42 protein-coding genes and 3 pseudogenes (1 of these 45 only partly in view) are annotated in these 57,671 nt (G+C 38.5%); 10 read left to right on the top strand and 35 right to left on the bottom strand.

The genetic code is table 11. The features are described 5' to 3' along the window. Positions 1-2,265, bottom strand: partial view of an EndoS/ChiA family endoglycosidase gene (locus IGJ63_RS00485; protein WP_101731889.1) — the 5' portion only. 243 nt of this gene lie to the left of the window's left edge; only the first 2,265 of its 2,508 coding nucleotides appear in the window; its start codon is at positions 2,263-2,265; the stop codon falls past the left edge of the window. A gap of 210 nt (positions 2,266-2,475) precedes the next feature. Further along, positions 2,476-3,491 (bottom strand): annotated as a pseudogene (locus IGJ63_RS00480) (NADP-dependent oxidoreductase). A gap of 179 nt (positions 3,492-3,670) precedes the next feature. Here IGJ63_RS00480 and IGJ63_RS00475 point away from each other — a divergent pair. Continuing rightward, positions 3,671-4,006, top strand: coding sequence for an ArsR/SmtB family transcription factor (locus IGJ63_RS00475; RefSeq protein ID WP_002356136.1), 336 nt, complete (start codon positions 3,671-3,673; stop codon positions 4,004-4,006). Next, complete coding sequence (locus tag IGJ63_RS00470; RefSeq protein WP_002414088.1) at positions 4,003-4,683, top strand: type 1 glutamine amidotransferase domain-containing protein; 681 nt, start codon at positions 4,003-4,005, stop codon at positions 4,681-4,683. Before IGJ63_RS00475 ends, IGJ63_RS00470 begins: the two co-directional genes overlap by 4 nt. A gap of 90 nt (positions 4,684-4,773) precedes the next feature. Here the strand turns inward: IGJ63_RS00470 and IGJ63_RS00465 are convergent, their stop codons facing one another. The 6 genes from IGJ63_RS00465 to IGJ63_RS00440 all read right to left on the bottom strand — a co-directional run bounded on the left by IGJ63_RS00465 (position 4,774) and on the right by IGJ63_RS00440 (position 11,111). After that, positions 4,774-6,225 carry a YfcC family protein gene (locus IGJ63_RS00465; RefSeq protein ID WP_002383451.1) on the bottom strand — a complete coding sequence of 484 codons (1,452 nt, stop codon included), beginning with the start codon at positions 6,223-6,225 and terminating at the stop codon, positions 4,774-4,776. A 47-nt stretch (positions 6,226-6,272) separates the two neighbouring features. Further along, the gene (locus IGJ63_RS00460) at positions 6,273-6,965 is read right to left on the bottom strand and encodes a Crp/Fnr family transcriptional regulator (protein WP_002363490.1); all 693 of its coding nucleotides are present in this window, start codon (positions 6,963-6,965) and stop codon (positions 6,273-6,275) included. A 24-nt stretch (positions 6,966-6,989) separates the two neighbouring features. Then, entirely contained in the window at positions 6,990-7,922 is a 933-nt protein-coding gene (gene arcC / locus IGJ63_RS00455; RefSeq protein ID WP_010822022.1) for a carbamate kinase, read from the bottom strand. Positions 7,923-8,027: 105 nt separating this feature from the next. Then, positions 8,028-9,050, bottom strand: a complete 1,023-nt coding sequence (argF, locus tag IGJ63_RS00450; RefSeq protein WP_160747730.1) for an ornithine carbamoyltransferase — start codon at positions 9,048-9,050, stop codon at positions 8,028-8,030. A 25-nt stretch (positions 9,051-9,075) separates the two neighbouring features. Beyond that, positions 9,076-10,302 (bottom strand): arginine deiminase, encoded by a 1,227-nt coding sequence (gene arcA, locus IGJ63_RS00445; protein ID WP_002356129.1) that lies wholly within the window; start codon positions 10,300-10,302, stop codon positions 9,076-9,078. A 296-nt stretch (positions 10,303-10,598) separates the two neighbouring features. Further along, on the bottom strand, positions 10,599-11,111 hold the full coding sequence (locus IGJ63_RS00440; protein WP_002387472.1) for an arginine repressor: 513 nt from the start codon (positions 11,109-11,111) through the stop codon (positions 10,599-10,601). 218 nt (positions 11,112-11,329) lie between these two features. On the opposite strand from IGJ63_RS00440, the gene IGJ63_RS00435 reads away from it, so the two are divergent. Continuing rightward, positions 11,330-11,809, top strand: coding sequence for an arginine repressor (locus tag IGJ63_RS00435; protein ID WP_002356125.1), 480 nt, complete (start codon positions 11,330-11,332; stop codon positions 11,807-11,809). Positions 11,810-11,938: 129 nt separating this feature from the next. Then, positions 11,939-12,889, top strand: coding sequence for an alpha/beta hydrolase (locus tag IGJ63_RS00430; protein WP_180758883.1), 951 nt, complete (start codon positions 11,939-11,941; stop codon positions 12,887-12,889). Between the two features lie 36 nt (positions 12,890-12,925). Here IGJ63_RS00430 and serS read toward each other — a convergent pair whose 3' ends face one another. The 4 genes from serS to IGJ63_RS00410 are packed head-to-tail and all read right to left on the bottom strand — an operon-like array spanning position 12,926 to position 16,920. After that, positions 12,926-14,197: a serine--tRNA ligase gene (serS, locus tag IGJ63_RS00425; protein WP_010775481.1), complete on the bottom strand. Its 1,272-nt coding sequence runs from the start codon at positions 14,195-14,197 to the stop codon at positions 12,926-12,928. Between the two features lie 26 nt (positions 14,198-14,223). Beyond that, positions 14,224-15,117 (bottom strand): L-serine ammonia-lyase, iron-sulfur-dependent, subunit alpha, encoded by an 894-nt coding sequence (gene sdaAA / locus IGJ63_RS00420; protein WP_002356122.1) that lies wholly within the window; start codon positions 15,115-15,117, stop codon positions 14,224-14,226. Positions 15,118-15,131: 14 nt separating this feature from the next. Then, positions 15,132-15,827 carry an L-serine ammonia-lyase, iron-sulfur-dependent subunit beta gene (gene sdaAB, locus IGJ63_RS00415; RefSeq protein WP_002392236.1) on the bottom strand — a complete coding sequence of 232 codons (696 nt, stop codon included), beginning with the start codon at positions 15,825-15,827 and terminating at the stop codon, positions 15,132-15,134. Beyond that, positions 15,814-16,920, bottom strand: a complete 1,107-nt coding sequence (locus tag IGJ63_RS00410) for a PTS sugar transporter subunit IIC (protein ID WP_101731892.1) — start codon at positions 16,918-16,920, stop codon at positions 15,814-15,816. Before IGJ63_RS00410 ends, sdaAB begins: the two co-directional genes overlap by 14 nt. A 317-nt stretch (positions 16,921-17,237) precedes the next feature. Between IGJ63_RS00410 and IGJ63_RS00405 the strand changes: the two genes are divergently transcribed. Continuing rightward, entirely contained in the window at positions 17,238-17,858 is a 621-nt protein-coding gene (locus IGJ63_RS00405; protein ID WP_002383467.1) for a helix-turn-helix transcriptional regulator, read from the top strand. 58 nt (positions 17,859-17,916) lie between these two features. On the opposite strand, the gene IGJ63_RS00400 is transcribed toward IGJ63_RS00405, so the two are convergent. The 7 genes and pseudogenes from IGJ63_RS00400 to fss1 all read right to left on the bottom strand — a co-directional run bounded on the left by IGJ63_RS00400 (position 17,917) and on the right by fss1 (position 32,256). Further along, entirely contained in the window at positions 17,917-18,702 is a 786-nt protein-coding gene (locus IGJ63_RS00400; protein WP_010827075.1) for a lipoprotein, read from the bottom strand. 156 nt (positions 18,703-18,858) lie between these two features. Beyond that, positions 18,859-19,620: a formate/nitrite transporter family protein gene (locus IGJ63_RS00395; protein ID WP_162783917.1), complete on the bottom strand. Its 762-nt coding sequence runs from the start codon at positions 19,618-19,620 to the stop codon at positions 18,859-18,861. A 176-nt stretch (positions 19,621-19,796) separates the two neighbouring features. Continuing rightward, a pseudogene (locus IGJ63_RS00390) lies at positions 19,797-22,798 on the bottom strand (glycosyl hydrolase family 28-related protein). Next, positions 22,795-23,034, bottom strand: a complete 240-nt coding sequence (locus tag IGJ63_RS00385; RefSeq protein ID WP_438745781.1) for a hypothetical protein — start codon at positions 23,032-23,034, stop codon at positions 22,795-22,797. Before IGJ63_RS00385 ends, IGJ63_RS00390 begins: the two are co-directional and overlap by 4 nt. Before the next feature lie 339 nt (positions 23,035-23,373). Then, positions 23,374-24,879 (bottom strand): helix-turn-helix domain-containing protein, encoded by a 1,506-nt coding sequence (locus tag IGJ63_RS00380; RefSeq protein WP_101732201.1) that lies wholly within the window; start codon positions 24,877-24,879, stop codon positions 23,374-23,376. Between the two features lie 81 nt (positions 24,880-24,960). Then, the gene (locus IGJ63_RS00375; protein WP_002419423.1) at positions 24,961-25,875 is read right to left on the bottom strand and encodes a diacylglycerol/lipid kinase family protein; all 915 of its coding nucleotides are present in this window, start codon (positions 25,873-25,875) and stop codon (positions 24,961-24,963) included. A 282-nt stretch (positions 25,876-26,157) separates the two neighbouring features. Next, positions 26,158-32,256 (bottom strand): fibrinogen-binding MSCRAMM adhesin Fss1, encoded by a 6,099-nt coding sequence (gene fss1, locus IGJ63_RS00370; RefSeq protein ID WP_180758916.1) that lies wholly within the window; start codon positions 32,254-32,256, stop codon positions 26,158-26,160. A gap of 711 nt (positions 32,257-32,967) precedes the next feature. Between fss1 and IGJ63_RS00365 the strand changes: the two genes are divergently transcribed. After that, positions 32,968-34,455 (top strand): helix-turn-helix domain-containing protein, encoded by a 1,488-nt coding sequence (locus IGJ63_RS00365; protein ID WP_002419425.1) that lies wholly within the window; start codon positions 32,968-32,970, stop codon positions 34,453-34,455. Continuing rightward, positions 34,449-35,933 carry a helix-turn-helix domain-containing protein gene (locus IGJ63_RS00360; protein WP_438745778.1) on the top strand — a complete coding sequence of 495 codons (1,485 nt, stop codon included), beginning with the start codon at positions 34,449-34,451 and terminating at the stop codon, positions 35,931-35,933. Before IGJ63_RS00365 ends, IGJ63_RS00360 begins: the two co-directional genes overlap by 7 nt. A gap of 208 nt (positions 35,934-36,141) precedes the next feature. On the opposite strand, the gene IGJ63_RS00355 is transcribed toward IGJ63_RS00360, so the two are convergent. From IGJ63_RS00355 to IGJ63_RS00320, 8 genes are all read right to left on the bottom strand, one after another. Next, positions 36,142-36,321 (bottom strand): hypothetical protein, encoded by a 180-nt coding sequence (locus IGJ63_RS00355; protein WP_002381345.1) that lies wholly within the window; start codon positions 36,319-36,321, stop codon positions 36,142-36,144. A gap of 20 nt (positions 36,322-36,341) precedes the next feature. Continuing rightward, complete coding sequence (locus IGJ63_RS00350) at positions 36,342-37,577, bottom strand: MFS transporter (protein WP_101732199.1); 1,236 nt, start codon at positions 37,575-37,577, stop codon at positions 36,342-36,344. 365 nt (positions 37,578-37,942) lie between these two features. Continuing rightward, positions 37,943-38,185: a GlsB/YeaQ/YmgE family stress response membrane protein gene (locus IGJ63_RS00345; protein WP_002356092.1), complete on the bottom strand. Its 243-nt coding sequence runs from the start codon at positions 38,183-38,185 to the stop codon at positions 37,943-37,945. Positions 38,186-38,208: 23 nt separating this feature from the next. Then, on the bottom strand, positions 38,209-38,769 hold the full coding sequence (locus tag IGJ63_RS00340) for an Asp23/Gls24 family envelope stress response protein (protein ID WP_002356090.1): 561 nt from the start codon (positions 38,767-38,769) through the stop codon (positions 38,209-38,211). Positions 38,770-38,827: 58 nt separating this feature from the next. Beyond that, the gene (locus IGJ63_RS00335) at positions 38,828-39,340 is read right to left on the bottom strand and encodes an Asp23/Gls24 family envelope stress response protein (RefSeq protein WP_002383483.1); all 513 of its coding nucleotides are present in this window, start codon (positions 39,338-39,340) and stop codon (positions 38,828-38,830) included. A gap of 12 nt (positions 39,341-39,352) precedes the next feature. Beyond that, a complete protein-coding gene (locus IGJ63_RS00330; RefSeq protein WP_002356087.1) occupies positions 39,353-39,544 on the bottom strand; it encodes a DUF2273 domain-containing protein in 192 nt (63 codons plus the stop codon). A gap of 12 nt (positions 39,545-39,556) precedes the next feature. Further along, on the bottom strand, positions 39,557-40,129 hold the full coding sequence (amaP, locus tag IGJ63_RS00325; protein ID WP_101732198.1) for an alkaline shock response membrane anchor protein AmaP: 573 nt from the start codon (positions 40,127-40,129) through the stop codon (positions 39,557-39,559). Positions 40,130-40,141: 12 nt separating this feature from the next. Next, positions 40,142-41,035 (bottom strand): SDR family oxidoreductase, encoded by an 894-nt coding sequence (locus IGJ63_RS00320; RefSeq protein ID WP_101732197.1) that lies wholly within the window; start codon positions 41,033-41,035, stop codon positions 40,142-40,144. Positions 41,036-41,308: 273 nt separating this feature from the next. On the opposite strand from IGJ63_RS00320, the gene IGJ63_RS00315 reads away from it, so the two are divergent. Further along, the gene (locus IGJ63_RS00315) at positions 41,309-41,962 is read left to right on the top strand and encodes a Crp/Fnr family transcriptional regulator (RefSeq protein WP_002356081.1); all 654 of its coding nucleotides are present in this window, start codon (positions 41,309-41,311) and stop codon (positions 41,960-41,962) included. 41 nt (positions 41,963-42,003) lie between these two features. Here IGJ63_RS00315 and IGJ63_RS00310 read toward each other — a convergent pair whose 3' ends face one another. The 5 genes from IGJ63_RS00310 to ruvA form a co-directional block, all read right to left on the bottom strand. Beyond that, positions 42,004-42,921, bottom strand: coding sequence for a helix-turn-helix domain-containing protein (locus tag IGJ63_RS00310; RefSeq protein ID WP_438745775.1), 918 nt, complete (start codon positions 42,919-42,921; stop codon positions 42,004-42,006). Between the two features lie 545 nt (positions 42,922-43,466). After that, a complete protein-coding gene (ygjK, locus tag IGJ63_RS00305) occupies positions 43,467-45,806 on the bottom strand; it encodes an alpha-glucosidase (protein WP_002383486.1) in 2,340 nt (779 codons plus the stop codon). A 178-nt stretch (positions 45,807-45,984) separates the two neighbouring features. Further along, entirely contained in the window at positions 45,985-46,683 is a 699-nt protein-coding gene (locus IGJ63_RS00300) for an N-acetylmannosamine-6-phosphate 2-epimerase (RefSeq protein WP_101731967.1), read from the bottom strand. A 141-nt stretch (positions 46,684-46,824) separates the two neighbouring features. Further along, positions 46,825-47,841: a Holliday junction branch migration DNA helicase RuvB gene (ruvB, locus tag IGJ63_RS00295; RefSeq protein ID WP_002383488.1), complete on the bottom strand. Its 1,017-nt coding sequence runs from the start codon at positions 47,839-47,841 to the stop codon at positions 46,825-46,827. A gap of 12 nt (positions 47,842-47,853) precedes the next feature. Continuing rightward, positions 47,854-48,468, bottom strand: a complete 615-nt coding sequence (gene ruvA, locus IGJ63_RS00290) for a Holliday junction branch migration protein RuvA (protein WP_002367580.1) — start codon at positions 48,466-48,468, stop codon at positions 47,854-47,856. A 218-nt stretch (positions 48,469-48,686) separates the two neighbouring features. Here ruvA and IGJ63_RS00285 point away from each other — a divergent pair, with 218 nt between their 5' ends. Together IGJ63_RS00285 and IGJ63_RS00280 are read left to right on the top strand one after the other, a co-directional pair. After that, complete coding sequence (locus tag IGJ63_RS00285; protein WP_033600579.1) at positions 48,687-49,673, top strand: LLM class flavin-dependent oxidoreductase; 987 nt, start codon at positions 48,687-48,689, stop codon at positions 49,671-49,673. Between the two features lie 14 nt (positions 49,674-49,687). Next, the gene (locus IGJ63_RS00280; protein WP_002356070.1) at positions 49,688-49,912 is read left to right on the top strand and encodes a DUF896 domain-containing protein; all 225 of its coding nucleotides are present in this window, start codon (positions 49,688-49,690) and stop codon (positions 49,910-49,912) included. Positions 49,913-49,960: 48 nt separating this feature from the next. On the opposite strand, the gene IGJ63_RS00275 is transcribed toward IGJ63_RS00280, so the two are convergent. From IGJ63_RS00275 to glmU, 3 genes and pseudogenes are all read right to left on the bottom strand, one after another. Beyond that, a complete protein-coding gene (locus tag IGJ63_RS00275) occupies positions 49,961-51,640 on the bottom strand; it encodes a peptide ABC transporter substrate-binding protein (RefSeq protein ID WP_002361487.1) in 1,680 nt (559 codons plus the stop codon). Between the two features lie 135 nt (positions 51,641-51,775). Beyond that, positions 51,776-55,752 (bottom strand): annotated as a pseudogene (locus IGJ63_RS00270) (5'-nucleotidase C-terminal domain-containing protein). Between the two features lie 440 nt (positions 55,753-56,192). Continuing rightward, on the bottom strand, positions 56,193-57,578 hold the full coding sequence (gene glmU / locus IGJ63_RS00265; RefSeq protein WP_002356067.1) for a bifunctional UDP-N-acetylglucosamine diphosphorylase/glucosamine-1-phosphate N-acetyltransferase GlmU: 1,386 nt from the start codon (positions 57,576-57,578) through the stop codon (positions 56,193-56,195). Positions 57,579-57,671 lie beyond the last annotated feature (93 nt).

The raw sequence follows: 57,671 nt of genomic DNA, 5'->3' as shown, positions 1-57,671 counted from the left end.
ATTGGTATTAAAAATTTTGTGTCCTTTTTGAACAAAGTACTCAGGTTTGGCTACGTCATATCCGCTCCAACCGGCTGTCCAATAAGAAATAATAATCTCTGGGTCAAATGTACCGAAAGAATCGTCGCTGTTGTAATAAATGCCATCATTGAAGCTCATTGGCTGCATGCCCGCATCTTTAATTATTTTAGATAAATCATTCGCATAAGCGACAAAATCCTTGTAGCGCCCAGAAGATTGCAGTTTCGCCCAACCGCCTGTGTCGACATCATTTGCATACTCATCGCCACCAAAATTGAAAATTTCACTATGCGCGGAAAAATAAGCCACGTACTTACTGATAATCGCCTTTGTGAAATTCACTGCCTTTTGGTTTCCTAAATCTACTGTGCGTTTTGAGCCATCAAAAGCGGGATTTTTAATCGCTAGTTTTTCCATAGCCACTAACAACGCATCCATATGTCCTGGACTGTTAATCACGGGAATGATGTTGATGTTGCGCGCTTTCGCAAAAGCCAACAAACGATCCATTTCTTTTTGTGTTAACGCGTTGCCATTAGGATCATTGTAATACGCGTTGTTGCCTCGTTGGATTGCTTTTGAAACCCGGTTGTGGTTGTATTTTTTACCATTCACATTGACCGACATATCATCCAAGATAAACCGTAAGCCATCATTTCCTAAAATTAATTGGACATCTGTGTACCCATTTTGACTGGCTTTGGCCACTAATTCTTCCAGTTGTTCCACGGAAAAATATTTTCTTCCCGCATCAATGGAGAAGACACTTTTTAAAGGTTGTGTTTGTTTCTCTTTTAAATTATCCAAAGCTGTTTGGACCTCCGTTTGCCAAGTAGTCACTTGCGCGGCTGTATACGTTTTTCCCGCAAGTTCTGTTGCGACTGTCTCTTTTGTTGTTTGTAGTGCTTGAATCGTTTCTGGTGTATAGTTTTCTGCCTTTTCAATGGCTGTAACTGCTTGATCCAACGTACGATATAAAGTGGTTAAGTCAATGGCTAACAGGCCTTTTTCTAATTCAGCATCATAGGTATTTGAAATCCCTTGGCCATAATCGCCACCTAAAATAGCTTTATTCACATCATAAAGCGTTGTTGCTTGTGTCACTGCTTCTGCGGCTTTATTTTGTGCTTCAAGGTCTGTGTTGGCGTAGCTAATTCGTTTTAAATAGTGTTGCGCAGCCGCTTTCATCTCTGCAAGAGAAACGCCTTTACTCTCTGCAATGGCCGTTTTTGTCCAAAGTAAATTAGAAGGTTTTATCTGATTTAAATCGTCTTCATTATAGGTGCGACCATCGCGATCTAAGGCATAGAGGAACATGCCCCCTAAATTATTTTCATAAGAATAACGAGCTACTTTATACATGTTACTTTCCATATACGGCTCTTTTGTGTCATACCAGCGGTTGCGATCTTGCTCTTCTGGGAAAGTTAATCCTGGAACAAATCGTTCCCCATTGAGAACCGGACTTAAATTATTTAATGCTCGTTGCGTGCGTTGGTCATCGCTGCCATACTGTTGATACGCGAGAAAATCGAAACAGTCACTGACATCTTGTAAAGGTGGTAAATATTCTGCATTGGTATCATACAAAAATGGGCGATCCGTTCCCGACTTCGGTCCAATGTATTTTGATAATGCACGAATGCCCCCATTAGATAGAACAATATCTTTTTCACTTGGACGAGTTTCCATGTCAATATCTAACCCATCAATTCCTAAATCATCGACAAATTTGGTTAACAACTCTTTCGCATAAGCATCAAATTCTGCTTCTGTAGGCGTTGTTCCTGCATAAGGAACTTTTAATAGCTCGCTATAATCAATCCCACGAACTAAACGAACACCTCGTGCATGCAGTGCTGGCGCATACTCATTTTTTAACGTATCATAAAATGGCTGTGCAAGTGCTTCTTGTCCTTTTGGCACATAACTAAAGACATTCACAATGTCAATACCATAAGGAATATCGTGCATCGTTAGCCAATTTTCATCTGGCAATGTTGTATTAACCCCTTGCATCGTTTTGTCACGCCAGGCCCGATAATAAACCATAAAATGTTTCTCTTGGGTCGGCTCATTGGCTTGGCTGACCATTGGTTGATGTAACAGACTAAATAAGATAAACGTCAAGCCAACCAATAACAAAAGACCCAGCCAACTGACAATTGTTTCTCTGTTTTCTCCTCTTCCTGTCGATAAATCGTTCCCCACTTTGAACACCATTCCTTTCTGCACTCCATTCATTTTTGTGTATCCGCCTAAAAAGAAAGCGCATACACAGTCATCAATAGAATAACAAAAAATAACGAATTTGCAAAATAGAAACTGGAAAAATGAGGATTTTCTATAAAAATCTTTTCCCGCCTAAAATCACTTTCGTTAGGCGGCGTTTAAATGGTAAATTTTGAGACTTGCAAGAAAAACAGGCCTATTTTTCTTGCAAGTCTCCTTTACTTAGTCGTGATCAACATCGGCGATTTTCACAACAATTTTCCCTTGTGCTCGTCCTGTCAGTGAATAATCCACCGCTTCTTGAATTTGGCTAAAAGGAACGACTCGGTCAATTATCGGCTGTAATTTTCCCTGTTCAATGAACTCAGTGAGTAAAGCTAATTGCTCGCCATCTGGACGCATAAACAAAAAATGATAACTAACATCTGTGTCTTGCTCCAATCGATGAATCTTGCGGGTAGCTATTTTAAAAGCCCATTGTTTCCAAAGCGGCAAGCCATACTCTTTAGCAAAACGTTCGTTGGGAATGCCTGACAATGTAACAACTTTTCCCTGAGGTTTAACCACTGAGAAAGCTTTTTCTAAGATTGTCCCCCCATTGTATCAAACACATAATCGTAGTCGGATAAAACTTCTTCAAAATTTTGTGTCCGATAGTCAATCACTTCATCTGCTCCCAACGCTTGAACCCATTCTTTATTTTTACTACTCGTGGTGGTGGCAACGTAAGCGCCCGCTAGTTTTGCTAATTGAATCGCAATGGTTCCAATCCCTCCTGAACCTGCTTGAATCAGGACTTTCTGGCCTGGCTGCACATTCATAATATCATGTAGCGCTTGATAACTTGTCAAACCGACTAACGGAATGGCCGCAGCTTCTTCAAACGTTAAATTTTTCGGCTTCATAGCTACAGCCGCTTGATCCACTGCAATATATTCAGCAAAAGTTCCCACGCGATTTTTGGGTACTCGTCCGTAAACTGCATCGCCCAGCCTAAAATTTTGAACATTTTTTCCAACAGAGACAACAATCCCAGCAAAATCACTGCCTAAAATCAGTGGCATTTGATAATTTAAAAGCATCTTTACTTTACCATCTTTTGTTTTTAAATCAATCGGGTTGATACTGGCAGCGATAATTTTGACCAAAACATCATTGTCATGAATGGTGGGTAAGGGCACCTCCTCGATTGCTAATTCTTTTTGTCCGTATTTATGAATTAAAGCGGCTTTCATCATTGAATCTTTCCTCTCTTTCTATCTCTTCTATTGGTTTAAAAGTTTAAACCTTTAATCAATTAGTATCATAACGAAGAATGGAATCCACGTCAAGTTTCAGCCCTCAGCGTATTTTATTGACAAAAAACACGAAAAATGGTTTAATCGTTTAAAAATACGAACCAAAGAGGCGGAAAAATATGAAAGAATTAGAAGAAATTCAAACAGAATTTACTGCGCTTAGTGATTTTTTAATCGCATTGGGTGATGAAAAACGCCAAGCAATTATTATTGCACTGTTAGAAGACCAAGCCTGTGTTGGCCGTCGTGTCACTGAGTTAACAGAGGCGACACAGCTCTCACGCCCCGCTGTTTCTCACCACTTAAAAATTTTGAAACAAGCCAAATTAATTGATTGTCGCAGTGAAGGAACTAAAAATTATTACTCTCTTTCTCACGATACCACCAAAATTGAGCAACTCCAACAACTATTGACCCACATTACGTCGATTATGCCAGGGAGGAAGCAAGCATGAAAAAAATTCTCGTGGTCCTCACAAACGTTTCCCGTTATCACGGCACCGAAGAACCGACTGGCCTCTGGCTAGGTGAAGCCACGGAGTTCGTGGAAGAAGTAACCAAAGCAGGATTTTCAGTTGACTATGTTAGTCCCCAAGGAGGCTATGTCCCTTTGGATCCCCGGAGTATGAAATATGTAGATTCATCCATTATGGCGGTTTATGAAAGTGCCGATTTTCAAGAACGAGCGCTAGCGCATTCCCTCTCTCTTGAAGAAATTGAGCCAGATGAATACGCAGCAATTTACTTTACAGGAGGCCATGGCGTTATGTGGGACTTTCCTGATAACCCTCAGTTGCAAGCAATCACTCGTAGCCTTTACGAACAGGGCAAATACCTAACTTCTGTTTGTCACGGAATTGCTGGTCTTTTAAATGTCAAAGATGCGTCAGGAAATTATTTGATTGCAGATAAAACCATTACTGGCTTCACTACTGCAGAAGAAATTTTAGCCATGAAAAAAGCAGTTGTTCCTTTCTTAAACGAAACAATTGCCAAAGAACATGGTGCTACTTTTGCGAAAAAACGCCCCTATAAAGAATTTGCGTATCAAGATGGCCGTATAATCACTGGGCAAAACCCTTTTTCTGTCCGCGCTGTCGCAAAATTGTTAATTCAACAATTATCAAAATGAAACAACAGCGACTACTTTTAGGTAGTCGCTGTTGTTTCATTGCTTCTTCTTTTTTCCGAAAGCCGAAGCCCTAACATAAAAAATTTTTGATTAGCTAAAGAGTAACATCGCGCCAATTAAGATAATTAGGTTAATTAAGCCTAAGACAATCATTGGTTTGGCCATGAATTTTGTCCAAGTGGCATATTGAACTTTGGAAATTTCCAAACCACCCATTACAACACCAGATGTTGGCGTGATCAAATTAATCAAGCCACAACCTGAAGCAAAAATCATAACCATCACTTCTGGACTTAAACCAATGTTTTTAGCTAACGCACCCATTACAGGAATGGAAACGTACGCTAAACCAGAAGTTGAAGGAATTAGGAAAGATAAACCTAAGTATAAAACAAAGGCACCGATGACAAATAAAACTGGGGAGAGTCCTTGTAATAAGCCTGCCGCTTTATCAAGGATAAATGAATCTAAATACGTTTTAGACATCAAAACAGATGCCCCGCGAGCAACTACAATGATTAAAACAACGGATAACATATCTTTGGCACCGTCGATAAATGCTTCAATGGTTTCTTTTTCAGTAAAGCGACCAATCAAGGCAGCAATGATCCCTAAAAGGAAGAACCACATCGCTAAGTCGCCAAAGTACCAGTCACCGAAACTGTTGCCTGTTAAAACAGACGTCCAGCCTTTGAAAATCGTCACTCCAAAGTCGTTCCATGGAATTAAGGAAACAATCATAACGACAAAACAGAAAGCGAATACCATTAAGATTTTTTTATGACGATTCGTAAATGGCATTTCTTTCGACGCTGCTTGTCCATACGTTTTTTCCATATCCTCTTGTTCTTGTAAAGATAAAATTGTTGAACCTTTGTCAGCCTTCACTTTTTTCGCATAACGCATCACAATGAAAATAGAATAGCTGGTAGAGGCCGCCCACAAAATAGCACCGACAATTAAAATAATTCCTGTATTCGGCTGAATGCCAATACCTCGTAACGCATCCATCGCTACCCCTGTGGAGAAAGGGTTAACCGTTGAACCGATAACACCTGATCCTGCACCCAATAGCACAGTCCCCACTGCGACAAACGTATCAAAACCAGCGGCGACCATGGTGGCACTCAATAAACCATAAAAAGGAATTGTTTCTTCTGCCATTCCATAAGTCGACCCACCAATAGAAAATAAAATCATTAAAATCGGAATGATTTTCAATTCATTCCCTTTTAACTTTTTAACGACTGATTGAATCCCTGCTTCAAGAGCCCCAGTTTGCGTCACAATATTTAAAAAGCCACCGAGTACTAAAATAAAAATATTAATTTCAATGGCATCTTTAAACCCATTGAATGGAGCCATGATAATATCCGATAATTTGGCCCCTACCACGTGGTCAACCATTTTGCCATCAATTTCTCTTGGGGTAAATGGCTGGCCATTTAGCAAGACCGTTACGATACCTAAAACAATTAAAATAATAAATAAAATACTAAAAGACGAAAGCTGTTTTTTGTTTTTCTTCTTTTTTTCTGCCATATCCTTTTATACAGGAACCTACTTTCCTGTATCTCCCTTCTCTATGATTAATTACTCAATCGATCAATAAAGAATGGTGTATCTAGAAAAGTTAAGAATTTATGACTGTAGCTAATACGGTTCATTTGGACTAATTTTTTCATAACACTGCTTGCTGTTTCCCGCGTAGTTCCACTCATCCGTGCAATGTCATTAATGGTAATTGGACAAGCAATTGCAACGCGTTCTCTGTTGTCAATTCGTTCTCCTAAATCATTTAATAACATCGCCAGTGATGTCACAATCCGTTCACATGCATCATTGGTTGTTCCTTTTTGGATTTTTATCATGCTTTCTTTTAAAAGGACCGATTGTTCTTGAATCCAATGAATCAATTGCTGGGGATTATTTTGGAGAAAACGCTCAAACAGTTTAACTGGCACAAATACAACCTCAATATCCGTATAGGCAATCGCGGAGTCGTAATGAACCTCATCTTGAAACAGTCCGATTCTCGGAAAAAGAGCCTGCTTTTTCATAAAATGCAGATAGGAAAAATTACCACTGCGATCATTTTTTTCAATTTTAATGACACCTGAAACCAATAAAATTAAATGATTTCTCGGATCACCTGGATAAAAAAGGACTTGGCCTTTTTTATAGGAGCGAACGAAACTCTCGTTACGCAATTCTGTTAGTTCTGATTCAGAAAAGTATTGAAAATCTTGATTATTTTTAGTGATTATTTTCTCTATCATCATCTTAATTCTCCTAAATACTATACTTTATTTTGTCACAACCGTTCCTACGATTTCATCGCCGCTCATACTTCCTAAGTTTTCCAAAGAAGTGATAATTGCTTGTTTATTGGGTTGGCTTTCTACAAACTGAATGGCGGCTTCAATTTTCGGTAACATACTACCTGGTGCAAAATGACCCGCTTGTTTGTATTCTTCCAACTCTGCTACAGTGACATTGGTTAATTGTTTTTCATCTGGTTTGCCATAATTAATGCACACATAATCCACGCCAGTTAAAATAACTAGTGCATCCGCATCCACTAATTCTGCTAGTTTTTCAGAAGCAAAATCTTTATCGATTACTGCTTCGACACCTTTTAATTCTTGTCCTACTACAGGGATGCCGCCACCACCACATGAAATGGTAATTATATCATTTTTTATTAAAGTATTAATAGTCTCAGCCTCGTGGATGTCAATTGGCTTAGGACTTGGAACGACTTTGCGCCAGCCACGTCCTGCATCTTCTTTAAAAATAGCACCTGCTTGCATTGCTTCTTTGGCTTCAGCTTCTGTTAAAAATGGACCGATCGGTTTTGTTGGATTTTTGAAAGCCTCATCTTCTGGATCCACCACCACCTGTGTTAAAACAGTAGCCACTTGTTTCTTGATTCCTGCTTTATTTAATTCTTGATTAAGCGCATTGGACAACCAGTAGCCGATACTTCCTTGTGTCATAGCAACACACGTATCTAGCGGCATTGCTGGATTTTTTTCAGAATCAGCTGCTTGTTGTTGCAATAATAGATTACCGACTTGTGGACCATTGCCATGTGAAACAATCAACCGATGCCCTTGTTTAATTAAATGAACTAAATAGGCAGATGTTTGAACTAATGCTTGCTGTTGTGCGTGTGCGCTAGCATCATTTGAAAGGATGGCATTTCCGCCTAGTGCAACGACCATTTTTTTCCCCATTACAAATCCTTCTTTCCTATCATAATAAAGAATAGGCCGCCCTTCAAAAGAAACTCTTAAAGGGCGAAACAACTATTCTTTTTTCAATGTTTTTTCAGTTGCTTCCTACACACGAGGAATGAATAAGTTGCCTAAAGTAGCTGCCATGATTGCTTTAATGGAATGCATTCTGTTTTCTGCTTCTTCAAATTGACGACCATATTTACTGCGGAAGACTTCATCCGTAATTTCCATTTCAGTAATGCCAAATTTTTCAGCAACCATTTCTCCGTATTGTGTTTTCGTATCATGAAAGGCTGGTAAACAGTGTAATACGATTAAATCGCCATCCATGTTTTCGGTTTTTTCTAACATAGCCATATTAATTTGATAAGGTTTCAACAGATTGACACGTTCTTCAAATTTATCTTCTTCACCCATGGACACCCAAACGTCTGTATATAACACGTTGGCTCCTTTAACGCCTTTAGCAACGTCGTCTGTAATCATTAATTCTGCACCAGATTCTTTCGCAAATTCTTTTGCGTAATTAACGACTTCATCAGAAGGGAACAATTCTTTTGGTGCACAAATGCGAACATTTACGCCTAAAATAGCACCTGTCACTAACAAGCTGTTTGCCATGTTGTTACGGCCATCGCCGACATATACTAAAGTGATTCCTTCTAAACGACCAAAGTTTTCTTTCACTGTCATAAAGTCCGCAATCATTTGTGTTGGATGCCATTGATCCGTTAAACCATTCCAAACAGGAACACCAGAATATTTCGCTAAATCTTCCACTACTTCTTGACTAAACCCACGGAACTCAATCCCGTCAAACATACTACCTAAAACAATCGCTGTATCTTCAACAGATTCTTTTTTACCTAATTGAATATCGTTGGCGCCTAAATACTCAGGATGTGCCCCTAAATCAATCGCTGCTGTAGTAAATGCAGAGCGTGTCCGTGTCGAAGTTTTTTCAAATAAAAGAGCGATATTTTTTCCTTCTAAATAGTGATGTGGAATCCCTTTTTTCTTCAATTCTTTTAAGTGAATACTGAAGTCTACCAAATACTCTAATTCTGCTCTTGTAAAATCTTTTTCTGCTAATAAACTACGTCCTTGAAATACTGAATTCATGATGATTCCTCCTATTTTTGGGTGTTTTTTAAAGATCTTCACGGTAAAGTGGCATACTCATACAACGAGGGCCACCACGGCCACGTACTAGTTCACTTCCTGGAATGTAATTCAATTTCACGCCTGCTTCTTCTAGCGCTTTATTCGTAATTGTATTCCGATCGTAAACAACAACTTCCCCAGGGGCAATTGCTAATGTATTTGAACCGTCGTTCCATTGTTCACGGGCTGCTGCGGTTAAATTCCCAGCGCCGCAACGGATTAATTGAACATTGTCTAAATGCAAGTATTTGCATAAAATGTTATCTAATGTATCTTTTTCTTTTGTAATTTGGATGTCTCCATCTGCCTTTTCAGTGATCGAGTAAACAACCAAACCACCTTCGATTTCTGGATGAATCGTAAATTTATCATAGTCAATCATGGTAAAAACGGTATCTAAATGCATGAATTTACGATGTTCACCGATATCAAAAGCCAAGATATTTTTGAATCCTAATTTTTGTTCAAAAATATTTCTCGCAATTTTTTCAATTGACGCGGCATCCGTTCTTTGAGAAATCCCAATGGCCACTACTTCTTTTGAAAGAATTAATTCATCGCCACCTTCAATTCTGGTTGATTCTGAACGATCATAAACTCTAGGAACCTCTTTTCCAGCAAAACGAGGATGATAATCAAAAATGTATTGCCCAAAAATGGTTTCCCGTTGTCGAGTTACTGAATACATATGATTTAAAGAAATCCCGTGGCCCATTGTCGCAAAGTTATCACGTGTGAAGTATAAGTTAGGCATTGGATCAATAATGAATGGATAATCCGCTTCAACCATATCTGTTAAAAATTCTTGCTCATATTTAGGTAATTCTTGTTTTTGAATGCCTGCAATCGCTTTTTGAATAAGTTCTTCGTTGTCGTCAATTTCTAACATTAACTCTCTAACTTTTTCTTTTGCTGATTCGCTGCGAATATTGGCTTCTTCTAAGAATTGGTCAATAAATTGTCGGCGGACCTCTTCATTAATCAACGCTTCAGCAGCTAAGTCCTCTAAATAGACCACTTCGATATCTTTTGATCGTAACAACTCTGCAAATGCATCATGTTCTGCTTGTGCTTTTTCTAAAAACGGAATATCATCAAACAACAATCTCTCCAGATAATCTGGCATTAAATTTTCTAATTCCTTACCTGGACGATGTAACATCACTGTTTTCAATTTCCCGATTTCAGAAAATACATTAATTGGATGACTCATGTGAAATAACCTCCTCAACTTAATTACAAACACAGAATAACAGACCTGATTAACCTAGGACGTGAGCCATTTGCCAAACAAAATACCAAATATACAACGGTATTCTTTCTTATGCATATTTCCAGCCTGAAAGAATGCGCTTTCATAGATATTCTAAAAAAATAATGCATAATTAAATAAAAAAAAATGCATTTATTCAAAAAAAAATATTTCTTCATGCACTTCATAAAGTTATAATCTTATATAGGTAAAAGGAAGGGAGTCAGCAGTCAAAACGACTTCTGGCTCCCTTCCATTTATGCGTTACTTTTTGACAAAGGTGTTGGCTGAATAAATTGTTGAAAATACTGCTCTAGTTCTTGTGCTTTTTCCTCGGATGATGAAACAATAATAACAGTGTCGAAGCCAGCGACAGAACATTTCTTTTCACACAAAGACACTTCATCAAGTACAGCTGAAAACAATGTTGCGTTGTCTGGTAATGTATGAACCACTAGTAAAAAGGCGACACGTTCAACTTTGGTCACTACCTCACGAATTGCTTGTATCAACTGTTCTTTTTTTCGTTCTTCTAAAGAAGTGAATTGTTCAAAAATCGTTAACCGCATCTCGCCAGACTCATCTAATGCTTTGACGACTTTTAATTCCCATAAATCCCGTGAAATCGTTGCTTGTGCGACATTTATCTCGCGCTTTTTTAATTCTCTTAACAACTCATTTTGACTATGAATTACGGTTGTTTGAATGATTTCTTTAATCAAACTTTGGCGTGTTTGCTTATTCACAAATAACACCCTTCCTCCAGACATTTACAAAGCAATACTAGCAGAATCTCTCTAATTAGAATAGAAAAAGGGTCGTTTAGCTAAAAGGTTCTCATTGATTTTGCCGGATATTTCGCATTCAAAAAAGTGAGACTTGCACAATTTAGTAAAACGTTGTACAGTGATTTTAGGGAATTACTGGCACCGTTTTAAATAACAGCAATGATGTTTTTCTGCATGATTAACTGAACTGGAGGAAAGTAATGAACCGATTAAAACGCCAAACGATGATTAAGCGATTGGTCACAGAAAATGAAATCCATACACAAAGTGAATTACTAGCATTATTGGAAAAAGAAAATATTCACACCACACAAGCAACTATTTCTCGTGACATTCGTGAGCTGAATTTAAACAAAGTAGACAATGGTCAAGGAGAAGCCTATTATCGTATCTTGAATAATTCTGCCCTTCGTCCAAAATATAAAACAGATGAAGAACGTCTTGTTGACATTATTATTGAAACTGGTGTTTCTTTAACACAAATAGAGTTCACAAATCTTTTAACCGTCTTACCTGGCAACGGGCAAGCCATCGGGGTTTTAATTGATCGCATACGTATCCACAACCCTCATATCTTGGGCTGCATCGCTGGGGATGATACTATCTTAATTCTTTCAAAAAATAAAGAAGATGCCCTTGAAGTTAACAACTATTTCCAGCAGTATTTGTACCACCCATAATTCGTCACTTAGTGAAATCGACTATTTTTTGACATCATTGCTATTTTATTAAAGATAAATAAAAGAAGGCGTCTCAGTGAAAGCTGAGGCGTTTTCTCATGAATTTTTCTTTTGAACACCGTCTTTTTTTTGTATAATAATCAAAAAGCAAAGAAAGGGTTTCTTATGACTGAACAATTCATACTCACTTCAAACGATCAACAAACTCAGCTCAATGTACGTCATTGGCCCTGTCCTTCACCCAAAGCCGTAGTTCAATTGATTCACGGCATGGCAGAGCATATCCAACGTTATGATGAATTTGCTCGTTTTTTAAATCAATTAGGGTTTGCCGTAATTGGGCATGATCATCTAGGTCATGGCGAATCTGTACAACCAAGCGCACCGATCTATGGTTTTTTTGGAGAACAAGGGCCTGAAAATGTCGTTACAGATATTCATCAAGTGAAACAATGGGCTATGAATCACTATCCACAATTGCCCTATTTTATGATGGGTCACAGCATGGGGTCTTTCGCCTTGCGCAACTATCTGCAAGACTATCCTGTGACTATGCAAGGAGTCATTTTCATGGGCACTGGAACAAGTCCGTTACCTTTAACCGCCGCATTGCCTTTTATTAAAAAAATGGCCGAGAAACAGCCGAAAAAACCAGCTCCGTTCATTGATAAGCTGGCATTTGGTTCTTTTAGCAAAAAATTTCCTGAAGCAAGTTCCTTTAATTGGCTTTCTAAAAATCAATCCAATGTGGCTGACTATGAAAATGACCCATTAATGGGCTTCGTATTTACCAACAATGGTTTTGCTACCCTTTTTTCGCTTGTTAAACGAGCCAATCAAAGGAATTGGTACCAAGCTATCCCAAAAGAATTGCCTATTTTAATCATTAGTGGCGCTGAAGACCCAGTTGGTGATTTCAGCAAGGGGCCAGCGAAAATTCAAAAGCAATTAAAGCATGCAGGTTTTCAGCACGTGACGTTACGGCTATTTCCCACTTTGCGTCATGAAATTTTATTAGAAACGGAAAAAGCTACAGTTTTTCAAGAAATTGGGCATTGGTTAACGGATTTAACGAATTAAAAAAGAAGGTTGATGTTGTGACATCAACCTTCTTTTTTAATCTATTTTCGTTAAACCGCCCATATAAGGACGTAGAACTTCTGGAATCGTTACCGTGCCATCTTCATTTTGATAATTTTCCAAAATGGCAGCCACTGTTCGACCAACAGCAAGTCCTGACCCATTAAGAGTATGAGCATATTGAACTTGACCCGTTTTATCACGATAACGAATCAACGCCCGACGTGCTTGGAAGTCTTCACAGTTTGAACAAGAACTAATTTCTCGATACGTTTTCTGTGCCGGAATCCAAACTTCTAAATCATAGGTTTTCGCTGCCGAGAAGCCCATATCACCTGTCGAAAGAGTAATCACTCGATAAGGGAGGCCCAATTTTTCTAAAATATCTCCAGCATTGTTGGTCATTTTTTCTAATTCTTCATAGGAGTGTTCTGCATCACTAAATTTAACCATTTCTACTTTATGGAACTGGTGTAAACGAATTAATCCTCGGGTATCACGGCCTGCGCTACCCGCTTCCGAGCGAAAAGAAGGACTTAAAGCAGTAAAATAAATCGGTAACTCTTGCGCCTCTAAAATTTCATTATTATAGTAGTTAGTTAATGGGACTTCCGCTGTGGGGATCAGCGTCAAATCACTTTCTGCAACTTGGAAAACATCTTCTTTGAACTTAGGAAACTGACCGGTGCCAAACATTGCTTTGCTATTGACCAAATAAGGAGGAATCACCTCGGTATAACCATGTTCATTAACATGTTGATCTAACATAAAATTATAGACCGCTCGTTCTAAACGAGCCCCTAAGCCTTTGTAATAAAGAAAACGGCTACCAGATACTTTCGCGCCTCTTTCAAAATCTAAAATTCCTAAGGCTTCACCGATTTCCCAATGTGGTTTCGGTTCAAATGAAAAAGTTTTCGGCGTACTCCACCGCCGAACTTCTACGTTGGCGGCTTCGTCTGCGCCAACAGGCACGCTCCCATGAGGTAAGTTAGGCAGACGTTCTGCAATGGCTGTGCATTGTTCTTGCAAATGAACAACTTCTTGGTCTAAAACTTTAATTTGCTCGCTAACTTCTTGCATATTTAGCAATTGTTGTGAAGCATCTTTTTGTGCACGCTTTAATTGTGCAATTTCTCCTGATACCTGATTACGGTGTTTTTTCAATTCTTCAACTTTAACAAGTAACGCTCTCCGTTCTTCATCTAAAGCCAAAAAGCGTAATAAAACTTCCTCGTCCACACCACGTGTTTTTAACTTTTTCTGCACCACTTCTACATTTTGGCGAATTTTTTTCATATCCAGCATCTTATTTCCCTCTTCATGATTAAATTTTAAACAATGGTGAATTTTACTTTTTCAAAAATTTCATTCTTCATTCGTTGGCCAGTCGCTGTGCCAGCTAAGCCACCTAAACCCGTTTCTCTCAATTCTCGTGGTAATTGACGGCCGACTTTATTCATGGCTTCCACTACTTCATCTGCTGGTATTTTATTTACAATTCCAGCTAAAGCCATATCTGCAGCGATTAACGCATTGCCTGCACCTACTGTATTTCGTTTGACACAAGGAATTTCGACTAACCCAGCCACTGGGTCACAAACTAAACCTAATAGATTCCCTAAAGCCATAGCAAAAGCTTCAGAAGATTGGCGTGGTGTTCCGCCAGCCGCTTCAACAGCTGCGGCGGCGGCCATCGCTGAAGCACTGCCTACTTCGGCTTGACATCCACCAACTGCACCAGCAATCATCGCATTGTTGGCTGTGACCATCCCAAATAAAGAACTGGTAAACAAGAAACGAATTTGTTGATCACGCGTTAAATTCAAGGTATTTTTAATCGCTGTTAAAACCCCTGGTAAGGTGCCACTTGCACCAGCAGTTGGCGTTGCGCAAACAACGCCCATTGCTGCATTGACTTCATTAGTACCTAGTGCGGCTTGAACTGCAGACATCATTAAATCACCTGATAACGTTTTGCCAGCTGCGCGGTATTTTTTTAAACGTGCCGCATCACCGCCCGTTAACCCAGTAGGAGAAAAAACGCCTGCTCCTTCTTGCGAGCGTTTAACAGCTGCATCCATGACATCCAAATTTTGACCCATCTGTGTCCAAATTTCTTCATAGCTTTTTTGGCTACGCTCCATTTCTTGCTCAATCATCAAATCAGAGATTTTTTTTCCTGTTTTTTCAGCTTTATCGATAAATTCTTCAATCGAAAGGTACATATGTCAAACTCCTATCATAATAAGATTATTTTCGATGTGTCATCTAGTGAAAACAGTTGTTCTTTCACCGAGGAAATTGGTGCCGAATCTAAGTCAAAGATGAACAAAATTTGATCCCCTTCCACATAACGAGACACCGCATTCACTTGAATATTATTTTTTTGTAACGTATCTTTAAAAGCTTGCATCGCCTGCTCTTCTTGATTAATGACTAATAAAATAGGTAAAGGACCATGAAGTTGGACATTGAAACCGTCTAATTCAATGTATTTCACCTCGATAGTGCCGCCACCTACAGAAATTCCTGTTAAATGAATTTCGTGCGTTGCATCACTGAGTGTCACACATGCTGTATTAGCATGCTTCACTGGACTTTCTTCACTCATTTCTAAAAATTGAATCTCAATTCCTTGTTCTTCCGCAAGTTCAATGGATTGTGTTACGTTGGCATCATCTGCTGCTAGTCCAAGAATTCCGCCAATAATTGCAAAATCAGTTCCATGTCCTTTATGCGTGTCTGCAAAAGATTCATAGTATTTAATCACAATTTTTTCTGGTGTTCCGCCGAATAACTTTCTTGCCGCTAAGCCAATTGCTAAGGCCCCAGCTGTATGCGAACTAGAAGGACCAATCATAATAGGACCGATAATGTCAAAACAACTTTTGTAGTTCATTACTTTGTTCACTTTTTTAGGTTTATTGATGGCCATAGCTGTGTTCATACGTAACTCCTCCTTTGGTTTTTACTGCTTCTTTTTCTTTTTCATTGGTTACTTCCGTCGTTCCTTCAAATTCTGGTGTATTATCCACCGCTTCAATTCTGTAACGTTTAAAGACCAGCGCACCTAAAAATCCAAACATCAGACTGACCACTGTGATAATCGCTACTGCTAGTAAAGTCGTTTGAATGGCATTGTTACCTAATGTCACAAGTAAACCAGCCCACGGCGTTGCCATTCCTGTCACAGGTACTTTTAAGCCAAAGAAAGTCACTACAATGCCACTAACCATTCCAGAAAATAAATTTGTTGCGTAAATAGGTATTGGATTGGAACTGATGATATCGACTTGTGTTAGTGGCTCGATTGCTACAGCTAACGGGGTTGAAGCTGTGCCTAGTTTTAACTTTTTAAATAGCGCCGCATTGACAATGGAACTGCCGTAACAAGTCAATGCACCGACAGCCATTGGTACACCAGTCAAACCAATCAAGGCAGTTAAAACCATTGAACTTAACGGTGTCATACCAACAATCGGGATAATAGCACCTAAAATTGCGCCCATCACATATGGATTGCCATCTACTGCACTTAAAATCGTGCCCCCAATAACTTCTAGGACACCTAATACAACGGGTTGAATAAAACCAGCAACTAACGAAGCTGCGACTGGAATGACTAAAATAACGACTAATAAGTCAATCCCTTCCGGAATACGTTTTTGCATCTGCTCAACAACAAAAGATAAAAGATACGCGGTAATAAAAGCTGGTAACAAGCTGACTTTAATCAATGACAGACCTAAAATAATTGAAAAAACTGGACTAATCCCGAAAGCCAGCGGCACAAGAGCTCCAGATGCTAAACCACCTAGACTACCCATAGTTTCCCCAATTTGCGACACATAATCTAAATGAAAAACGCCGCCTACTGCATACCGCAAAAATGCCTCTGGTAGAAAGGTGGCACAAGCTGCACCAGACAAAGCACTTAAAGATTTTTTCCCTCGCGGTGCTTTAAAAGAGAATAGGGACATGCCACATAAAACTAAGACTAACATCAAGATTCCTGATAACGTTTTCATTTTTTTGCCTCCAACTATATTTTTTTTATAACGGATGGTACTCCTGAATAAAATTTTTATTGCTCAACAAGTGAAAGAATGAGCGAGCATTCCGATGAACTAAAGTACAATGAGTGATAAAAATTTCATTCCACATTCAGAGTATACGACTAAACAAAAGTTTAGTCAATGTATTTTTTTAACGTAAAGAATCTTATTGCTTTTCCATTAAAAAAGTATTACACTAAAATTAATTTCAGTGTAGGGGAGGATATCACTTGGAGTCATATTTACGTTTAAGTGAAGTAGATAAACAAATCTTACATTCACATGCCTTAATGCTTGATGGATTAGGGAACTTCTTTGGTAGTACCCATGAAGTCATTCTTCATAGTTTAGAAAATTTGGAAAGTTCAGCTATCAAAGTCATCAATGGCCATTTCAGTAACCGCAAGGAAGGTGCCCCCATTACTGATATGGCGTTAAAAATGTTAAGTCAAGTAGAGTCGGAACATGATTACGCTGTGAAACCCTACTACAATAAAAATCAAAAAGGGGTTATTTTAAAATCTTCCACCATTCCAGTTATCGGTGAAAATGATCGTATTATTGGATTGATCTGTATCAATATGCATTTAGAAATGCCATTAATTGACTACTTGCAAGACTTATTACCTTCAGGACAACAAAATGATATGTCCCAAGAGCTTAAAAATTCTGAACATTTTTCTGACAATATTGACGAATTAATCACTACTTCACTGACAAAAGTAAAACAAGCAGTAGAAAGCGATCCAAATGTATCACATTTGAATCAAAATAAAGAAATTGTTATTCGTTTATATGATCAAGGAATTTTCAATCTCAAAGATTCTGTCATAAAGATTGCCGATCGATTAGGTATTTCAAAAAATACCATCTATTTACATATCCGCAATCATAAAAAAGAAGAAGCTTAAACCATCAAAGCCACCAACGCTAGTTAGCGTTGGTGGCTTTAATCACTTCTCTTCTATTTTAATTTGGTAAATCAAACAAGTAAGGTGTCCCTATTTCTCCATTTAACGTAACATCTAAGCGATTTTTTGTGCCGGGAACTAAATTACTGGCTGTGAAATTCCCTTGGGCATCCGCAGTAAAACTTGCTAAAATCACCCGCGCATCATCTGCACGTGACACTAAAATAGTTGCATTAGGTGCTGTTTTACCAGAAATTGTCCCTTGTTTCGGATCAATCGTAATATTGCTAAAAGAAAGCGCTGCTTCTTGTCCTGAACTTGGAATGTCAATTTGGACAGGTGCACTATTCCGTTGATCAACGGTTGCGATTAATTGAGTAGTCGCTCCCGCTCTGGGACTAATTACTGTAAAATTGCCATTGGCATCCGCATAAAAAACACCTGCTTGTGCAGAAGCATCACCTACTACCGTTGCTGTAATGGTTGCATTAGGTAATGTAGTACCATTAATTTCATTTCTTTCAGGATTGAAAACAACATTGGTAATTGTAATGTTTGTATCAGGTGCTTGGTTTTGAGGGACTTCATTCGTTTCATCAGTTCCTGCAGAAGGCTGCGCGGCATTTTCTGACGGATTTTCCCCTGCCACATTAGAATTTTGACCCGTGACAGACGAATGACTATTTTTCATTTCTTGTTGGCTAGAGGATTTCTGCGTGGCTTTCTTTGTTTCTTGCTTTGGCTTAGAATCATTTGTGCTTGCTGTTTTTTTGTTTCCACATCCTGCTAAACTTAAAGACAATACACTGAACATTAACATACTGAACAAAACAATTTTTTTCATTTTTCGTTACCTCCAGAAATCTTTTTTGTAACATTAATGTAACATTGTTTTAAAAATCTAGCAATAATTTTTCAACTGTTTTCCTTTTTGTTTAAAAAGAAAAAACCTGCACAAAGGCATTTAGCCTTTGTGTAGGTTTTTATCTGCTAAATGGATTTAATGTTTGCGATAGCTTAAATAGTAAAAGCCAGAAACAAAAATGGCGCCACCAATGATATTACCTAAATAAACAAAAATAAAATTACGGAAAAAGTCCCCCCACTGAACGCCGCCTTCAAAAATTGCGGCTGGAATGATGAATGCATTCGCCACACTATGCTGAAAGCCAATTGCAACAAAAATCATTACTGGAAACCAGATGCCTAATAGTTTCCCCGCTGCATCTTTCGCACCATAACAAAGCCATAAGGCCAGCCCTACAAACCAGTTACAGCCAATACCTGAAATAATTGCCTGAAGCCAAGTTGCTGCAACTTTATGTTCCGCAAGAGAAAGAACCTGATTTAAATAGGAGCCGCTACTGGTTAAACCTAAATAATGGCCAAAAAAATAGGCAACAAATAGGGCACCAACCATATTTGCCAATGTGATTGTGACCCAGTTCACGAGTAATTCTCTGAAAGAAACCTTTTTAGCAAACCAAGCCGTACTCACCGCCATCATATTTCCTGTGATTAACTCACCACCAGCCATTAAAATAACAATTAGACCAATTGGGAAAACCGCAGCTCCCACTAAAGCTTGAACACTGGCTAAATCTGCTGGAATAGAGGCGGAAACACGCACATAAGCCAAATAGCCGAGGGAAATCATGGCACCGCCGATAAATCCTAAAATGAGTTTTGCTACCAAAGGCTTTCGAATTTTTTTCTGACCATTTTCAATACTGATACTTAAAATTTCATCTGGTGTATACAAATATTTCACTTCCTTTGTTTTTTGTCCTCCTTTACTTTACCCTTATATCACAGAAATTCAAGTACTTTTGTGTATTTTTTCACTAAAAACTGTAGTTCTTTTAATTTTATATAAAAACATCCTGAAACAAGTCCTATTTCTTGTTTCAGGATGTTTACTTATCCGTTTTTAAAGAGTTATCTTTTCACTTTAAAACAATAGGTTGCTATGGCTAACGATAAAAAGCTCAGGCCTAGGAAGCCCCCAACTGCTGAAGATTGTTCCCCTGTTTTGGGAAATTTTTTCTTGGCAATTTTAGTCGTATTATCCGCTTTTTTGACTGTTCCTGACGAATCTTGTTTCGTTTGTATCTGTTTAGTTGCTTGGTTTTCTGCTGCGGATTCCTTTGTTTGACTAGCCTTGGCAGAGGTCTTTGAATTACTTTGAGAGGCATTAGGATCTTGATTAGACTCTTCCGCGTAAATGACAGAGTTTTCGCCTTTGTTTTGGCTGTTTGCGTTTACAGTGCTTGGGGTGCTACTCTCGCTTGTACTGTTGGTTGCGCTGGTCGTACTTGAAGTGTTACTTTCATTTGTATTGCTTGGTTCACTTGGCGTAATTGAAGCACTGCTTTCACTTGTACTACCGCTCTCACTTGACATGCTTGGCGTGCTGCTTTCACTCGTGCTACCGCTCTCACTTGACGTGCTTGGCGTGCTGCTTTCGCTTGTATTACTGGTTTCGCTGGTTGTGCCTGGAGTACTACTTTCGCTTGTACTACTGCTTTCACTTGTCGTGCCTGGAGTACTATTTTCGCTTGTACTACTGCTTTCACTTGTCGTGCCTGGAGTGCTACTTTCGCTTGTATTACTGCTCTCACTTGTTGTGCCTGGAGTACTACTTTCGCTTGTACTACTGCTTTCACTTGTTGTGCCTGGAGTGTTGCTTTCGCTTGTGTTACTAGTTGTTTCTGTTGATTTTTCAACTAACAGAAGTAACGCCGTTTTTATGGTTTGTGTTAATTGATTAATACGCTTTTGCGCATCTACGGGCGTTTTAAAGCCACCAAGTGTTGGCTCTAATAATTCTTCATCTGACCAAGCAATTTTTGTAACTGTTTAGGACTTTCTTCCCCAGTTGTTGTATCTACTAAGGCTTCTTGCATGGCTTGCCAAGAATCTGTGGTATATACAGATTCGTCTAATTTGTGAACGCTCGCAAGTTCCTTTTCTGCTTCTGCACGCTCTAGCGTGATATCGGCTTTTTTGACTAATACTTTCATTGCAGATTGCAAATTACTTGTTAACTGATCCACTTGTTCTTGGGTTTTGTCCCCACTCACCTGACCTTCTGCTAACAATTGTGTCGCCTGCTGATAATAGGAAGGAACAATCGTTTTAGGCCCAATGGCAGTGAATAACTGCCAAGAGTAAACCGTATATTGGTTTGCTTCACCAATCGAAGCATAAACGGTTTGTAGTCGGGACAAATCAAGCTTTTTTACAGGGGCCTCTACCGTCACCGGTACGTTCACTGTTACCAATGAACCTGTTTCGTAAGTTAATTGAACAGTCACTTTTTGTTGGCCGATTTCATTTAAAACCTCTGGATTGACGATTTTAGCAGTTGGGACTGCTTCATCCGCATCATTTGTATTAGCAACCAGTTGCTGCGGATCGATTGATTGTCCTTGCACAATCGTCGTGGCCACAGGAGTTGCTAAAGTATTTCTAACCGGAATTGGCGTATTTTTATATTGCTCATAAAGTGTTGGTGAAATCAACGATTCCCATGTTGCTGGCATTAAGCGATAGTCCGCCTCTGTCCAATTTTCTACCAATAATTGGCCGTTTTTAAGGCCATCATCTCGAGTATTGTCTTTCACAAAACTCGTTTCTGGTCGGAAACCACCGCCACTAGCGATTAACAATTCCCGACGTCGGTTTTGCGGAATATTATGGTAGTTAACAAACTGATTGTTAATAAATACGCCATTGAACACATTGTTATTTCCCGTATGACGATTGTACTCCATTCCAATTGCATATTGATTGTCCCAATACTTCCAATCAAAAATGTTGTTAGCCACTAACCAGTTGGATAATTCTGAAATAGCTCCCTCTGCTTGCGTTTCTGCCAAACCAATCTCTGGTGTTCCATACATAATGAGACCTGTATTTCGCAAATAATTATTCATAATCGTAATATTACGACCTGATTTAAACTTAAATCCGCCAGCAGGACCATTTTGTAGTCCACGTAAATGATTCCCCACCACCGTGATATTTTGGGCACCACGGAAATAAATCGCATGATCGCCACCTAAGCCGTTTAAGTTTTCGTTGTCATAGGGTGAATAGAAAAAATTATGTTGAACAGTTACATCCTTCAACATACTATAAGAATTAACCCCTGTTGATAGATAATTTTGTTCATTAGGTACTGAAATAGCACCGGCTTCAATGGCTGCTTGCAAACGTGTAATAGTCGCTGCTAAGTCTGAACGACTGGTGCTTTTAATCGCATCTAATTCCGTCACTTTTAACCCAAATAAATTGTCCACGATGTCTACATCTGACATATACTGGAAGCGACTTGGTGTTGAATAGCCACCAATGTAAATCGCTCGGTTAAAATCAATCCCTGGCTGCATATGTGCTGTGTCACGCATGAAAATATTACCTGAAATTTTAACGCCAATATCTGCATTTAAATTGACTACGAATCCTTTTAATGGATTATAAAAAATATTGTTTGCTAGGATTAATTGATTCGTTAATTTCAAAGTCACATTAATTCCATCAAAGGCAATATTTTGAAGTCGTACATTAGTTTTCGTTCCATAAGTTGTATCTGTCAGCTGAATCGGGGCACCTGTAGCATTATGTAAGATAGTGGCTCCTGTTGTATCGCCAATTAATTGATAATTTGAAGAAATCGCAATATCTTTTGACAGAGCATAACTTCCCTGTGGTAAAAATAATGCCTGTCCTTCCTTTGCTGTCTGACTCAGCAATGCCTGTAACTTATCTGTTTGATCCTCCGCACTATTAGGCACCATTGCTTGTGCGCCAAAAATTGTTGCATCTGTTGCGTTAACTGGCTCAACCGCTTCGGTCACCATTGGTAGACCAGCCACTGTTAATAAACCAAATAGAAGAATGAGCATTGTTTTCTTCATGTGTTTCCCTCTTTTCATTCCGTTACTTCCAACGGCTTATTTTGTAAAAGTTGATACAGCGTAATGACACGACTGTCTTCGTATGCATAAATTTTTTTAAATATTGGATTCATATGTAAAACACTTGTTACTTTTAACAAATTTTGATTCGTGACTTCCAATTCTAAAGCTTCAACCAATTCCTTTAATCGGACGCCTGCACTATTTTCTTCACAACCTAAAATTTCTTCAATTTGTTCCATCCGTTTTTTCATCTCATCCCGCCTTTCTTTGCTCCTTCTATTATATAGAAAAATCCTTGTGAGAAACCTCAATATTTTTTAACCACCTGTTAAAAAAAGTAACAGTTCCTTTACTATCAAGGGTTAATAACCTACTATTTACAATAAAAAAACAAAAAAAGTGCCTTTTCGATATGATTTCCAAAGGAACTTGTGCAGGATTTATTAAAAAATAGCAAGAAAACGTCAATAGATAGGTGTTAATCACCTATCTATTGACGTTTTCTCTTTGTCTTTTTTTACTTTTCAAAAAAAATTTTTTACAATTTATCGAACATATGCATCAAAAAAGCCCATTTTTTTGATTTTTTATTAAAGTGATCTAGTTCTTTTTTCGTTAATTTTTACTATTTTTTGGTTCAAACGATTATATTGCTCAAACGTTAACTCACTTGAAAGTAAAAAGATCTCTGGATGCCCTGTTTCCACATCTGTCAAAGAAGTCACTAATAGTAAATCAATATTTTGCCAGTCTTCTTTGCTTGCTTCACTGTATCGTAAAACTTCCAATGCATAAAACCGACGAAAATTATTTTCAATCGAAAGTTTCACTCGTTCTTCTTCTAGCACTGGCAAGCCTGATTTTAACCCTAAAACAATTTTTTGTTCGCGATGAATTAAATCATTGGAAAGCGCCAAAACACTAGAATAACGCAGAGCCAAAAATTCTTTATTTGTAAATAATTCATTGCCTGTTTGTTCGTAAAGTTGATTTAAGCCTTGGCTTAATTCTTCTAAAAGAACCGGATATTTTTCTTTGACTTTATTCCAAAAGACATTATACATTTTCACATTTTGGACATAGTAAAGTTCGGCAAATAAATGTGTAGCAAACAAATAATAAAAAATTTGCGGACGAATTTTTTCCAATTGCGGCGTCATTTGTATTTCTTCTAATAAGAAATGTTGGACTAAATGAGTCAACATATAAACAGGCGCTTCAGACTCATCAAAATGCGCTAAAATAGCTTGTGCAGTGGCTTCGTCTTGATAAAATTGGTCATTGGCTAACAAGAAAAAGTACACAAAAGTTAAATCGTTTTTATTAAGGAAAAGGGTTGTAGCTGTCATCTCTTCTATAAAGGCTTGGTAATGTTTATTTCCTTCTAAATAGGTTTCTTGCTCGGCTGAAGGTCGGTATTCAGCACCTTGCGCACTCCGGACTTTTGAGATAGCGACCATATACTTAACTCGGCGTAACACCGTTTCCGCAACTTCTACGTTGAAAAAAGCCATCACTTTTTGGACGGTTTGTGCGACTTCCGTTTCTTGTATATAGTCAAAAGGCCACGTATCACGGATTAAGTCCATAAAAATAGTGTAAGCAAAATGGCGCAAATATGCTTCATTGCCTTCAATTTTCCAGGTGCTTTTATTAATCACTAACCCCAATGGCGCTAAAATTTCTGTAAACCCTTTGAGCAAGCGCCGAATCGTGGCATCACTGGTATGATATTTTGTTGTCGCTGGCACAATCCCATTAAATCGCCCCCAGAATAAATCTTCCATTACTTGATAAGTTAAACTATCTTGAAAAATTGCTGTATAAAGTTTCTGGAAGGCTTGGCTAGACGCCAAGTTCAAGCGATAGCCATGCCCCTTTTCAAAAGCCAAAGAAACATCATTATCTACGGCATAATACGTAATGTCATCTTTTAGAAGCTCTACGTATTTTTTGACTGATTTTTTGTTTAATTGTAATTCTTCTGCTAACTCATTGATGTCAATCCAACCTTCATTAATTGGCAAGTTTCTTAAAATAATAATTTTAGAAACGACATCTGTATCGAATATATCAACATATTCATCCCATTTCACTGTTCACTCAACTGCCTCTCTTCTGTTCTATTGTACACAAAATGAGAAATCTATTCCACGAAAAAATAACAGTTGTTTCTTTTATTCTTTCGTAGATGTGGACGTTTCAGGAACAAACACGTTGAGTCCCCCAGCTTCCACCGTTACTTTAATCGGTAAATCATCGGTAGGATCGCCATCTGTTCGTGTTTGGACTTTCTTGTCTTTTTCGCCCCTAATTTTAAATTGACTCCCAGAGAAATACACGACACCAGGAATTTCATTTAATTGTCCTCTGATAATTTTAGGTAAGTAATAGACAAACTTGTAAAAAACTAACTTAGGCAAAATGATAATGTGCACTTCGCCGTCATCTGGCGTGGCATTGGCATCGAAATTGGTAAAGCCACCAGCAGAATTTGTCATGGTCATCGTTAATAATTGGGCTTTGCCATGCCAACGTCTTTCATCGCCATCAATTTTTAGTTTGTACTTTTTCTTTTTCACTAATAAGCGGAAAAATTGCTTTGTAAAGGCTAACGGACCATATTTTTGTTTCTCCTGTTGGGTCACATTCGCTGCTGTGTCCGCTAATAAGCCAATCGTTAAGGTTGAAATCATTACATCTTGATTTACCATCCCAAAGTCAACTGGTGTTGTCTTACCTGCCAAAATGGTTTCAAAGGCATCTTCTTCTTTCAAAGGAATACTTAACACACGCGCAAAATTATTGACTGTTCCGCCTGGAATAATCCCTATTTGATAGTCACGAATGGTGTCTTTAAAATTTTGAACGGCATGATGAATGGTCCCGTCACCACCAATGACGACCAAGACACCCACTTGATTTTCTTTGGCATTTTTCCGCATTTCTTCAGGATCAATGTCTGGATTGGAAGGTTGCAAAATAACCGCTTCCCCTTTCGCTTCTGCAGCTTTTTTAAAGCGTTCTGCAATCTCTTTACTTTCACTACTTCCTGAAGTTTCGTTGTATAAAACCATCATCTTTTTCATCATTCTATCCTCATATCTCTAACTAAATTTCTTGCACATGTAAAGTGTACAATATTTTAGCCAAAATACCTAAAGATAGCATCGAAAAACAAAGGCTGAGGCACAAGCGGTTATCTCCAAGAACCCAGTAAGTTCTGTTCAAAGGCTAAACTGCGATGAAGGCTTACATGAGAATGTCAATAAGAAGGAGCTACTTTTGTTCAGTTGATTAGCTTAAGATGGAAAAAAATAGGCCATCCGTCCTTTCGACGGATGACCCACTCTCTGTTTTTTTATGGCTTTAGCTTATTTCTTGCTCTTTTTATAAAAGAGCCAACTTGCCAAACCGACCAACAGGAGGCCGATAAAGACAAAGAAGTAATTGACTTGTGTGTTGGTTTTCGGTAAACCAAGCCAACCTGTCTCTCTAGCTGCTTGTTTCGTTGTTGGCTGATTTGGTTTTATTTTTTTGGATACAGGTTGTTTCTCGTTAACAAACGTGCCCGCATCCACGAGTTCAGGTTTGTCTTTCGCTGTTGCTGCAATAGTAAATGCGACAGCTTGCTTAGACAGTTGGTAACCATCCGGTGCTTTTGTTTCCACAAAGGTATATTTTCCTGGTTGTAAGTGGTTCACTTGAACTAACCCTTGGTTGTCAGAACGTAATGAACGAGCGACAGTTTTCCCTGTCTCTGCATCCGTCACTTTAAATTCAGCGCCTGCTAAGGCATTCTTTTGCTGGTCAATTTTCACCAGCTTGGCAGCACCTTGGTAATTAATAAAAGGTGCTTTAAGTACCACAGTGGCTGGTTTGCCTTGGTTGTCTTTCGCAATCGTAAAGCTTGCGCTTGGCGTTTCATTAAGAAGATAGCCTGTTGGCGCTTGTGTCTCCACAAAACGATACGTTCCTGGTGCTAAATTTTTCGCAATGACTTTGCCTTGCTTGTCGGACATCAGATTGGTTTGTCCAGCCACGGTTTGCCCTGCTTCATCAATGACCTTAAACACCGCACCAGCCAATGCTTCACCTGTTTCGTTTTCTTTGGTTAATTGAGCAGTTCCTTGATAATTGATAAGATCGCCTAAAGCAATTGGCTGCTCTTTTCCTAATTGGGCGGTTACATCAAATGGATGTGGCGTTGTGTCTAACAGATAGCCTGTTGGTGCTTTCGTTTCCACTAAAACGTAATGCCCTTCATTCAGCCCTTTAGCGTAAATTTCGCCAGTCTTATCCGTTGTTATTTCAGAAACTTTTTCTCCTGCACGATTCAAGAATGTGATTGGTGAACCTTGGGGCTGATTCTGCTCATCGGCATTGTAAATTGCAAAAACTGCACCCGCTAAGGTTTGACCTTGCTCGTTGACTTTACGTCCCGTTACTTCCGCTTGATAATTTACAAACTCTAACTCATCTAGTGGTTGTTTATCATTTGAATTCTTCTTCACTACAAAATAAATGGGTTGTTTATTGACGATATAGCCATCCGTTGCATCTATTTCATCTAATTCATAGCTACCAGCGCCTAAATCGTCCATAGCCAATGAACCATCTTTTTCAGCAGTTACTTCTCTTTCAAAGATTTTTTCCCCATTTTCGATTCGATACAATTTAAAAATCGTTCCTGGAAGTGGGTTCGCATTGGCATCGATTTTCTTAAAGACAGCACGTCCTTTGAAATTGGCGAAGGCCCCTAATTGGAAGATCTCCGGATCACCTTTGAAATCACCACGAATTTCTACTTTTACTAATTCAGGATAAATAATATACTCTGAGCCATCTGGTAATTTGGGTGCTTTGATTTCTTTGTAATAATAGGTACCTGGCGCCAAGTCTCTAAAGATAATTTTGCCATCTTTGCCACTCGTTGCTGTAATCCCTAATGATTGTTTATTGTGATCATATAATTCAAAAACAGCGCCTGCTAATGGTTGGTCTGCGCTATTCGTTTTCACGATTTGGAAAGCCCCTTTGTAGTTCACAAAGTTGTCACTAGCAACCACGACCGCTGGTTCACCAGCATTTTTCTCAGCAATTTCAAATGGGACTGGCGTGGTATTTAACAAATAGCCTGTTGGCGCTTTGGTTTCTACAAAGCGATATTTACCTGGGGCTAAGTGCTCTGCAACAATTTCCCCTTGATTATTTGTCGTCAAGCCTGTTTGAATCGTTTGTCCCTTCGCATCGAGCACTTTAAATGTCGCACCACTTAACAAGTGTCCCTTCACATCTTTTTTGATTAATTTAGCTGCACCTTGATAGTTAACAAAGTTAGCCGTTGCTATAACTGTTGCTGGTTTGCCCCGATCGCTTGCTGCAATCGTGAAAGTACTTGGTTCAGTGTTTAAAAGGTACCCTACTGGCGCTTTGGTTTCCACAAATTGATATTTGCCTGGGGCTAAATCCGTCACTGTGACTTTTCCGTCTGCATCCGAAACTAAGTGTTCTCGAACCACTTGTCCTGTGGCATCAAGGACCGAAAATTCAGCACCTACTAATGGATTGCCTGCTTGATCTTTTTTAATTAGTTCAGCAGAACCTTGGTAATTAAGCATTTTGACATGAACATCACGAATTTGTCCGCTCGTGTTTTGTGTCACGATGAATCGTTTTGGTGTAGTGTCTAAAAGATACCCTGTCGGTGCTTCGATTTCTGTGAACTGATAAAGCCCTGGTTTTAAACTATCCACCTCTAACTGGCCATTTGCGTTGGTTCGATCCGGCGCAAGGGGAACTTCTTCCCAATGAGTAAACGGCGTGGTTACGGCATGCTCTAATTTAAAGCGTGCATTGACTAATTTTTTGCCCTTCTCATCTGTTTTTTCTAAAATTACTTTATTGACATCGTTTTTAATAATAGTTGGTTGTGCACCATCTGCTGAAGTTTCTTCATCAATAGTAATGACTCGGCCTTTAGCTAATTCGTCCGAAACTGTATAACCTTCTGGTGCTTTCGTCTCCACCAAAATGTATTGCCCTTGCGGCAACCCACCAAATGTGATAACCCCAGTGGCGTCTACTGTACCTTCACGTAGGACTTGTGTTTTGGCTTGGTCCCAAATTTGGAAATGGGCGCCTGCTAAAATAGTCGTCCCATCCATGGCTGTTTTCTTCAGCTGAATTTTGCCTTTGGTCCCTGTGGCATGCCCGCCACTGTGATCGATGTCAACGACCACATCGCCATTGTCATCTCCATGAACGACTTCTGAACCATTTCCAGTAATTGACACTTGGTTGGATACCGTGTCTGTACTCCCCGCCGCTGAAGAAGTCACTAAACTACGATATTCCATGTAATAAGGTGCTTCAATATGGGCCATTTTAACGACAATTTTTTGTTGTCCTGTTTCATTATCGGTGGTAACTTCCAGTGTGTAATCTTTTCCTTCTTCTAAAATAACAGATTTATCTGGCGTAATCGTTCCGTCTTCTGTTACGTTGGTACCGTAAATCACCAATGACTCGGGATCTAACACTTGGTTTGGTGAGGGTGTATCAGTGATAACCACATCGTCTAAAACCGATTGGGCGCCATTGATCATTACATGCCAGTACACATGATCTGGATCATCTTTGTGGTATTCGCCACCTTTTTTCACTGATTCGCCACCATGTTGAATAGAAACTTTTCCTGTCACATCACGTGAAGAACCTTGGTTTGTATAAGATGCGGTATTGTCATAGCTAGCCGAACCTTCGATAACTTTTTCATCAACAGACGTCTTAAATTCAATCACATACGTACGACTATCATTAGGAAAGTCAACACGCCAAGTATTTTTGTTTTTCTCGCTTGGTTCTTCCATTTTGATATCCGTCAACGGTTGCGTTGGTTTCACTTTTTCAACCGAACCATCTGGCTTTGTATTGCCTTCATAGACTTTCAAGCTCCCAGCCAAATAGGTTTGATTGGCTAAAATTGGATCCGTCAAAAAGGCGTCGACTAAACGGTTATTACTTAAATTCACCGCAATCGTCCAAGTGATTTCTTTAGTGACGGCATTGTAAACACCACTTTTTTGCGCATTTAAATCAAAAGCAGGTAAAGGTTTAAACGGTTTATTATCCTCTGAGTGATGATTGTTTCCTGCTTCATCCATCCAATCAATGGCAGCGGTATTTCGGTAATGGTCCAATGCAGGGTTGTTAGCATCTAACTCGGTAACATCGAAAAAGGTATTGTAGGTTACGTAAAAGGCATCACTTGTTTTGGCATACGCCCCCATGAAACTTAACTTAAAGCCTGTTTCACCTTCTGCATTACGAGTTATTTCTACCATGTAATCTTTACCTAACGTCAACTGAGCACCAGTAGTTGTATCTTTAACAACCAACGAATTGGGTACCATGGTTAAGCCAGGAACTGGTTCGTATGTGTCCGTAATCACGGCATTTTCCATCAAATAATTATTTTGATTCACAGCTAACGTCCAACCAATCGTTGAATTTTGATAATCCACTGCACCAGTGTTTTTAATAATATTTTGTTGATTGGCTGTGCCATCACCTTCTGAATGCTGACCAGTGCCGACATCCACACGATTATTCACGGCAACATCGCCTTCGACAATTCCATCAACTTTGGTTTTATAATCAATCTTGACTGCGCCAGTCACATCATGCAAAAAGTCAATCACAAAGGAGCCATCATCGTTAATTACCACTTTGTAATCTTTTCCTTCCACAAGTTCTGCTCCAACGACTTCATTTCCTTTGTCATCAAACGTCACTGAATATAAATGTAAAGAATCTGGTTCAAACGTTAAATTATCCCCCATTGTGTCTGTAATGACTGCTTGGTCTTTTGGAATGGTTTGTTCGCCATAGTTGTAGTTAATTTCCCAAGTGAATTCTTGATTGGTTTCATCGTAATCTATATTGCGCTTGTCTAGCATTTTGCCATATGTGGCGGTAACGGTTACTTCAGCATCTAACCCATTTGGATTATTATCACTTGTTAACGTCGCCTGATTTTTAAAAGGCACATCACCCCCGCCATCTGGAATAACCGCCTCGTCAATCGTCGTTTGGTACTCAAGACGATACGCTTTATTCGTGTCACCTTTAATTGTCACATTGCCATTTTTATCAACGGTATATTCATCTGGACTAAGTTCGCGACCCACTTCTTTAATTGTTCCATCAAGATTCATCACTAACTCATAGACTTTCACTGACTTAAAGGTATTCCCTGTTGGCCACGTTTCCGTCACAGTTGGATTTGTTTGATCTTTCATCGCTTGATTGATATCTACCGTCCAAGTAATCGCACTAGGATTGGGCGTTCGATCAAAATGGCCTTGTTTATCAATTTGTTGTTCGGTATCCGGGACAATCGGAATCACTACAGGCGGCAAATCTTCTTGCGTAGGAATATCAATCACCCAGTCTCCTGGGCCTCGACCATCTGAATCATTCAAATGAGTATCTAAAGAAAAGTCCCCGTGAATGTCACTTTCAGACGTGATGCGCTCATTAAAGGTAAAACGAACCGTACCATCTTCACTAATTGTGTAGGTTCCATAGACATTGCCTTCCGTATCAACTAAATCACCTGAACCTGGTTTATTAGGTTTCAAATTGCCAGGTAATTGAAACTCGAAGTAATCGCCTGCTTTCATTTGTTCCCGCACATCTTCTGGAATCGACCAGTTAAAGTTCCAATGGATGGTCACATCTTCTTTGTACGGTGGTGTTGCTGGTGTGCCATCAGGATTTAAATAAATCGGATCCTCAAAATTATCGATAATCGTTGTTTCATCACCTGTAAAATAGTCATTGATATCTGTTGGTCCTGCTACACGTGGTTTGACAGTTGTCGATTCAGTTGTTTTACTTTCTGTCGCTTTTGTCGTGCTGGCGACAGTTTCTTCGGACGAACGAGGAACAGAGGAGTTTGCAGATGCTTCTTCTGTTGAACCTTCATTCGCTGTTGTGACTGTAGAACTCGTGATTGTCGTTGATTCTGTCGGATCAGTACCAGTATTTAACGTCAACGCTCGTTGTTGTTGTCCATAAGAAAACGTCACATCTTCTGTAGCTGTGAGGTTCAACGTTAAGACTAACGTATCTGCTAACGCTTGCTGATTCAATTCAATTTGAATCTGTTTCTTCTGGTCATCCACTTGAATCTTGCGCGTATTATTGGGCGCTGCCCAATGTGCAGCTTTGATTGACACATTGGCACTGTAATGCACTACAACCTCTTGTGTTGCTGGTTGTGCTTTTCCTTGAAGCGCTAAGGTCATTTCTTGCTGACTGGTTTGCGTCACTTCTCCTAACGTTAGCTGGCCATCGCTGTTAACATCTTCCGCCAAAGCCATGAGTGGTGTGCCGTAATTTAAAACAAGTAACAAACACATCAACCCATAGAGCCAACGGTTTACCATTGGACCATTCTTTCTCATTTCTTTCATCCTTCCTCTACTAACGACACATAGAAGAGAACGTTCACTTCGTACCAATTTTTTATTTTAAGCCAAATAAGTGAGTGCTCTTCTGTTGTCTTTCTTCCTTGCTAAAACAGACAGCCAACACGCCTTTTCTTTTTATCTCCTCAAAACGCAGTCTTACTTCGAATGCGGATTCATTTTTTGCTTATTCCTATAGACTCTTCTATAAGAATAAGAAGAGTATAACGAGATTTTTCAGCAAAAATTATCAACAACTTCTCCTCCAAATAGAAAAAGTTGATGAAATGCTAAAAACCCTTTTCACCTTTATAAAAACACTCCCTTAATCCTTTCTTATTTGTACTAGTCCTTCTTCCACTATACCGTTTTTTTTAAACTTTTTCACAAGAACTGCTTAGACAAAAAAGCCTATTTGTATAAGCTATTTAAGCTAAAAAAACAACAGACTTAAATTGTCATTTTTGTTATTTAAATGTTTTATATAAACTATTTGTTTTTCTTAATAATTTGTTTCTCTATCATTTTTTGTCCGCTTTTTCTTTTATTTGACACATTCAGTTCTTCTTGATTTTTAAGAATAGATACAGTAGCATAAGAACAACTAGTTCTTTCACTAACAATTATCGAATGTTACTTAGAAAAGAATGTTCTATCTGTATTATCTGAAAAATCAAACAATCGTAACCAATTAGAAAGGTGGTTATTATGCATAACTTATTAACCAAGCAGGAAATTCAGTTGCTTTCCCTAATTGAATACTTGTATGACAGTAAAGAAAAAGTCCCCATGCAAGTACTCCGGCGAAAATATGAATTTTCCCATTACAATATCAATAATTTATTGAATCAATTAACTTTATTAATTTCTCGAGTCAATACACATGAAAATGTACATATTCGCATTATTAATAATCAACAGTCCATAGAATTAGTCGCCGATGAAAATATCCCGATTGAGTTAATGAAAGAAGCCGTGGTCCGCGGGTCGTTAACCTATATGTTAGCCTTAGATTTACTTTTAAAACGTTACACTTCAGCCAAAGATTTTTGTGAAGAGCATTTCATTAACTTTTCTATTTTTAAACAAGTTAGTGACCGTTTAAACAATTATCTAGCTAGATTTAATTGTTATTTAAACTTAAAAAGGCGAGAAAAAATTTGTGGTGCTGAAAAAGATTTTCGCAGTTTCTTTTACTCTCTATTTTTCATTTCAGGAACGTCTCTCGTTCCTTTTTTATCTAAAACCAATCAAGCGCAATTACAGAATTTTATTGAAATTATCAAAAACCGTTATCCTTACTTTACATATACCGATTTACGCAAATTAAAATTAATTATGTCCATAGGTTTACTCCGTTATCAATCTGATTTTACAATCAGCGATTATCCTGAAATTGCGGCAATCAATTTAGCCATTCCTTATTCAGAATTTCAATTATTAGTGAATGATTGTTTTATTAATGAACAACAAGAACCCGACACTTGGCGGGCTGAAATTCGTTTCTATTATGATTTTTTCAGTACATTAACGATGTACTCGCTTGAACAAATGGAAACCATTAACTTTGCTAACTTAGCAATCATGGGAATGGATAACAGTCCCCACGTCACTTGGATTTTTGAAAAATGTACGCAATTACAGTTGGATTTAAGCGCAATAGAAGTTGTCTTTTTGTTGGTTAATTTATCCAATGCCAGTGAGCGTCTCATCCATTTTCCTGTGGAAGAGGAGTTGAGTTACGAAATTGCTAATGTCTCTTTGTATGAAAAGCAATACCCAAACGTTTCACGAACAACTAACTATTTCTTAAAGCGTTTGCCTTTTGACAAAGAGCACCCACTAGATGCGTTATTTAAAGAAACCATTTTTTTAATTATTCGGAGTGTTTTATTAAACAAACAAATTCCGGTTAAAATTTTGCTTCATTCATCTATTAATCAAATACAAGAAAATTGGTTAGCAAAGGAAATCAATAATTATTGTGATGTTCCTTTGAAATTCGTCAATCATATTCAAGAAGTGCCTGACTTAGTCATTACCGACAAAAACAATCCACTTTTCCATGCCAGTAAAACCTTTTATTGGCATCCTGTTCCTTATTTAGACGAATACCATAACTTAAAACAAGTCGTCCGCAAAATTTATTTTGCCAAATTACGTGGGGAAAATAGTTTGGAGGGAATTGGATGTTAACAGAGTTACTTGATGTACCTTATCGTAAAAGTTTTGCTCTTTTAGAAGAGTTACTCGAACGTCGTGAAGCAGAAGAACAAACATTGGCGATTTCTACTTTAGCCACCCAATTAAAAATGCAACAAACTACCATTCTACAGTCCGTGGCTTTGCTCCAAACAGAAATTGAAGAAAACGGCTGGGAGAACTTATTTTCTTTATCAGCAACTGCCAAAGAAATCACATTTTGGTTTGCACCCTATTTCCAACTGTCGTTTTTGATGCCCTACTTTGTCAAAAAAAGTTTCGCGTATCAAGTGCTGACCTATGCCTTTAACCATAATGCAATTGATAGCAAACATTTTGAAAAAGTTTTAGAAATTTCTTCGTCAACCTTTACACGAAAAATTGGTCAACTAAACCAATGGCTCCAAAAATATCAGATTGAAATCAATTTAAAACGTACCAACGTGTTGGTGGGCAAAGAAAAAGATATTCGGATTTTCTTTATGATGCTTTTTTGGAACAATTACTCTGAAGAGGATTGGCCATTGCACACAATCACAAAAAAAGAAGTCCATAGTCTCTTTCGACGTTTAAAACATTCTGTTTCTTTCAATACAACACAAGATTTTACAAAAGACTTGATTTTTTCTGCGGTGATTTTAGCGCGTTGGAAAGAGGGCTTTTTTATCAAAGAAACTTTCGTAGAGGAAGAAGCGATTGTTAATCCCTTTGTTAATCTGAATGAATTTGAATTATTTTTTAAAGAAGAAGCCTTACACCAAGTTCCAACAAAATTTATCCAAAAAGAAGGCCTTTTTGCCTTTTTCTTATTGACGATTAGTGTCAACTACGCCACACAAGATATCTTGGAAATTCCAGCAGCACGGATGCATATGGTCCAACTATTAGGCTCGCCCATTAAAGAGATCATTTATCAACTGACGTCTTTTTATCAAATTAAATTGACATTTCACGAGTATCTTTATCTGTATACTTCTATCCAAAATTTAAGTGTCTTTTTTAAAACCTTTGTCACGATTGCCAATCCATTTGTGCAAGAAAGCTTTTTAAAAGAAGCACTTCAAAAAAATCCGAGTCTCTACAAAGATGTGAAGCGACTTACAATTGAAATGCTTCCAACATTGATGGGCAATGAAAAATTGTTAGTTGACTGCTTGTTTATTCTTTTTTGTACACTGAAAACGAAATCTTTACCACCGATTCGTGTCTTAGTACGGACCAACCAAAGTAACTTAATTTTAGATACCCTTTACGAAAAGCTAAGTAAAGCCGTGGATAAAAAATTAATTTTTGTCGCTTCACCAGAAAAGCCTTTCGATGTAATTATTACAAATATCTTTTCAGAAATTAGTGTCAAATCAACGATTCCTACTTATTATGTTGATTTTTCCGCTAGCATTGGTGAACTAGCGCAGAGCTTAAAAAACTTAAATACACAAATTGTCACCAAACAAAGTCCACGCCACTTTTAAAAGTTTTCACGTGAAACATTTTAAGTGATAAAAGTAAGCAAGGGACATAAGTTAGCATAGCTTATGTCCCTTACTTATTTTCTTTAAATTACAAAAAACGTCAAAAGGTAGCAGAAAAACTGCTACCTTTTGGCGTTTTTTCGAAAATTTTCAATGTTCCACTCCAGTGATAACGAAGCGTGGAACGTTCATTTACTAACTACTCATTTTACATGACGTTGTTATTTTCTGTCACCAATTCTAGCTCTTGCAAGTAATGATCCAAAGTCGCGTGATGTTGATCGACATCGGCTAACTCTGTTTCAATTTTAGCTAAACGCGTGTTCATGCGTTGAATTTCCGTTAGTGTTTGTTGTAAAACGTTTAAAATCCGTTCATCGTTAGGCATTGAAATCACTCCTTGTCCATTTATAGTTCTGAGCCGTGTTCAATCTTTTCAATCGTTTCAAGAGACAAATCTTTGGCATCATTTTTAGCTTTGTGGAAGACCATATATAAAATGGTACAAACGATTGGGATACAACCTGCTAAGAAGTACATTTGTTGGAATGACATAAAGTTACGTAACTCACCTAAAACGTACGGACCAACCCCTAATCCAAGGTCTAAACCGATGAAATAAGTCGATAAAGCAATCCCGATACGGTGAGGACTTGGGCTTTCTTGAAGACAAACCGCTTGGCCATTTGACATGAAGGTACCATAACCTAAGCCAATTAACCCACCTGAGACTAATAACATCCAACCAGACGTAGTCATACTTAATAAGAATAAGCCTAGTGTTAAGAAAATGTAGCTCGGATACATGACGTAGCGTTCACCTTTGACATCGAAAATCCGACCTGTTGAAGGACGTGTTAGGGTAATCACGACCGCATAGACGATAAAGAAGAAAGTGCTGACGTCAACTAAATCGATTACTTTGACATAAGAAGATAAGAAAGATAAGACACTTGAATAAGCAAGACCCATTAAAAAGGCGATAAATGTAATAAATAAAACTTTCTTTTCAACAAAACTATCAAAGTTCCATTTAGATAAAGCTTCACGATGTTCAGGTGTTAACTCAATATTTTTCACTGGGAAAATGAAGCAAGCAATGGTTGTTAACAAAATTAAAATAATTGAAAAGTTAATAATGACATGGAAGTTGGAAACATTTAACAATAACATCCCAATAAATGGCCCAATGCCGGCTGCTAAACTAGTACTCAACCCATAATAATTGATCCCTTCCCCTTTTTTATTTTTAGGGATATAGGCGGTAACAATTGCGTTGGTCGCTGTCGAAACGGTTCCGTAACCAAACCCATTTAAAAAACGGACCAAATAAAGAATACCCATGCTTGGCATATACATATACGCAACAGTCGTTAAAAGATAAAACAAAGCCCCATAACGTAAGACTTGTTTGCGCCCAATCAGTTCAAGGAGTTTTCCCATGAAAAGTCGTGCAAGCAATGTCCCGATGATGTAAATTCCTGAGGCCAAACCCGCTTGACCTAAAGTAGCGTGTAAGCTATCTTGCGCAATCACCGCAATAATAACCATTAACAAATAATAAACAAGATAGACAATGAAATTAATCACTGTAATGCTGATAAAGCCTTTATTCAAAAGCTTTGTTGGTGTTTGTTCTGTCATAATTCTTTGAATTCCTCTCTCTTTTGTTCTGTTTATTTTGTGTTGCTATTTTTCAATAAAAGACCGCTATCCCCTCACTTTGATGACTTATCAAAAAATTTTCTGAAATTCATTTGCAGTTATTACTATACGAGATATCCGTTACAAAAAAATGTAAATTTGTGAATGATAAACGTTATCTACAAATAACTTCAACAAATGTTGTTGATTTTTGTTGAAAAGCCAAAATGACTAATGATTTTAATTAAAATAAGCTCTTGGCTACTTGCTCAAAATTTACTTTTCATATGATACTTCCTCATACATAGAAAAAGAAAAATAGGGCATAAGTCGAAACGACTTATGCCCTATTTTTTAAACTTTCTCTATTTTCGTCCTAAAATCCATGAAACGATGGCAACTAAAATCACTGCCCCGATAATCGATGGCACAATAGCCATCCCAGCTAAGCTTGGTCCCCATGTGCCTAAAATGGCTTGACCAATTGTTGAACCAACTAACCCTGCAATGATATTGGCAATAATGCCCATCGATGATCCTTTTTTAGTAATTGCTCCAGCGATTGCCCCAATGACACCACCGACAATTAATGCCCAAATAAAGCCCATGATTGTTTCCTCCCTTTAACTGTTTATTCTACACGTGGTTCCATATTTTCTTTGACTTGTTCTGTTCCTTTATTCACAGCTTTTTTTGCTTTTTCTGTTTGTTCAGAAGCAAATTCACCGGTACTTTTGGCAGCGCCTGTGACTTTATCTTGAACCGTTTCGCTATCTTCTTCGTATTCTTCTTTTGATTTGATATCGACTACGTTAACATTCACTTCAATCACATCTAAGTGGGTCATTTTTTTCACTTCACGGCTGATTAATTCTTTCATTTTTTCGTAAATGTCTTGAATATCTTTGCCGTATTCTACCACGATATCCATATCAACAGCGACTTGTTTTTTACCAACTTCGGTATCAATACCCGCTGTGACGTTATCTGTGTTTACTAATTTTTCAGCAATATTTGAGAAAAAGCCGCCATCGACTGTCAATAGACCATCAACATTTTCTAAGGCTAAACCGATAATTTTTTGAACGACTTTATCTTCAAATGTTAATTCACCTTTGATTGCATGATCTTCTGGTGTGTGTGGTCCGTTTCCTGCTGGTTTTGGTACATTATTGAATTTTTCGTTACTCATGGTTCATTCCTCCTAGTTTCTTCTATTATTGCTTTATTTTTAATAAAATAATAACCCATTATTGAACACGAGGTGCCGTGTTTTCTTTGACTTTTGTCTTACCTTTAGTTACCGCATGTTTGGCTTTGTTGGTTTGTTTTGACATAAAACTACCTGTCGCTTCAGCGGCGTTGCCAAGTTTATCTTGGACTGTTTCACTTTCTTCTTGGTACTCTGCTTGTGTTTTGATATCTACTACGTTGACATTGACTTCGATTACTTCCAAGTGAGTCATTTGTTGGACTTCACGAGTAATAACCTCTTTCATTTGATCATAAATGGTCTCGATATCTTTCCCATATTCGGCTACAATGTCCATATCCACTGCGACTTGTTTTTTGCCGACCTCGGTGTGAATGCCTGTTGTAACATCTTCACTGTTAATCATTTTATCTCGTAAATTCGAGAAAAAACCACCGTCCACAGTTAACAAACCGTCGACTTCTTCCAAAGCAATGCCAATAATTTTTTGGATTACTTTATCCTCAAACGTCAACTCACCTTTAACAATCGATACATTTGCATTTTCCATAGCCAAAACCTCCTATTTATGATGAAAATAATTTTTGACAATGCCTGTCTGTTCCAAATACAAACCTAGCCAAATACCTAGTCCTGTCAGGAGTACCACTAACAATGTTTTAAAGAAGCCGATTGACAGAAACAAGATTGCAAAAACCAAACCGACTAGGCCACCAATTAACGGAACGGCATATTGTTTTATCCATTCAACCATTGTACATCCCTCCTACTCCACACGTGCTTGTGTTTGCTGTTGTTGTGGTCGTTTCATTGATTGAATATCTTCAAAATGAACATCAATCGTAATCTTGTGACCAGTTCCCACCAAACGAGCAAGCCGTTCTTCCATTGTTTTTGACCAAGCTTCTGTTTGTCCAATTAAATCTGCCGTTCGTTTCAGTGTGCCTTTGACATTGACCTTAATGCGCCGTTTTGTCGCCTTTACACGAATGGTTGGTGCTTCCAGAAAGTCACTGTCTTGCAAGCTAGAGCGTACAAATCCTTCGATGGCTTTACGGTGTAACACTAACTTTCCTTGCTCTTCTTTTAATTCAAACGTGCCTTTTCTTCTTGGGAATAAAAGAATGAATAAAAATAGAAAGAGCATAATTCCTAGTAAAACCAGCGCTGCCCAAAAAATTGCTTGACGTGCGTACTCGTTGTCTTGCAAGAACCATTGGACATTATCTGGTGGTTGCCAAGCTGTATCGGCTGACCAAGTGGTAATGGCCACCGCGCCAAATAATGCCATTAAAATCAGTGAACCTAGAAGCAAAAGTATTTTAACAACTTTATTCACGGAACATCCCTCCTAAAGATTAATTGCTTCTCCACCAGTTACGCCATAAACTTGAGCCGTAACATAACTTGCATCATTGGACGCCAAGAAAACATAAACAGGGGCTAATTCAGCAGGCTGACCCGCACGTTCCAGTAAAGAATGTTGCCCAAATTCTGGCAACTCTTCAATTGGTTGTCCATGATCTAACTGTAACGGTGTCCAGATTGGTCCTGGAGCCACGCCATTTACCCGAATGCCTTTTGGTGCCAGTTGTTTTGCTAAACCAACGGTAAAGTTGGCAATTGATGCCTTCGTTGCTGCATAATCCAACAAATGCTCACTTGGATTAAAGGCTTGGACGGAAGTCGTTGTCACAATACTACTTCCGGCAGGCAAGTGAGGCACTGCTGCTTTGACAATGCCAAACATCGCAATAATATTGACATGGAAAGTGTCTATCACTTGTTCCATTGGTAATTCTTCAATAGCGGCACAGGAAATCTGTTGGGCAGCATTTAAAACAAGGGTATCCAAGCCGCCTAATGCTTCACGAGCTTGTGCAACCAATTCTTCAGGTGCCTGTTTATCTCTTAAATCTGCTGGCAAAAGAAAGACTTTTCGGCCAGCTTCTCGTATATAGTGCGCCACTTCTTCGGCGTCTTTTTCTTCACCTGGGAAAAAATGTAAGGCAATATCTGCACCTTCGCGAGCAAAAGCAATCGCCGCCGCTCGTCCAATCCCAGAATCACCGCCTGTAATTAATACCCGACGATTTTCTAATTTGTGATTTCCGACATAGCTGTCTTCCCCACAATCTGGTTTAGGAACCATTTTGTCCTGTAATGCGGGAGTTTCTTGATCTTGTTGCGGAAATCCATCACTATAAAATAACATTCTTGGGTCTTTTAAGTTTGGTTCTGTCATGAAATCTCCTCCCTTTCTACTATTACCTTAATACAATTTTTTCTTTTTGAAAAATATTTGAGCACATAAAATAAAAAAAATATTTTTAATACTCATTAAGCGAAATTTTTGGCAAAATTATCTAAAAGCCGATTTTATTTTTCAAAATAGCGTTTAATTGACCTTTTTTATCAACATTTGTTATTGACATATGATGTCCAATTCGCTTAAATAAGAAGGAAGCCCAACAGGCAAAAACAAAAATATTTAGAGATAATTGAGGAGTTACCGCCAATGAGAAATGTTTTACAAGACTACTTAGATGAACATTCTTTTCGAGTCGTTGTAAAAAAGAAGAAAAATTATTTAACTTATGAAGGACTGCAAGATCGTTATGCCTATATTTTAAAAAGTGGCATCATCAAAACTAGCGTTATTTCCAAAGACGGTCGTGAATTTAATTTACGTTATATCAACAATTTGGAAATTGTTTCATTGCTACGTGATGAATATTCAGAATTTATTGATGCACCTTTTAATATTCGCATCGAATCTCCACAAGCAGAACTTTATCAAATCGACCGTGTTCAATTTTGGCGGGATATCAATAATAGTAAAGACTTGCAAATGTATGTCAAAGAATACTATCGGGACCGTTTAATGCATTCCATGAAAAAGATGCAGCAAATGTTAATGAATGGCAAATTTGGGGCCGTTTGTACACAAATCTATGAAATGTACGATTCATTTGGCGTAGAAACAGAGGAAGGTATTTTAATTGATTTCGTGGTGACCAATGAAGAAATTGCGCATTTTTGTGGGATAACTTCTGCTAGTAGCGTTAACCGGATGATGCAGCAACTAAAAGAGTTAGGGGCAATCGAACTACGTAACCGCAAAATTTTGATTAAAGATTTAGATATGATTAGAGATAACATTATTGTTTAACATCAGCACCCCCCGCAAGTTTGACCTTGCGGGGGTGTTTTTTATTTTTCAGTGACAATATTCACAGGAAATTGTCCATAATCTAAATTAAATGTCCGCCCAGCCGTCAGCTGAAGCATTTCTTTTTTCATGCCTTCCGCCAAACGTACATCGCCAAAACTTTCAATCATATCAATAACGGCGATCACTTCTTTATAGTATCTCATTTTGCCAGTGCACAGATAATACGTAAGGTTTTTTAAGTAACGTAAGTTAAAATGAATATAGTAAATTTCAGCAGGAATCGTGGTAACACTCACTAGCGCTAAATACTCCCGGGCTTTCGCATAATTTTTCTTATAAAGTTGCGCTGTAATGATATTTAGATAAAAACCATAGGCGACATTTAATGTTTGGGTATCACGTAATTCAGCATCTTTGACAGGAAACATCTGCTCAAGAATCTGAAGGACTTCGTTTTCAGAAAATAACGCTCCTGTATTAGTCACCATTTGATAATCGTAATATGTATAGTAGCTTTTGCTAGAGATAAGTGCGAGAATTGCCATTCGATCAGGTTCGTCAAATTCTGGAATTTCCTCCCAATCATTACTGAAAGTTAGCTTAATATCTGTATAAATAGACATCTCCACTGCGTTTTTGTGGGGATTGCGCTCTAATTGATAAAAGTAATGAATCAGGTTCTTTTTTTCACTTGTATTGTTCACTCCCATTTGACAACATTCAATTTGATGCATAATTTTAGATGAAGCCGTACTTCTTGTTTCAGAGACCATATGAAAAAATTCATTAAAGGTAATCCCCAGTGACTGTAATGCTGTCATTAAATCCTCGTAACTTAGCTTGGCTTCACCAATTTCGATTCTTCGATAGGTTTGTTTCCCTTTTTTTGGTAAAACATCTTTCTGAGCAATTTTTTTCTTTTTTCTAAAATACTTTAATGCCTCTAACACATCCATAATATGCTCCTTTCTATTAATAAGTTAATATTAAGTATTATTTTTTTATTAACTAAAATATAATATTTTATAAAAAATTATTTTTACGAACTTTAATATTACCAAATAATCAAATAATATATTTGTTTAAATTATTTTTTTGCACATTATAATTGTTAGACGTCAACAAATTTAAAAAAACTTTTCTAATTCGTTCTTGAAGAAACTAAGATATCTGTCTTATAATGAAATTCAATATAACTTAGAGCAGGAGGTGTCGCAATGTTTGGTTTCAATATTAGTTTATTTCTTATTACTCGGTTCCGTTAAACCCACTCTTCACTAATCATTGTACAATCAATTCCATCGAATATCTATTTCATTTTTATTAAATAACATTTTTAATAAAAGTACATATATTTTTATTTTCAGATATTTTCTTTAATTAAATGAAATATATTTATTAAAACAAATAAATTACATTCAATTAAATTCAGAAGGAAACAGATTGTAGCAAGTGAAGAAAAAAACAGCTCTTGAGTGATAATTCCTCAAGAGCTGTTTTTCTATTTTATCTCAAAAGCGGTTTGCGTTGTGGGGTTATTACTTAATAAGGTGTTTTTATACAGTAAATAGTACGCTGCTGCTGACCAACTAAAGTTTTTCGTACTTAAGCCCTTCCCTGTCAGGGGATCATAATTTTCATGAATAGGGCCTTCTCCCATCAATCCTTCGGCATGTAAGAAGAGTTTTTGTGTCATTTCTTTTGCTTCTTTTGTATAGTCATAGTTTTGAAGAGCTTCTACACCAAACAAGGCTTGATCAAGCCAAACTGGTCCTCGCCAGTATTTCGTTGCAGCAAATTTTTCATTGTCTTTGGATGCCGTTGGGAATGGCATAAAGGTATTAAACATTTCTTGATTCATCATGTTTTTCTTAACTGCCGCCGCCTGTTCTTTGGTCGCTACTTTTGCCCAAAGCGGCAACCAGCCTTCTGTTCCTTTGCCACGATTGACTAACAATTTTGTTTTCGAGCCGTCTTCATTTATTTGTAAGTCATAGAAGAAGCCCGTTTTTTCATCAAACATATTTTCTTGAATATATTTTTTTAGTTTCTTCGCTTCTTTTTGATAGTTCTTATAGTCCTCTTTTTTGCCTAGTTCTTCTGCTATCGAAGCTAAATAGCCCTTTTCAGCGTAGAGATACGCATTCAAATCCACTGATTCTTGATTAATCGAATACCCCACTACTTTTCCTTTATTTTTATTTTCAAAAACTTTAACTCCGTCATCGCCTTTGCCCACACCTTCTTTGTCAAACCGTGTAGCGTTATCCATACCACTTTCCCACGCGGCTGCTTCAATAACAGCATCATCGTCCACTTTAGGTTGGCCATTTTTATCTTTAATGATTTGATCCTTGTCGTCTTTTTGCCAGTGGGCATCACTGACCATGCTTCCATATTCTGCTATCCCATTTTTATTGTGGTCTCGGTTGGTATACCACCAATTGTGATAAGCTACAAGTTTGGGGTACATTTCTTTTAAAAATTCCTTATCTTTGGTTTCTTGATAAATATGCCAAACTGCCCATGCAGCCAATGGTGGTTTAGAATTTCGTTCATTCCAGTTGCCGCCTTCACCACCACGCGCACTGTCTTGATTGTAAAAGACAGCATCAATGATCGCTCCTGCATCTTGTGGACGTACGGTATCATCTTTTTGAATTTGATAATCAAACAAGGCCCGCATATTATTTTTAGCTAACTCAGGATTAAAATCAGCCGTTGCTACATCCGCTTTCCACGAATCCCAAGCCCACATACCAATAAACCATTTATAAGACATGGACGGAACAATCCCGTCATGCTTAAAGGCACCTGCCGCACTTCGCCAATTGGTATTAATCGTTTCAATCGATTTGACTAGCGCATTTTGATATTCAGGAAATTCTGCTGTTTTCTTTTGATCAAACGTTTTATCTAGATATCCTTGCCATCTTTGCTTGTTCTCTTTGAAATAGCGTGCCGCATTTTTGGTATATTCGGGTGCTTGTTGTTGTTCCTTTGCCTCTTCTTCTTTTGTAAAAGTATAGCTTTCTGTCGTATAGGTGTTGTACGTTTGTTTAGGCTTCAATTCAATTGGTTCAGCGGTCGCTGTATAATTCCGATTATCAATTTTTGTTGAAACTTTATCCGCATGATGAATCGTATATTTTGTGTCTTTCGTAGCAAAATAATTCCACGTTTCTCTGACTTCACCAAAATTCACTTGAATGTCATTGTCTTTAGCAGTTAAACGAGTGCCAATATCTAAGGTTTCCGTTCCCTCTTGAATTTTGTCAAAGACCGCACCTGTCCAGCTTGCTTCAAGTGACAAGGGATCTTCACCAGTGTTTTCAAGTGTCGTTTGGATAAGCGCCGTTCGATTGCTGACAAAAATTAAAGCTAAATGAATCGTTACATCGTCTAATTCATAGGTTTGCTCTAGGCGCCCAGGATAATAAGACAGGTCCATGCGGTTGCTTTGGCTTAAATCATAGGTTTCTCCCGTTTTTTTATTTTTGACCGTTAATTTGTTTAAACTTGCCGCCAAGTTTACTGGATATTCTTCCGCAATAATCAATGGCCCCGCAAAACCACCCAGTAGCTCTTTATTGCTTTTTTCAGGTAAATAGTAGCCATGCCATGCACCTAAATCAGAAAAATTATTAAAATAATTGGTATCGTATACGCCATTCGTCCGTTCGGTTGGTGATGCACTCACATCTAAAACATTCGCAAATTCATCAACTTTTGTTCTTTCAATACTTGCTTGCACTTCCCCGCTTAACGCAAAACAGCTGACTACGGTGATTCCTAACGCTAACCAAGTAGACACCCGTTTCTTTTTTGATAAACCCTTCATAAAACCCCTCCTATAAAAATGATAGCGTTTTATACACTGATTTATTATCAGCAAGGACTATGCCAAACGGAGTGTATCCCTTTTCATTATTGAAAGATTCCACTTTCTCTAGAAAAAAAGCGACCGTATTGAAGTGTATTGATCAAAAAATAACAAGTGTATCGATAGTGTATTTAGTTTATGCTTGATTCTGTTTTATTTTCGTAGCTTCCACAAATTTTTCAGTAATTTTTTGCGGTCGTGTAATAACAGATCCCACCACCACGCTATAAGCACCTAGCTCCAGAACACGTTGGACTTTTGCTGGCGTATCAATCATTCCTTCTGCAATGATTGGTGTAGTAAAATGCTTCTTTGCTTCTCTTAACAGTTCAAAATCATTTTGTTCAATCCGCTGATTTTCACTTTGCGGCGTATAGCCGACTAACGTTGTGCCAATATAATCAAAGTCTAACTCCGCCGCTTCAATCATCTCTTCCAGCGTGGAACAATCCGCCATCCATTCTTGGTTAGGATACTTTTCTTTTATTCTTTTGAAAAATGTGGCTAACGTTTCGCCATTTGGTCGTTTCGAATGGGTTGCATCGAGAGCGATAATTTCTGGCTGAACAGCCATTAATTCATCTACCTCACGCATAGTTGCGGTAATATATACTTCTGCGTCAGGATAATCTCGTTTAATAATCCCAATGATTGGTAAATCTACCTCTTTCCGGATTGCTCGAATGTCTACCACAGAATTTGCTCGAATGCCTTTAGCCCCTCCTTGTTTAGCGGCCAAAGCCATCTTGGACATGATAAAAGAACTATGCAACGGTTCGTCTGCCAACGCTTGGCAAGAAACAATTAATGCCCCTTTGATTTCTTTATTCAACATTGATCCCTCCAATTTAAAAGCGATTACAAACACAGTATACCTACAACAGCTGAAATATGCCACTCTCCCAAATAAGAACAAACGTTTCACGTGAAACAAAAGAAAGCAAGCGGTTAAGGCTTGCTTTCTTTTGACTTATTTTTAATTTTTATGACCCTCTAAATAATCATACCCAAAATGTGCATACGCAAATGGCGTTGCAATTCGTCCTCGTGGTGTTCGTTTAATGAAACCTTTTTGAATAAGATAGGGTTCATACATATCTTCCACCGTTTCGGTTTCTTCACCGATATTTACAGACAAGGTACTTAAACCAACTGGACCGCCGCCGTATAAATCAATCATTGTTTTCAACAATTTTTGATCGACATAATCCAAGCCTTGATGGTCCACTTGCAGTAAGGTTAACGCTTTGTCTGCAATCGCTCGGTCGATTTTGCCATCTGATTGGACTTGGGCAAAATCACGGACACGTTTTAACAAACGGTTAGCAATTCGGGGGGTCCCTCTTGAGCGGCGCGCAATTTCAAAGGCACCTTCCTCAAAAATCTCCGTTTGAAAAATATCCGCGGAACGGAGAACGATTTCTTTTAAATCCTGCTCTTGATAATACTCCATGTGAGAAATAATCCCAAAACGATCTCGTAATGGCGCTGAAAGCATCCCTGCCCGTGTGGTAGCTCCCACTAAAGTAAAAGGCGGTAACGGAAAATGAACGGGATGTGCCGTGGTTCCTTGACCGACCATGATATCAATGTAAAAATCTTCCATTGCGGAATACAGCATTTCTTCCACCACTCGCGGCAAACGATGAATTTCATCGATAAATAACACATCACCAGGCTCTAATTCGTTCAAAATAGCGACTAAATCTCCCGCCCGTTCGATGGCTGGTCCACTTGTGGTACGAATGTTCACATTCATTTCATTGGCGATGACCATCGCCATTGTCGTTTTCCCTAAACCTGGCGGACCATAAAGAAGGGTATGATCCAACGCTTCATTCCGATTTTTCGCCGCTTCAATATAAATCGTTAGTTCTTGTTTTACTTTGTCTTGACCAATATATTGTGCTAAAAATTGTGGACGTAACGATTTTTCAATTGAAGCTTCTGCTTCTTGACTTGCAGCTGAAAGCAACCGTTCTTCTTCTGTCATCGTTATTCCTCCTTAGCGTTTCATCATGAATTTTAACGCATTGCTTAAATAAACATCTGTCGTTGTCTCACCTAACGCTTCCAATTGCTTAGTGATACGCTTAATCTCTCGGTCACTGTAGCCTAGGGCACTTAATGCTTCTAACGCTTCTGCCAATGCTTGATTGCTTGTTGTCACCGCTTCGGTTGCGGTCATGGCCGCAACCGCTGCTTCGGAAGACTCTAATTCGCCTAATTTTCCTTTTAAATCTAAAATCATTTGTTGGGCTGTTTTCTTGCCAACACCTGGGAACTTCGTTAAATATGTAACATCTTCCCCTTCAATTGCATTGATTAAACCACCATGATCAGCCACAGAAGCCATGATAGCTAAGCCACTTTTAGGGCCAATTCCAGAGACACTGATTAATTTTAAGAACAATTGTTTTTCATCTAAACTGCCAAAACCAAATAAAAGTTGTGCATCTTCCCGCACGACTTGGTGAAGATATAGTTTAATATCCGTATCCATTTTTCCTGAATAGCGATACGGGTTATCGACTGAAATCTGATAGCCAATGCCATTTGTTTCAACGACAATATAGTATGGGCTAACAAACGTTACTTTTCCAATAATATATTCGTACATGTTGTCACCTTTCCAATTGCTGATTGCGTACATATGTTCCATTTTAACACAAAGCATCAAAAAGCCATAGTGGAGAATTTTTTATCATCGACCTTGGCTACATCTATTTGTTACTTTTCGCTCAATAGGGAATTAAAAAGTGCGTACTATTTTTTTTGACATGTTTGCGTAATAATAGCGGTAGCTTCAAAAAAACAACCAAAAAGGAGACTACATACATGAAATTAAGTATCTTAGATCAATTAACGGTTCCTAAAAATCAATCAGCAAGCGACACATTACAAGAAGCCAAAGAACTCGCTCAATTAGCGGAAAAACTTGGTTACACAAGAATTTGGTATGCCGAACATCACGGCTCAGACGCCTTTGCCAGTGCAACGCCAGAAATTTTAGTTGCACATATTGCTAGTGCCACCGAAAAAATTCGTGTTGGCGCGGGTGGCATCATGACCATGCATTATGCGCCATTTAAAGTCGCAGAAACGTTTAAAACGTTAGCAGCTTTATATCCTGATCGAATCGATTTAGGCATGGGCCGCTCGCCTGGTGGCAGCCCATTAACTACGTTGGCGTTAAATAATGGTCAGCCACCACAACTAGATCAATTTGATAAATTACCTGAAATTTTACTCTTTTTAAAAGAGGAATTTCCTGAAGATCATTTATATTCTAAAATTTCAGCTGTTCCGCGGGAAGTTCTATTACCACAACCTTGGTTACTAGGTGCTAGTAAAGAAAGCGCACGTTCAGCTGGTGAATATGGCATTAATTTTTCCTTTGCACAGTTTATTCATGGACATTTGCCCAAAGAAGTATTGTCAGCATATTACAAGCATTTCCGACCAGTAACTGAACAACAAGAGCCTCAAGTGAGCGCTGCGTATTTCACTTTTGCCGCCGACACGAAAGAAGAAGCAGAATACCATGCGGCTAGTTTCGAGCATTATATCTTTGCCACCGAACATGGGCTTCCTAATAAATTTTTATCGCCAGAAGAAGCCCTAGCTTTCCCTTACAGTGAAATGGACAAACTGGTTTTAGAACAGAATAAACAACGCTTTGTCATTGGTAGTAGCCAAGAAGTTGCGGAGTTTTTCCACCAACAAGAAGAACTAGGGTTGACAGAAGCAATGCTAATCACCCCAGGTTATGACAAACAAACGCGCTTTCAATCGTTTGAACGCCTAGCAAAAGAATTATTATAGAAAGGAAATGAGAAATGTTAGAGGTTTTAAAAAGAATTAATACGCTTGCACAAAAAGAGCGTGAACAAGGTTTAACATCTGAAGAACAAGCTCTTCGTGTCGATTTGCGACAAGAATATTTGCGAACCATTCGTGAACAATTCAATAAAACATTAATGGGCGTCACTATTTATGATCCTACTGGTGAAGATGTAACCCCAGAAAAATTAAAAGAAGAACAGCAGAAATATTTTGATTAAAAGAGACACAGAACAGTCGATTTGACTTGTTCTGTGTCTCTTTTTTAACTACTCTTCTGTTACATATGTCCACTTATAATCATATTGTGCACCAGCACCATGGGCAACGACACCTTTTACTTCTTTACTGCGTAGATGGGCAGTCGCCTTTTGATAAAGTGGGGCTAAAGCGGTCTCTTCACCAATCAATAACTTCTCAGCCTTAACCATGTCTTCCCAACGTTTTTCAGGATCTGAAGCATCTCTTGTGGCTGAAGCCTCGATCAACTCATCGTAGGCTTTACTTGAAAAACGCCCGCGATTATAGTTATTACCAGTAACAAAAAGGTCTAAGAAACTACTTGGATCTGCGTAATCCGCAGCCCAACCACCTAAGATTGTCTCAAAATCGCCGCGACTGCCTCGATCAATTCGAACTGAAAACGGCACTGGGCTCACTGTTACATCAATGCCCTCTAAAGTATCCTTTAACGTACCTTGAATATATTCCGCTAACTTTTTCGTAGAATCGACATCATCGGCAACAATATCCATTTTGAGTGTTGTTATGCCCAATTCTTTCTTAGCTTTTGCCCAATATTCTTTTGCTTTTTCTGGGCTATATTCAACAATTTTTTTATTTTCATCAGCAAAATCTTTGTCATCTGTCGGCGAATACGACATCCCTTCTGGAATTAAGCCGGTAGCGACTACTGAGCCGTCGCCTAAAATTTTATCTACTAATGCGTTGCGATCAATCGCTGCTGAAATTGCTTTGCGTAAATTCACATTATTATACGGTGAATTTTTATCTCGCTGATTAAATTCCAAATAGCTGGTTCGTGCTTCTTTTTCGATAACCAATTCTGGATCCTTCGCCATTTGCTGGGCCAATTCGCCACTTAAAATAACATCGTCTGCTTGACCATCTTGGAATAAGTTCAAGGCAGTTGGCGCCTCCTTGACAACATCAAAATTGATTTTATCTAATTTGACATTGTCTTTATCCCAATAGTTTTCATTTTTTTCCAAAGTCCAATTGGTATCTGAGCCAGCCCCTTCAAAGTTAGCTAAGACAAACGGACCATTATAGACTGCTTTTTCACTGGAAGCAGCGTAATCTTTGCCATATTTCTCTACGGTTGCTTGATGTTGCGGGAAAAATAGTGGAAAGGCCAGTAAATAATCAAAATATGGTGTTGGTTTTGCCAGTTTAATTTCTAGCTCGTAATCTCCGTTTGCTTTAATGCCTAATTCAGAAACTGGTTTCTTACCAGCTACAATGTCTGCACCGTTTTCAATCATTTCTAGAAAATAAGCATACTCAGCGCCAGTCTGAGGATCTGCTGTACGTTGCCAACTAAAAACATAATCGGCAGCTGTGACAGGATCACCATTGGACCATTTTGCTTCTTCTCTTAGTTTCACTGTGTACGTCAGACCATCATCACTGACTTGCACTTTTTCTTTAGCTCCTGCTGGTTGCGGCTTGCTTTTATCATCTAAACGATAAATTCCTTCATACGCATTATTCAGTGCCGTAAAACTAATTGTATCTGTTCCTAAAGATAAATCTGCAGAAGGCATTTCTTGTTGAACCACTACTTTAAATTCTTGTTTAGCGGCAGTTTTCTCTGATCCGCCCTTTGCTTTTTCGGCGCCAGCTCCCCCATCACCACCACAAGCAGCTAAAACTAATAGCGTTGTTAAACTTAACCCGATAAGTCCTTTTATACGTTTACTTTTCATGCCTTTCTCCCTTCACAGAAAAAACTCTTCATTTTTTAATTTTCGGAATATTCTTATAATACTAAAATTAAAAACAAATGGCAAGCATTAAAATAAAAAAAGAACCAATCCCGAAGGACGGTTCTTAAAAAATGACTAACTAGCTTTGTTACGTCGTTTATAAATATACCAGCCAGAAGAAGAAAGTCCAACGAACAGTAAACCATATAATGCAAGCGTTTCTGTTTCTGTACCCGTTTTAGGTAAAAAGCCGCCATACTTTTTCTTCTCTGTTACGGATGGATTGCTCTGTCTTGCTCCCGCTTGGTTTTGTTTATTGGTTGCTACTGGTGTTTCTGGTGTTGGTTTCGGGTCTGGTTTTGGGTCTGGTTTTGGATCTGGTTTTGGGTCTGGTTTTGGATCTGGTTTTGGCGTCTCTCCTCCACCGATTAACTCTTTGTAAGCTTCTTCCGAAATAGAAACAATTCGTTCGCCTGGGAATGGTTCTTTATATTGTGCTAAATCAATCGTCGTTGCTGCACGATACAACCGCAAGCTGGTTGCACTTTTCAAGTATTCAATTAAGACAGCATCTAGTGAAATCCCTTCTTCTCGTTCACCACCTAGCATATCGTAACCATCACCACCAGCAGCTAAGAAATCATTGGTAGCCATCCGGTATTGTTTCTTCTCATCCAATGGTTCAAACTTTTGTGTTTGCCGATTTTTAATTTCTATTCCTAATACGCGACTACCGACAATCGTTTGTCCTGTTTCATTGCCTTCGTCACTAGCCAAGCGAGTACCTGGTTTTGTGGAATCATAGTGGATACGAATGGAGCTTGAAACATGTAGGAAACCACCATTTGCGCCAAGTTTTGGTTGGCCAGCATCATCTAGTAAAATTGTGCCATTCTCATCTTTTTGTGGAATCGAACGAACAGACATTTCAAACATTTCTTTAACTTGAGCACCGGTTACTTGAATTTGCGCAATGCTATTGCCAAAAGGTAACACAGCAATGACATCCCCAACTTTAATCGGTCCTTGCTTAATATCAGCGCGAATGCCGCCACCATTAGTTACTGCAAAATCAGCAGGTTGACTAAACGCGTCTTGGCCATATGACATAATCGCATCACCAATCAAATTCCCTAAGTTGGTCTCTCGTGTGCGCACATTTTCCCGTTGTCCATCCAATGTGAATGGAATATAATCGACAATTACTTTTTCATTTTCAGCGTTAAAATTCGTTCGTGCTTCATCAACGATGGCTTTAACTGCCGGGTTTTCTGGCAATCCTAGCAACTCTTCTGCTAGAATCAATTTTGCTGTTTTCTTAGTTGGTTCATTCTCTGGTGCTGTGACAATTCCAACATTATTTAAATAATTACCTGTTTGAGCATAGATCACTTTGCCATAACGTTTGCCACTTTCGACGGCTGTATGCGAATGTCCATCAATCACATTAATATCTAACTCAGGATATGTTTGACTAAGGGTTTCTGCTAGCGTATCACCACGCCAGATATGCGGCGTCGTTTCATCTACGCCTAAATGCCCAGTAACCACGAAAGCTTGAATATCCGCGTACTTCTCTTTAATTTCATTAATCACCGCTTCTACTTCTGGAATCGGGTCTTTAAATGTCACCTTCTCCACGTTTTTCGGGTGTGTTTTCGTTGCTGTTTCTGGGGTCGTCACACCTACAATGGCAAACTTTTTCCCGGCTTTTTCTACGATTGTATACGGATCAAAAACCCGTCCACTGCCATCTCTGTAATACGTATTACTAGATAAAATCGGAAAATTCAGTTGGTCTTTATAACCTAGTGCAATCTCTAAACCAAAATCAAACTCGTGATTTCCCACCGCCATGGCATCATAACCAACTTCATTCATGGCTTTGGCCATATCCGCGCCTTTGGAGAAATTGGAGATTGGTAATCCTTGGAAAACATCCCTGCATCCACCATCAAGGTTGGGGTTTCTTGGTCTTTAAAAGTTTTTAGACGCGCCATACCTAATTCGCCTTTCCCTGCTTCTAGTCGGCCATGAACGTCATTTGTGTGCATAATGGTATATGCATTATCTAAATCAAAGCCCGCATTACGGACGTCTTGTTTCGTAATAGCAGCGGCGTTTGGTGTACGTCCATCAGGAGAAGTCGGAATTTGAAGAGTGCCGTCATTCACTAATTCGATTGCTTTGGCTCGCCATTTTTCATCAAAATTTGTCCCAATAATTGACCAATTTCGTTCGATTTCTTGTTCTGGATCAAGCGTTCCTTTTTTCTTAATATAATCAACAATCATTCCTCGTAAGGTTTCTGGATCAGAATTTTTAATAGGTTCCCCTACTTGAATCCCTTGGCTAGCTAAACCGCCGTAACGATAATTATTCATAGCAATCGTATATTCTTTGGCAGGATCCAGCGGTTGGCCGTCAATTTTCGCATCTACAATTCGTTCACCCACTGGTTTTGAAATGTCAATCTTGTAGTCCACTCCAGAAATCATGTCATAGTTATATACACGAATGTTTGGATTAAAACTAATGGTCAAATCATCTGGCTGTGTTTGGTTATAGTACGCCCCTTGTTTTTCTAAATACTTCAGTAAGTTTTCACCGTTAATGGGAACACTCACTAAGGTATTCGGGTATTTGTAGATATCAAAAATCGTGGCATAGGAAATCTTCCCCGCAGGTAATTTACTGTCGTATTTAAACAGCGCTGCCGCACTTAATTGTGCACCTGTCACTTCTTTTTGAACGTTATTAATTAAAGAAATCATCGCTGTTGGTTGTAATTGTGCTTCGGGAATTCCTTTAATTTCTTATTTTGGTAAAAAATCAGCTGTTGCTGTGCCGATCTCCTCCTGAATAAACGCTCGCGTTTGCTCATGGTATTCTTTTGTCGCTGCCTTAACTGCTTCATCTGCTGGAACATTCGTTGTTGGTACAATCGTTGCTGTACCTTCTTGCACTTCCCACTTATCGGCATTTTTAGCAACTGAAAGATCAATTTTGACAACCTCTGTCCCCGTATCTTTCGGTCCCCCTACCGGTACAGTTTTTCCATTCGGCGCTGCTCCTTGCTTGGTAAAAGAAAGGTGGTCATGACCCAGAATATACGCATCAATCCCCGCGACATTTTCAATTACTTGGTCGGCGCTGGCAGCCGGATCACTATTTTGTTGTCCCGCATGAATCGAGGCAACAATAATGTCAGCCTGATTGTTAGCTTTCAACTCAGTAACTGCTTTTTCTGCTTCTTCTTTCAAAGGTAAAAAATTAAGCGAAGTAACACGAGGGCCATCCCACAAAGGAATGTGCGGAATTGTTAAGCCGATAATCCCAACTTTTAAATCTGGCTGCCCATCTTGATTAAAATCAAGTTCCTTCGTGGTAGTCCCTTCAACAAAACGAAGACCATCTTCCTTATTGTAGGTATTCGCAGACAAGATTGGAAAAGTGGCTTCTTGTTGAATTTTTTTGATTAATGGTAAACCAAAATTAAACTCATGATTCCCCAAAACCATTGCATCATACTTCATCACATTCATGGCGGTGATCATTGGATGGGTCTTTTCATTCACTAAAGGCGCTTTATTATACAAGTCATCTGTTAAAATAGTGCCTTGAATATTGTCGCCATTATCAATTAAAACGGTGCCTGCTGGGTTTTGTGCCCGGACTTGGTTGACGACTGTACTTACTTGGGACAAACCAACTGGTAGTTCTTTATCATCTTCATAAGACCAATTCCATAATTGACCATGAACATCTGACGTACCTAAAATTGTTATTTTTTGCGGCGTGCTCGTTTCTTCTTTTTCAGCGGTTGACGTTTCTAAATTCGTCGTCTCTGTTGGTGCTGTGGTTTCTTGTGACTGCTTGACACTGTCACTCGTAGCCTGATTTGGTGCTTCTTGTTTGATGTCTGTTGTTTCCTGTGTAATGACTGGTTCTTGTTTTCTACTTGAATCGGTGGTACTTGTTACTGCTTCTGAACTTTGTTGACTCGTTGTTTCTACTGCATATGCCGTACTAGTAACGCTTGGCGCTATCAACGCAACAGCCATTAAAAAATGCATGCCCCACTTCACTTTTTTAAAGCTCAACTTTTTCACAAATTTCCTCCTTGTGTTTCAACCCATTTGCAACAAACAATTGTCAAAGTAACAAACAACAAAAAGAGCCTTCCCCCATCACGCTGCTCTTCTTTTCCTATCATAATATATCCGTTAAATAAAAAACAGTAAATTCCGTTAAAATAAGATGTTTTTCCTGTAAATTGTTTTTATTTTTGGACAATACAGCGGATTTGTTTGTGAAAAAAATAGTAATTTTGACCAAAACACGAACTTTATAAAAAAGAAAGTCTTTTTATATTGGAAAAGCAGAACAAAAACTATTTTTTTGAAAAAAATAACTAAAAATACCGAATAAACAGCATTGGTCTAGTCCTTGAATGCCTCTAAAAAAATATTAGCAGCAATTGGTCTAGTCTTTAAGGAGGAAAAAGAACGCTCTTTTGCTTAAGCAAAAGAGCGTTCTTTTTTATTTGAGGTTAATCCTTCATGTAAGGTAACTTTTTAGCATAGCCTTCTTTATTCACTTGACGTGCCCGGGCAATCGCCAAATCTTCTGAAGGGACATCTTCTGTGATAGTTGAACCAGCAGCAGTCACCGCATGATCACCAATCGTGACTGGCGCAACAATGTTCGTTGCAGAGCCAATAAACGCGTGATCACCCACGACTGTTTGGTGTTTATTTTTGCCATCATAATTAACAAAAACAACGCCGCAACCGACATTAATATCTTTGCCTAATGTTGCATCACCAACGTATGTTAAATGGCCCACTTTTGTTCCTTCATCGATTGTTGCATTTTTTACTTCCACGAAGTTACCAATGTGTACGTTTGCCCCCACATCTGCTTTAGGACGTAAATGTGCATACGGACCCACATCGGCCCCCTCGCGAACCACACTTTCTTCAATCACAGACTGTTTAACAACCACTTGATTGCCGATGTGACTATCAACGATTTCTGAATGTGCGCCAATCAAGCAATCTTCGCCAATCACTGTTTTTCCTTTGATAGTGACTCCCGCTTCAATGACTGTGTCTGAACCAATTACCACACCTTCATCAATATACGTTGTATCTGGATCAATAAATGTAACACCATTTCGCATATGCATTTCATTTAAACGACGATGCATAATTTTATTAGCAGTGGATAAAGCGACGCGATCATTTACACCCATTGCTTCGTCAAAGTCTGCCATTTGGTAAGCAGCGACAGCTTTGCCTTCTTTTTTCAAAATTTCAATGATATCTGTTAAATAGTATTCCCCTTGTGTATTGTTTGTATCTGTTTTCGCTAACGCTTCAAACAATGATTCATTATCAAAACAGAAGGTTCCTGTATTAATTTCTTGAACACGTGCTTCTTCTTCACTGGCATCTTTTTGTTCCACGATTCGTTCTACAATGCCCACATGGTCACGAATAATTCGACCATAGCCTGTTGGGTCTTCCGCATGCGCTGTTAAAATAGTCGCACTTGCATTCTTACCTTGATGGTAATCGAATAAATTTTTCAAGGTTTCCGCAGTTAATAACGGCGTATCCCCTGTAATAACTAATGTTGTTCCTTGTTTACCACCTAATAACTCTTGTGCTTGCATGACTGCATGCCCAGTTCCCAATTGTTCAGCTTGTAAGGCATATTGACTACGTTCGCCTAAATGGCTTTTAATCATTTCCGCCCCATGTCCAACGATTGTCACGATTTCTGTTGGTTCTGTTTGTTCTACCTGATCTAAAATATGTTCGACCATTGGTTTACCAGCAACTGGATGCAATACTTTATAAAGTTTAGATTTCATGCGTGTTCCTTTACCAGCTGCTAAAATAATTGCGTATCTATTTTCCACGTTTGCCACCTCAAATTAACTAAATTGTTTGATTTTCTTCTAAATCGTCCTCATTATACCTTTTCTAGTTTATCTTACTCTTTTGTCTTTTTCAACAAAATA

This window comes from Enterococcus sp. DIV1375a, from assembly GCF_051712205.1.
Classification (GTDB): Bacteria; Bacillota; Bacilli; order Lactobacillales; family Enterococcaceae; genus Enterococcus; species Enterococcus faecalis.
Note: the sequence above shows the minus strand (reverse complement) of the source record. Positions and strands in the feature narration are given on the sequence as shown.

What these genes read in the sequence shown, in the direction of transcription:
- IGJ63_RS00475 (WP_002356136.1), top strand. Translation starts at nt 3,671, where the DNA reads ATGAAAGAATTAGAAGAAATTCAAACAGAATTTACTGCGCTTAGTGAT.
- IGJ63_RS00470 (WP_002414088.1), top strand. Translation starts at nt 4,003, where the DNA reads ATGAAAAAAATTCTCGTGGTCCTCACAAACGTTTCCCGTTATCACGGC.
- IGJ63_RS00465 (WP_002383451.1), bottom strand. Translation starts at nt 6,225, where the DNA reads ATGGCAGAAAAAAAGAAGAAAAACAAAAAACAGCTTTCGTCTTTTAGT.
- IGJ63_RS00460 (WP_002363490.1), bottom strand. Translation starts at nt 6,965, where the DNA reads ATGATGATAGAGAAAATAATCACTAAAAATAATCAAGATTTTCAATAC.
- arcC (WP_010822022.1), bottom strand. Translation starts at nt 7,922, where the DNA reads ATGGGGAAAAAAATGGTCGTTGCACTAGGCGGAAATGCCATCCTTTCA.
- arcA (WP_002356129.1), bottom strand. Translation starts at nt 10,302, where the DNA reads ATGAGTCATCCAATTAATGTATTTTCTGAAATCGGGAAATTGAAAACA.
- IGJ63_RS00440 (WP_002387472.1), bottom strand. Translation starts at nt 11,111, where the DNA reads ATGTCTGGAGGAAGGGTGTTATTTGTGAATAAGCAAACACGCCAAAGT.
- IGJ63_RS00435 (WP_002356125.1), top strand. Translation starts at nt 11,330, where the DNA reads ATGAACCGATTAAAACGCCAAACGATGATTAAGCGATTGGTCACAGAA.
- serS (WP_010775481.1), bottom strand. Translation starts at nt 14,197, where the DNA reads ATGCTGGATATGAAAAAAATTCGCCAAAATGTAGAAGTGGTGCAGAAA.
- sdaAA (WP_002356122.1), bottom strand. Translation starts at nt 15,117, where the DNA reads ATGTACCTTTCGATTGAAGAATTTATCGATAAAGCTGAAAAAACAGGA.
- sdaAB (WP_002392236.1), bottom strand. Translation starts at nt 15,827, where the DNA reads ATGGCCATCAATAAACCTAAAAAAGTGAACAAAGTAATGAACTACAAA.
- IGJ63_RS00410 (WP_101731892.1), bottom strand. Translation starts at nt 16,920, where the DNA reads ATGAAAACGTTATCAGGAATCTTGATGTTAGTCTTAGTTTTATGTGGC.
- IGJ63_RS00405 (WP_002383467.1), top strand. Translation starts at nt 17,238, where the DNA reads ATGCTTGATGGATTAGGGAACTTCTTTGGTAGTACCCATGAAGTCATT.
- IGJ63_RS00400 (WP_010827075.1), bottom strand. Translation starts at nt 18,702, where the DNA reads ATGAAAAAAATTGTTTTGTTCAGTATGTTAATGTTCAGTGTATTGTCT.
- IGJ63_RS00385 (WP_438745781.1), bottom strand. Translation starts at nt 23,034, where the DNA reads ATGAAAAAACGGATGGAACAAATTGAAGAAATTTTAGGTTGTGAAGAA.
- IGJ63_RS00375 (WP_002419423.1), bottom strand. Translation starts at nt 25,875, where the DNA reads ATGATGAAAAAGATGATGGTTTTATACAACGAAACTTCAGGAAGTAGT.
- fss1 (WP_180758916.1), bottom strand. Translation starts at nt 32,256, where the DNA reads ATGAGAAAGAATGGTCCAATGGTAAACCGTTGGCTCTATGGGTTGATG.
- IGJ63_RS00365 (WP_002419425.1), top strand. Translation starts at nt 32,968, where the DNA reads ATGCATAACTTATTAACCAAGCAGGAAATTCAGTTGCTTTCCCTAATT.
- IGJ63_RS00360 (WP_438745778.1), top strand. Translation starts at nt 34,449, where the DNA reads ATGTTAACAGAGTTACTTGATGTACCTTATCGTAAAAGTTTTGCTCTT.
- IGJ63_RS00355 (WP_002381345.1), bottom strand. Translation starts at nt 36,321, where the DNA reads ATGCCTAACGATGAACGGATTTTAAACGTTTTACAACAAACACTAACG.
- IGJ63_RS00350 (WP_101732199.1), bottom strand. Translation starts at nt 37,577, where the DNA reads ATGACAGAACAAACACCAACAAAGCTTTTGAATAAAGGCTTTATCAGC.
- IGJ63_RS00345 (WP_002356092.1), bottom strand. Translation starts at nt 38,185, where the DNA reads ATGGGCTTTATTTGGGCATTAATTGTCGGTGGTGTCATTGGGGCAATC.
- IGJ63_RS00340 (WP_002356090.1), bottom strand. Translation starts at nt 38,769, where the DNA reads ATGAGTAACGAAAAATTCAATAATGTACCAAAACCAGCAGGAAACGGA.
- IGJ63_RS00335 (WP_002383483.1), bottom strand. Translation starts at nt 39,340, where the DNA reads ATGGAAAATGCAAATGTATCGATTGTTAAAGGTGAGTTGACGTTTGAG.
- IGJ63_RS00330 (WP_002356087.1), bottom strand. Translation starts at nt 39,544, where the DNA reads ATGGTTGAATGGATAAAACAATATGCCGTTCCGTTAATTGGTGGCCTA.
- IGJ63_RS00320 (WP_101732197.1), bottom strand. Translation starts at nt 41,035, where the DNA reads ATGACAGAACCAAACTTAAAAGACCCAAGAATGTTATTTTATAGTGAT.
- IGJ63_RS00315 (WP_002356081.1), top strand. Translation starts at nt 41,309, where the DNA reads ATGAGAAATGTTTTACAAGACTACTTAGATGAACATTCTTTTCGAGTC.
- IGJ63_RS00310 (WP_438745775.1), bottom strand. Translation starts at nt 42,921, where the DNA reads ATGGATGTGTTAGAGGCATTAAAGTATTTTAGAAAAAAGAAAAAAATT.
- ygjK (WP_002383486.1), bottom strand. Translation starts at nt 45,806, where the DNA reads ATGAAGGGTTTATCAAAAAAGAAACGGGTGTCTACTTGGTTAGCGTTA.
- IGJ63_RS00300 (WP_101731967.1), bottom strand. Translation starts at nt 46,683, where the DNA reads ATGTTGAATAAAGAAATCAAAGGGGCATTAATTGTTTCTTGCCAAGCG.
- ruvB (WP_002383488.1), bottom strand. Translation starts at nt 47,841, where the DNA reads ATGACAGAAGAAGAACGGTTGCTTTCAGCTGCAAGTCAAGAAGCAGAA.
- ruvA (WP_002367580.1), bottom strand. Translation starts at nt 48,468, where the DNA reads ATGTACGAATATATTATTGGAAAAGTAACGTTTGTTAGCCCATACTAT.
- IGJ63_RS00285 (WP_033600579.1), top strand. Translation starts at nt 48,687, where the DNA reads ATGAAATTAAGTATCTTAGATCAATTAACGGTTCCTAAAAATCAATCA.
- IGJ63_RS00280 (WP_002356070.1), top strand. Translation starts at nt 49,688, where the DNA reads ATGTTAGAGGTTTTAAAAAGAATTAATACGCTTGCACAAAAAGAGCGT.
- IGJ63_RS00275 (WP_002361487.1), bottom strand. Translation starts at nt 51,640, where the DNA reads ATGAAAAGTAAACGTATAAAAGGACTTATCGGGTTAAGTTTAACAACG.